Source organism: Aquimarina sp. MMG016 (genome assembly GCF_018100805.1).
Taxonomy (GTDB): Bacteria; Bacteroidota; Bacteroidia; order Flavobacteriales; family Flavobacteriaceae; genus Aquimarina.
The window spans coordinates 1-57,671 of record NZ_JAGJEA010000020.1; the positions used below are offsets into that span (position 1 = coordinate 1).

The window sequence follows — 57,671 nt, forward strand, 5'->3', positions numbered from 1 at the left end:
TGTAGATGATACCGTAACTGTAACGGTAATTTCAGATAATCTTATGTCTGGTACAATTGCGGATAACCAAACTATCAATTCCGGGGATGATCCTGCTGCATTTACAGAAACTACGCCAGCCACAGGAGCAGGAACACTTAGTTATCAATGGCAAAGTAGTACAACAAGTTCTACTGCTAACGATTTTGTAAATGTTACAGGAGCAACCGACCCAACATATGATAGTGGAGCTCTTACACAAGATACTTGGTTTAGAAGAATTGTAACTAGTACCTCTGGAAGTTCAACCTGTACTGCTACCAGTAATGTTTTACAAATTACCGTGGTTAGTGATAACACTCCTCCTACTGTAGATAGTTTTACAACAAGTGACATTACACCAACACTAACAGGACAAGGGGAGCCTAATGAACAATTAATGATTGAGGTAGATGTAGACGGAGATGGGATTGCAGAAGTTGTATATATGGTGACTACAGATAATGATGGTAATTGGAGTATAAACCCAGAAATAGACATACCAATTAGTGGTAATTTCCCAGTACTTGCAGATAATGATAGCATTACGGTTAGTGCTACGGATAGTGCAGGGAATACAGGAGTAGGAACTGTAATTATATCTATTCTAGATTCTGATTCGGATGGCATACCAGATGTTGTTGATCTTGATGATGATAATGACGGGATTCCGGACGAAATAGAACAGAATGGGGATCCAACAAGAGATACAGATGGTGATGGGATTATAGATAGTCTTGACTTAGACTCTGACGGAGACGGATTGCTAGATGTATTTGAATCAGGAGCAAACACTAATGGGCTTCAAATTTCTGCAGATGGCCGAATTCTCGGACCGGTAGGTAATGATGGGATACCAGATGATGTACAAAACAGTACGGATGCAAATTCGGGTACTATTAACTATAACATACAAGATACCGATGGTGATGGTAAAAATGATTTTCAAGATGTAGATGATGATGGAGATGGTATTTTAACTATATCAGAAGATTTAAATGAGGATGGGAATCTTAATAATGATGACTGTAATGACAATGGAATCCCTGATTATTTAGATGCTAACTCCTGTATAATTACTAGAATTCCGGAAGGCTTCTCTCCTAATGGAGATGGTATCAACGATACTTGGGTAATTTCAGGATTAGAAGCTTTTCCGAATCATCACATACAACTATTTAACAGATGGGGAGATATTGTATTTGATGCGAAAAGTTACCAAAATGATTGGAATGGAACTTCTAATGGTAATAGAGTATTTAGATCTGACGAGAAATTGCCGGTAGGCTCTTATTACTACATATTGGATACTGGTAATTCACAGGCTGGAACATTAACCGGTTGGATTTATATTAACTACTAAAATGATATGTTGACGGGGATGAGCATAATTGCTCGCCCCCTAATTAAAAACAATAAAATATAAAAAAAGATGAAAAGTTTAAACTATATATTTTTTGTACTAATGCTATCATTTCTAGTACAAACCCATGCTCAACAAGATCCTCATTTTAGCATGTACCGATATAATATGAATGTGATCACACCTGCATATGCCGGCACGAACCAGACATTAGAAACTCTATTTAGTGTAAGAAGTCAATGGGTTCGTGTTAATGGTGCACCAGAAACATTCCATTTTAATATTAATAGTCCTGTTGGTAAAAATGTAGGAATAGGATTAAATGTAATAACCGACAGAGTATTTGTCCTAGATGAAACACATGTATACGCTGACTTCTCTTATAAGATTAAATTAGCAGAATCCCTAGATTTATATGCCGGAGTAAAAGCCGGTGGAACTTTTTTAAATATCGACTTATTAAAACTAGATGTGGAAAATGATCCCTTATTTTCTGAAAATGTAAGTTCTTTCAATCCAAATGTTGGAGTTGGTTTTTATTTTAAATCTGAGAAATACTTCATTACCTTGTCTGCACCAAGTCTGTTATCAAATGATAGATATGAAAAAGATGGTGTAAACCCTGTATCTGCTGATGATGACTTACAAATGTTTCTAGGTGGAGGTTACGAATGGTACCTTAGTGATGCTTTTAAAGTTGTTCCTTCGACACTGATAAAAGCTGTTCCTGGCGCACCAACATCTATCGATCTAACTTTATCAGGTACGTATAAAGAACGATTGGAGTTAGGAACTAATTATAGATTGGATGAAAGCATAACACTATTTCTGACTGCTGCAAGATTTCTACAAGGGAGGTTAGATTTTGGGTACGCATATGAGTTTACAACAGCAGATACAAGAAGATATAATAACGGCTCTCACGAAGTAATCTTAAAGTTGAGACTATAGAAAGAAAGGCTGAATTTGTAATTTACTATGATTACAATAAATTAGTTGTTATTCTACCCTACCTAAATGTACTCGCTAATCATGTTAATTAGGTAGGGTTATTTTGTTGTTGAAGATTTAATGTTTGATTATAGATGGATATTTTTTCCGGAAAAACGAGAATTTTTGTGTGAACACAACAATTGGTTTTGATCCGTTCTCAGATATAAAAACTGTAAAAATAGGTACTCCGTTTAGGTACTCCAAAAAGTACTTTATATTTAAAAACACTTTATAAAATAAGCACAACTCGTTTTTTAACAAATATTTATATTCAAAAAGACATACTTGAGACCTTCGGGTGGATAACCTTACGTACACGCCTTATTTTAAGGTAAAAAATAAGGTTTTTGGATAAAATTGGGCTAAAAAACAAAATCTAAAACATTAAAATTCAATGTTTTAGATTTTTAAAAGTACCGGGGACAGGACTCGAACCTTATGAGTTCTGAGGTTACAGGTTAGAAAATGTATATTTTCTTTTTGTGATTCTCAACGCGGAGCGTTGCAGGTATCGATCTTTATTAAAAAGGGAGAACCAGTAGGATACAGTACTGATTTTTTTGGTAATACATTAGAAAATATTAAAGCATCACAAAGCGGAATGATCTTATATATGATAGGTACTCCTCCAATTAATAAAGGCGAAACTATTATGAACGTCGGTATTGAACCTAAACAATAGAATTATAAACGTCTTGTCATTGGTATAGAAACCAAAATCATCAATATTGATGCAATTACAATTGGTATCATATTCTTTACTGGTGATATTTCAGGCGTTGTTTCATAATATTCAGGCGTAAATTGTTTCCAATCGATAGAATCAGCATGCTTATTTTCAAATATTTTTGGATAGAAAAATAATCTTAGTTTTTCGTGAAACGCATCAGTGGCTTTGAGATAATCCATTTGTTGACTCATACTCGTTCCTGCCAATTGATTAAAGGTAAGTTGCAAATGCATATTTGGAATGGCAGATGCGATTTGTGTGCTGGTTTGTTCACGTAATTTTATCTTTTCATTTAGAGCTTCTCGTTGGTTTTTTGAATCATCATCTCCCATCTGCTGCATAGCGTAATACCATAGCCAATTAAACCCATCTGTAGGATATCCATATTTTTTAAATTGCGGATAGTGCTTATAAAATTTCTCTATGGTTGCCAATTTATCGGTATCCCACTTAACGTGATACCCATCCCGTTGCGCTATGGCGGTGCTTAATGCTTCCGGTACTGGATATTTTGATGATACATAGGCATTGATTCCAGCAGGTAAAAGAATGATCAATACTAACCAAACTGATAAAAGCAATAATGCATTAAAACCGGAAGATTTTTTAAAAATGATGATGAAAAAAGTAAGTGTAAACCAAAATAGGATATATAACATAGATAATCCTAGCATCCAGAATAAGTTACTATCAAAAGTTAAGTTAAGCACTAGCTTTGCGATGAAAAAAAGAAACAGCAGTACAACATATAATAGAGCTAATCGGATTAGAAGTTTGGAAATAATAAATCCTAATTTAGATCTAGCCTGGATAGTTACTAATCGCCAGGTACCGGTTTCTGTTTCTTCCGAAAGGACGTTAAAAGATAATACAATGACCAATAAAGGAAATAGATAAATGATTACAAAAGACAGATCGAGGTTACCGGATTGTAAGTTCATTGGATTCACCAAATCGGTATCATACTTTTGCGCTTCAAAGGTTTTAATTGTAATTCGTTTTACAGTTGGGTTTACATCTGATTGACCAATGGATAATCCAGCTAGTGGGTTTAAGGTGTTTATATATGCAAATTTCGCATAATACAATAACAATCCTAAGTCTTCATTATGCAGCGCTACTTGTCGATCAAAATGTTGCTCTTGATAGGTTTTTACTTCAGCAATCGCATCTTGCTGCCTTTGAAGATGTTTGTTGCCAATAACAATACTTATTATTCCTAAAAGCGTAATAAGCAACAAACTTATCCAAACCTCTTTAGATCTTATGCATTGCTGTAAAAATAACTTAAATGTTGTCATATCGCCTGTGCTTTTTTTGAGGTGAATAGTAATAACCAAAAAGTAACTAATATCCATAATGTTATGGAAATCAATGCAGGAAAAGCTTCTTTAATTGATTGAGAAAGCGCTATAGGCTGGTGTTTAAAATCCTGGAATTCTGACCAATGTTCGTGATCAACTACATGTGTTTTTCCTTCAGATCCACTCTTTTTTTTTGGGCTGATATATTCCATTTGTAGCTCATTCATAGTTTGCGCTAACTGATAACGATAATTATCGGCTTGATTCTGAAAATCAATATAAGATGAAAAATCTGTTCCTGATATTGTCATGGATAACTGTTTGATAGCCGTAAAAGGGTTGATGAATGATGAAAACTGAGTGACATCATTTTGACTTTTATAAATGTTGACCAATTTCCTGTGATGTTTTCTATACAAGTCAGCTGTGATTTTTTCTCCTTCTCGCATCACAAAACCCGAATAATTAAAGGGCAAATCTGTTACTTTTTTAACATTATGAACGCTTAAAACAGAATCCCTTAAACTATTGTAATGAGGATCATCTGGGTTGTGACTATCACCTTTTTTAATTACTTCTTTTTCGATAGCGGATTGAAAAGCTAATTTGCTAGGCGTAGGAAACCAATAATTACCCATCGCTTGTGCAGATTTTGGTAATAGCACCACCAATAGTAACCAGATACCTAATAATCGAAGTAAAGCATTTTTTGAAGTGCGGGTACTTGCAGAAACTACAATGGTCAAAGCCGATATAATAAATAGAAAAGCCAAATACCCACTGCTTATTATTAATAATCGAAGCCAAAGAAAATCATTAGCAGCTTGTTGCCCAAATATCAAAAGGGCAATGATTACTACCAATAAAACAGGTAGAAAGAATAACATAGAAATGGTAAAAAGTCCTATGGATTTTCCGAATAGGATCTCTTTCCAGGTAGCACCTTGTGACAATAACATTTTTAGTGTTCCATTTTGTCGATCTTTTGCAACACTAGAAAATCCTAAAAAAAACAGGATTAATGGAAGTACGAGCTGTAATAATAATGATAAGCTTAATTCTCCAAATCGTAACATACCTGTTGAAAAAGTAGCTTCAGAAAAGTTTACACTATTTTGCCTATGGGCTTCTAAAAAAACTGTGTTTCCTGTAAAACTTTCTAGTCCATAATCAAATATTCCTAAGGAGGCATTTATTCTAAAAGCAAAAGTTCCAAAATGAGCCATTCGATGAGGATGCTTATCAGGATTAGCTTCCCAACTTTGTCTGGCTTTAACTTGATGGTCTAATCGTATTTCATTTTGTGTGATATGGTTTTTTATACCACTAACAGCTGCATAGCCTGTTAATAGTATAAAAATGGAATACAATAGATAAAAACTTTTGGGAGTTGTTACGTTATGCCAAAAATTTAATGCGAATAACTTAATATTAGCCCATTTCATATGTTCGCTTTTATTGTTTGTCAATGGTTATGAGATTGTCTAAAAAGTAACCAACTCTGTCAAACTAAGCTTGTCGAAGTTTTTAACATCTTATTTTTAAAATGTATTCGACAAGCTAAGACTGACAATCCAGAATTTTTAATACTTTTTGATAATCACTTTTAGAATTTATAAGTTGCAGTCAACAAAAAGTTTCTTGGTGCACCTGGTCCCAATCTATTAGGATTAAGACCACCCAGCCAATACGTGTCATTAAATACGTTGTTTACTTTTAATGTCAATTGCATATTTGTGCTATTTGGCTTGTAATAAACAGCTCCTTCAAATACTGTGTATTCTGGCAATAATACCCTATTGGTACTATATGTAGGATTGTACCAGGTAAATCTCTCATCTACATACTGTGCACCAAAGCCAATTCCTATTCCTTTTAATGCAGCGATTGAAGTAAAATCATATCTACCCCAAAAATTTGCATTATGCTTTGGAGCTCCTCCGATTCGTTCTCCTATAAATTCTGCAATAGCATCGTCTTCAATTGTGGCATCTGTATAACCGTAAGAAGCTGTTAATTGAAAATTAGGGAGTACATAACCAGAAATATCTGCTTCAAAACCTCTACTTCTTTGCTCTCCTCTTGTTGTTAAGTTATCTAAATCAAAAGTATCACCAAGTAAGATGTTTTTTTGAGTAATGCTAAAAACTGCTAAGTTGGCAAATATCTTCCCGTTTAAAAATTCTCCTTTAGCACCAAATTCTATCAAGCTACTTTCCAAGGGGTCAAACCTTCCCGGTGAAGCAGACCAAAAGAAACCTTCAGCAGATGGAGATAATGATACTGTATTTGTATGCGGTTGAAAACCTTCTAGATAAGTAGTATAAACACTAATGTCATTTGTAACTTCATACGTTACACCAAGTCTAGGTACAAAAGCATTGGTTGTAAACTCCTCTTCATTTCCTTCGTAATCAAAAATATCTTTGAACCACTCATATCGTAAGTTTACTAAAGCTGAAAATTTTCCAATCTTAAATTGATTTTGAATATAAATACCGTTAGAGGTCGTTAGGTTTGCAGGAATTTCAAATTGCGAAAGCACATAATTGTTAGTGTTTCTAATTCCGTTAAAAGGATTCGTTAAATCTAAATGTGGAACTGCAGGAACTAACAATCCATCAGCTGTTTGCTGAAAATCATTTGGATCACTTGTTCCAGGTCTAAATCTTGCAGTAGAACCATCATTTAACAAATAATCTCTTGAGCTATTCGCACCACCCGTTCTTCTTTCCCAACGCGATGCATCGTATCCTACTAAAACTTTATTGCTAAAATTGCCCTTTTCTATGTCGTAGTTAAAAAATGCGCTTAAATTATCGGTATTCCAATTTTGTTGTCTTTCCGCATATCTCATAGCTACAAGATTAGGAACAACCTCTCCATTAATATCATAAGCTTGACGGAATGCGTCCGCTCTGTGTTCTTGTAAATCTTCATCCCAGGTTTGCTTCATATACTGAGCATTGAAACCAAAGTTTTTCGTAAACTTTTTACTAAAGCTTGTCATGAATATGAATTCTTTAGTTTTGTAGAAGTCGTTAATTGCACCTGGATTCAACGTAGTTGGAGTACTATTTGGGTTATAATTATCACCAACAGCATCAAAAATTGGCTGACCTCTATCTAAATTACCTTCGGCATTGTTATAAATCATCTCTACATTAAGAGAGGTATTTTCGTTAGGGATATAACTTAAAGATGGTGAAATTAAAATAGCATTATTATTCACGATATCTCTAAAAGAATCAGCTTCTTGAATGGCTGCATTGAAACGATATAACAACGTTTTAGAATCGTTTAAAGGACCGGTAAAATCTGCAGTTGCTCTTAATGTTCCAAAACTACCAGCAGAGACTGAAACTTCATTATAGTTTTCAGCTAATGGCTTTTTAGTTACCATATTTACAGTTCCACCAGGGTCAGCACTAGAAAATGTTACTGATGAAGGACCTTTAATAACTTCTACTCGCTCTAGATGAGATGTTATAGGTTGTAAAAAGTAGTACTGACGTGTTCGCATACCGTTAAGCACTTGTCCATCATCTGCTTGGGTAATACCACGAATATTATAATGGTTGTACAAACCTGTAATCGAAACATTACTCACCGTTTTTACAGCATCTGGTAACTGAAAAGCTTGTCGGTCTGCAATAAGCTCTTTGGTTACTGCAGCTACCACTTGTGGTAACTCTTTATTTTTAATTGCTACTTTAGTTGCGGAAAATGAATAATCACTGTTATAATCTTTTCTTACACGACCAACAATTTCAACACTTTGAAGCTGCTCAGTACCTTCTTCTAACTGAATTGTTCCTGTGTCATATGCAGAACCATCACCAATCTCGATAGTATTTTTATAAGGCTGAAAACCTAAATAACGCACTTCGATAGTATATGTTCCAGAAGGTGCATCTATTTCAAATTGTCCGGAGTTATCAGTAAGTTTCCCGAAAGTATCTGTTTTGTTTTCTAACGAAATTGTTGCTCCTGAAATCGGAATGTTTTGAGTGTCGACGATGGTTCCCGTTACTTTTACTTGTGCGAATGTGGCACAACTACATAATATTAATAAAAGGGTGGGTAATAATTTAAAAAGTTTCATTTTGTGTTAATTGATTTGTGTTTAGATAGTTTTTAAGTATAAATCTTGTAATTGAGTGGCGTTAATGGTATCAGTGTCCGAAGTATGAACTAATTGCCCTTCTTTCATTATACCAATTTTGGTTCCTACATTGACTGCGTTGAAAATGTCGTGAGTTGCCATAAAGATAGCTTTGCCATCATTGCTCAATTCTTTGCAAATTTTAGTGAATTCTAAAGTTGCTTTGGGATCCAAACCTGAGATAGGTTCATCCATGAAGATGTAATCTGCATTTTTAGAAAGAGCGATAGCGATACCTACTTTTTGCCTCATTCCTTTGGAGTAAGAGGATAGCCTGTTTTGATGTGCGGCTTCTTGTAATCCTGCCTTTGATAAAAAGTCAGAAAGCTCTTTGTTGGAATATTTAAAACCCGCTAATCTACTGAAGAAATTTAAGTTTTCAGTGCCAGATAGATTACCGTATAATTGCACAACCTCAGGGATGTAAGCAATCATCTTGGTAGTTTTGTTATTATTAGGTATAACGGTAATTCCGTTAATTAAAGCTTCGCCACTTGTAGATTGAATAAGACCTAAAAACAGATTAATAGTTGTTGTTTTACCAGCTCCATTTTGACCAAGTAAGCAAAATATTTCTCCCTTATCAACAGATAAATTTAATTGACTAAGTGCTTGGTGCTTACCATATGACTTGGTAAGATTTATGGCTTGTAGCATATGATGATTTTTTAAAATTGAGGTTAAACCCAGTTCATATTTTTATAAGACTGCAATTGATCAAAAAACATATAATTTGTACTGTAAAAAAGTATTTTAATGCAACATAGTTGCAAACTTAGGTATAATATTTTTTATTGCAATTAAGTTGCGTTAATATTATGTTAATGGGTAATTCAATGATGTAAAACCAATGTAAATATTACGTGATAAATTAAAGAAAGGCTATGGTATTATACCTATAAGGAATACTTAGGTAGAATTACCTAAATACTTTTATTATCATCCGTTTTTAACTGTAGGCGCAAATTTGCAGCAATAAGGCTTGTTTCGATTACTTTTTTAAGTAATGAGGGCTCACTGCCTGGCCCAATAGTGAGAAATTTTGAACCGGTAATAGGAACTCCATTAAATGGTCGAATAAATACTTGACCATCCGGATTATGTTCAAAGTAGGTGTACTTTTTTTCGTCCCCAATTTTTGTACAACCTTTTACCCTAAGTATACTTTCTGGTAGTGCCTGACAGATATCATAAATACAATCTAAGTCAGGCAGATCTGGTAGATCAACAGAACAAGAAGACCAATGTGCTTTTTGATGATCAAGTTTCTGGGCTGTGTTTTTAGATGGCAAAAGCTCTGGTAGAAGTGTAACATCAATTTTATTCATTGTCAAAATTTTAGCAAAAGGGTTGAGTAGTTTTAGTTCCCTAACAACGATAGTTTGTCTGCTTTCAGTTATTTTTTCAAGATGTGTAAGAATAATCAATGATGACACTTGAACTTGATTTGATTCCAGTTCATTGTGTTCTCCTCTTTTTTGCCAATTTTTAACATCTACAACAGATACCTGAATAGGAGGTAAGAACCTATCATTAAATCCAACGCCCAGAAATTCCATCAAGGAACATGCATCAGAAGTACCATTTGCCTCGATTAATGTAATTCCATTAGCGCGTTCAGGAATTCGATTTATGTGATTTCTTAATTCATTAATACCACTGCAGCAAATACAACTGCCTGTAAGCGCTCTGATCCACTTAGGATCGATCTTATCAGTAAGTTGAAGAGCATCAAGATTTGCATTTTCGTAATCATTTAGAACAATAAAAGGATTCCAGCCATTATTGATATAACTGGACATTAAGTGTCGTAAAAGTGTTGTTTTTCCAGCTCCCAAAAAACCAACAATCGAAATTATAGCTTCCATAGTTTTTTTGAAAAAAAATACTATACCGTTTGTTGTTAGAATAAAAGTATAAAAACGAGCAAGTACCTTTGAGTCAATTTATAGTACCTGTTGATTTATGATATTTAGAAACTCCTCGCGATTGGTCTTATTTTCAAAATATCCTCCATATTCTAAAGTAGTAGTAAAGCTACTTTTATCTTTAATGCCTCTAGAAGAAACACATAAATGCTTGGCATTTACTACAACAATGACATCTTTTGTTTCTAAGGTTTCTTGTAAGTCTTTTAAAATTTGTAAGCATAATCTCTCTTGTACTTGAGGGCGATGTGCATAATAATCTACTAGTCTATTAATTTTTGACAGTCCAATTACCTTGTCTTTAGGAATATATCCTACATGAGCGGTACCTACAATAGGTAGAAAATGATGTTCGCAAGAGGAATCAATATTGATGTTTTGTTCTACAAGAATTTTTTGATATTTGTACTTATTTTCAAAAGTGGAAGTTCTAGGACGATTTTTCGGATCTAAACCGTAAAAAAGTTCCTTTACATACATTTTGGCAAACCTGTATGGGGTTCCGGATAGACTATCATCTGTTAGATCAAGTCCTAATTCCTTCATAATTTCTGCAAAATGGTATTGTATATTTTTAATCTTTTCGTCGTCAGATGTATCAAAAGCATCTGCTCGTAAAGGCGTTTCTGTCGAACTGGAAATATGTGCATCTCCAATTAATTCTATTTCATTTTGATTTTTAGAGCTCATGATAAATTAATTTATACAGCATTTTTCACCCTTACAGCGACAATATTTTTTATTATAGAAATGTAACCCTACTAATACTATAGATACTACATAAATGACTTCTTCAGGTAAAGGTAATATGGATAGTTTTTCATTCAATATAATAAATAGCAGCAACAGCCAAGTTGACCAAAAAGCATATTTTGTTCTTGTGTTTGTAGTAGTTTTAGTAGATTGATAAATCGCTATGAAAGAAAGTCCCAAAAAAATAATATCCAGTGATTTCCACCAAACAGAATATCCATCTTGAAATACGGAAGATCCAGCATGTGCAAGGAATAAAAAAGGAGTTGCTAAACAGTGAGCTAAACATAAGCTACTGGCGATAATACCTAATGTGTCTGAGTTACTACGTAAGTGTAAAATATTCAAAATAAAACGTATGTATTTTAATGGGGGCAAAGATAGTATATATTTTATAATTGCAACTTTGTTGCGTTAATAATATTTATTTATTTTTGACAAAATGATTTTATGATCCGAACGACATCGCTGCGATATACATATCAGAATACAAAAACGGATACTTTTTATTTTCCTGATATCGATTTATCATTTGAGCAAAATGCTTTAATTCTGGGTCCCTCCGGTATCGGAAAAACTACTTTGTTACATCTTATAGCGGGTCTTTTGATTCCGAAATCAGGAAATGTATTTATTGGTAATACCTGCGTACAAGAACTTACACGAGGTCAACTAAATAATTTTAGAGCAAAACATATTGGAATGATTTTTCAAAGAGGTCATTTTATTAAGTCTTTAACCTTATTAGAAAATTTGACCATGCGCGAAAAACTATCAAAAAAAAGAACTGATCAGCACAGAAAAAAACAGTTAATAGAAGAATTAGAATTGACTGAAGTTCGGAACAAGAAAGTTCATGAATTAAGTGAAGGCCAACGACAGCGACTTTCGATTGCTCTCGGGGTCATACATAAACCAAAGGTTATATTAGCAGATGAACCTACATCAAACTTGGACGATGCAAATTGTGAAAAGGTCATTTCCTTACTGAAAAAAGAGGCTCAGATCTGTAAAAGTAATTTGGTTATTATTACTCATGATCAAAGAGTTAAATCACATTTTGGTAATCATATAATTTTATAAAATTGTTATACCTGGCTTATAAAAACCTGATTTCAAAACCTTTGAATACTGTTTTAAGTGTTTTGTTATTGTTACTCAGTATTTCGTTGGCAACTTTGGTGTTGCAGGCACGAGATCAACTTAGTCAACATTTAGAAAAAAATATCAAACCATTTGATATGGTCATTGGTGCCAAAGGAAGCCCTTTACAACTTGTGTTATCCTCTGTTTTACATATCGATAACCCTACTGGTAACATATCATTAGAAGAAGCTCTAAAAATTGGCAGAAATCCAATGGTTAAAGAAATGGTACCGGTTTCTTATGGAGACAATTATAAGGGGCATAGAATTTTAGGAACTTCAACTGAGTATTTGGCTAAATATAATGCAACCTTGACAGATGGCAAGTTATTTGAAAAGGCATTTGAGGTAGTTATTGGAAATGATGTTGCAAAAAAAATCAACCTCCAAATAGGAGATACTTTTACCAGTGCACACGGTTTAGCAGAAAATGGATTAGAAACTCATGATGAAAACCCTTTTGTGGTTACCGGAATATTAAAACCAACTGGTAAAGTTATAGACCAACTTATCATTACTAATCTTAAAAGTATTTGGGAAGTACATGAACATAATGATGAGCATGACCATCATGAAGAAGAGCATGAGGAAGAAGATAAAGAAATAACCTCTTTGTTAGTTAAATTTAGAAACCCTCTGGGGGCTTTGCAATTGTCCAGGTTTATTAATGAAAAAACCACCATGCAAGCAGCACTTCCCAAATTTGAAATCGAACGTTTAATGGAGTTTTTAGGAATTGGCTTTCAGGTGATTAATAGTATTTCTATTGCAATATTGCTGGTAGCGGGCTTAAGTATATTTCTAAACTTAATAAAAACCGTAAGGGAAAGAAAACAAGAGTTGGCCTTGTTACGCACCTATGGAGCCACTAAGTATGAGTTGATAAAATTAGTTTTTCTGGAAGCACTTTTTTTATCCCTTTTAGGATCTGTTTTAGGATGGTTTTTAGGGAGAATAGGTATTTGGTTTTTTTCAATTTTTACTGAAGGTTTATACGGTTATCATTTTGTATTTAGCTTTCCAACTAATAAAGAGTTATTCATCTTAGCTATAGTGATTCTAACGACCTTATTGGCCGCAATTCTGGCTTCATTATCCTTGTTTAAATTAAACGTTTCTAAAACAATATCTAATGCATAAAATAGTTTTTCTTACTTTACTTTTTATATGTACTAAGTTTAATCTTTTTTCTCAAGAAAAATTGACTTGGAATGATTTTGCAGATGTAACATTTAGTAATGTGTACAGTGCGGTGTATGATGATATTTTTCTAAAACCAAAATTCGGTCCTAGTATAAAGTCTTATCAGGGCATTAGAATTCGTATTAAAGGTTATTTTTTGGATTTTTCTATTGAAGAGGATGAATTTTATTTGATTTCCAAAAACCCGAGATCTTCCTGTTTTTTTTGTGGTGGGGCAGGTCCAGAAAGTGTTATAGAGGTTGTTTTTAGGCAAAAGCCAAATTTTAAAATGGATCAGATTGTTGAAGTTACAGGTATTCTTGAGCTTAATACAGATGATGTAGATCACTGTAATTATATTCTAAAAAAAGCTACAGGTAGATTGGTTCAGTAAACCACCGCCGCGAGGTAAGGCTCAGAAGGCATTTATTAGATTTTTTTTGATTTCGAAGCTAGCCTTGGAATATTTAAATCTCGATTATCGAGTAAATAGAATTAAAATTTTACATTAGCTGTTAGAGAAAGGATTAATCAAGTTTTATAATACATGGATAAAATAACGCATTATAATTATTTTCTAAAAAATATAATTTACAAAAGTTTCTTTTTACTCATATTTATAATAGTACTCTCTTCTTGCCGTAAAAAAGAGCACCTAGTACAGGTAGAAGGAGTAAGAATTGAAATAAATGATACGACTCCTAATCATCCGGATATAGAAGCTTTTATCCAACCATACAGGATGCACGTAAATAAAACTTTAGATAGTACTTTGGCTTATGCACCAGAGACATATTCCAAAAATGATGGAATTTTGAATACTGCTATAGGTAACTTAATGGCAGATATTATTTTAGAGCAAGCCAATCCCTTTTTTATGTCAAAGACTAAAAATGCAATTGATATGGCACTATTAAATCATGGTGGAATACGAGCGCCAATACCAAAAGGTAATATAACTGCACGTACCGCTTATCAAGTAATGCCTTTTGAGAATAGTATTATAGTGGTTGAAATGAAAGGAATTCATATCAGAGAGTTGATTGCCTATTTACAAAAATCTCGAAAAGCACATCCTATTTCCGGATTAAAATTGACTGTTGATAAAGATTTTAATATTATCAAAGCGCTTATTAATAATAAAGAAATTAAGGATGAAGAGGTTTATTTTGTGGCTACTAATGACTATTTGTATAATGGAGGTGATGAGATGTATTTTTTCAAAGAATCTGTGAACGCTCATCCCATAAATTATAAAGTTCGAAATGCAATGATTGACTATTTTAAAAAGGTAGATACGATTGGACCGATGATAGATGATAGATTTTTGCAAATTAATTAAGAAATAGAGAAATGAAACGAAGAGATTTTGTAAAACATACAGCATTAACAACAGGTTTGATGACACTTGGTGGAGTAGGTTTGTCATCTTTTTCTGCTAATCAAGGAAAAAAAATAACGATTTTACATACAAACGATGTGCATAGTCATATAGATCCATTTGGACCTGAAGACGGTAGAAACTCAAATAAGGGAGGCGTTGCAAGAAGAGCAACAATAATAGAAAATATAAGAAAAGAGAACCCAAATACATTGTTATTAGATGCCGGAGATATTTTTCAGGGAACTCCTTATTTTAATTTTTATGGAGGTGAATTAGAATTCAAGTTGATGAGTATGCTTAAATATGATGTGGCAACTATTGGGAATCATGATTTTGATAACGGTATTGAAGGTTTACATGCACAAATGCCTTACGCCGGATTTAAGTTTGTTTCTGCCAACTATGATTTCACCAATACAGTTATGGATACTTTTGTTAAACCCTATGAAATATTAATTCGAGACGGTATTAGGATTGGTGTATTTGGTTTAGGAATAGAATTGCAAGGGCTTGTAATGAAAGAATTATATAAAGAAACCAAATATCTTAACCCAATAGAGATTGTCCAAGACATGAGTAGCATATTAAAAACGGAAGAGAAATGTGATTTGGTCATTTGTCTTTCTCATTTAGGATATGATTACAAAAACGAACCTAATAAAGTGGGTGATATTAGTCTGGCTAAAGCTACAGAAAATATTGACCTTATCATTGGAGGACATACCCATACTTTTTTGAAGGAACCAACAATAGTAAAAAACAGAAAAGGCAAAGATGTACTCGTGAATCAGGTAGGGTGCTATGGTTTGTATTTAGGAAGAATAGATTTCTATTTTGATAGTGAAAAAAGTAAGGTTTCTAAAGCGAGTACGATTTCAGTATAGATCTACTTCATTTAATTCATAATAGTTTTTGAAATAGTGTTTCTATACTCCTGAAGAAAACAAATCCGGTAAGATTATTTACAAACCGGATTGTTTATTATTTCGGACCTTTCAATTTTATATCCATTACATAGATGACTCTTGGTAATTAGGAATAGGCCAATCATCGTTTGCAGCAAACGCTCCCTTTTTCCACTGGTCAAGCTCTGATTCTGTGAGCAAACAGTCATCCAGTTGGGTAGTCACTAGATCTACATTGATGTTTTGACCGATAAATACCAATTCAATTTTACGGTCGCCAAAAGTAACGTCCCATTCAGCTTCGATCATTTTTTGATTATCTAGAAATGAGGCATAACTTATTCGTTCACTAAAAGGCATGGAAGCCCACCAGACTCCAGCTGGGTCAGTTTTGAGTGAACCTCCTGCCGAGCCCCAAATAAGAGCCTGGTCTGGACGAGAGGCAAGCCAAAATAATCCTTTGCTTCGAATAATATTTGATGGGAAATGATGCGTTGCAAAATCTAAAAAACGCTGAGGGTGAAAAGGCTTACATTTTCTATAAACAAAAGAACCAATTCCATATTCTTCGGTTTCGGGGATGTGTTCATTTTCGAGCTCTTGTATCCATCCTGCCGATGCTTCTGCTTCTTCAAAATCAAACAGACCTGTATCAATCACTTCTTGTAAGGGTACTTGAGAGTTTTGTGTAGGGATGACACGAGCGTTAGGATTTAATTTATGGATAATATCATATAAATTTCTCAACTCAGATTCCGTTATCAAATCTACCTTATTTAACAAGATTACATTTGCAAATTCTACTTGGTCAGTAAGCAGGTTAACAATAGTTCGGTCATCTCCTTCAATATTGGTGAGATTTCTATCGGTTAAATATTGCGGACTAGAAAAATCCTTTAAAAAATTATAACCATCTACAACAGTAACCATAGTATCTACATAGCTGAACTGGCTCAAATCCAATTGTCCATCTTCACTGGCAAAACTAAACGTTTGTGCTACTGGAATAGGTTCAGAGATTCCGGTACTTTCTATAATTAGATAATCAAACCGTTGTTCTTTGGCTAATTTTTCTACTTCTATCATTAAGTCTTCCCTTAAGGTGCAGCAGATACAACCATTGGACATTTCTACCAATTTTTCTTCTGTTCTAGAGAGGGTGTTTTCGTTTTCAACAAGTTGTGCGTCAATATTGATTTCACTCATATCATTGACAATAACGGCAACTTTTAACCCTTCTTTATTATGCAAAATATGATTTAACAGCGTTGTTTTTCCTGCACCAAGAAAGCCACTCAATACAGTTACAGGTAATTTTTTCATTAACTTTATTTTTTTGTTTTAGATCTTAATTTTTTAATGTGATCTTACGAGTTACTTTGTTAAATGGTCCGGGAATAAAGTTTCCTGCTTCATCAATTAATTCTAATTGAATAGTAACTTCTCCCATAGGAAGCCCTTTGATAACATGAGGAACCCATTCTGTGATTGTAAATTCTTTATCATTGATCTTTGCACGAACTTTGTTTCCTTCTTTAGAAAGTGTTGTGTTTAGAACAAAGAAATCTAATAATATTTCCTCTGTACCTTTTCCTGTGTATTCACCTTTAGGTCTGCTATAAATTAGTGTCGGTGCTTCCATGTTAAGACTTAATTTATCCTCAGGTTTTTCTCCAACTACTAGTTTGCGAACAACTACAGAATTTTCATTCTTTACAGATTCGTGGAATGAACGGCTTAAAAAAGCAACTAAATGATGAATACCTTCTGGGATTTCTTTTTTAAAGTTTGGTTCATAATGTGCAGAGTAGGGTTGGTTATTCAGGATAAAATGGATATGTTGTCCTTTGCCGGAATTCGCTAGCTTTTGAGCGTTTGGTCCTTTGGTTTGGGCACCTAATTCGTAATTTTCAACTTTAAAAGAAAAATCCATTTCTCCGGATTTTTTAGCAACTATTTCCTCAGAGGTATCTAAAATAAGTGCTGCATCAGCGTACGCAGGTGATTCTTCTAACTTCTCTAATGTAATTTCTGGTTTTACTACCTCTTCAGTAATCTCGGTTTCAGGCTTATCCATAGTTTCTGGAGCTTTCTTCTCTTGTTTACAAGAGGTAATAGCAAAAAAGAATAGGCATGTAGCGATAATTGGATAGTGAGTTTTTTTGTTCATTTTGTTTTGATTTTAAATACGTATTAAATTCTATTTTTAAAAGTTGTTTTTATGAAGTTCATCAAAATTCCATATGGATTCATTTCCTTGATTGGTTATGGTTAAATTTCCTAATTGGGTAGTACTATTATCTTTATCATTTAAGCGACAAATTATTTTAGTAATTCTGCTATATTCTACCTGATTAGAAGGCTTTATGTTAATGGTAATGTCACCTGCAGCTATGGTAAGAATATTTCCTTTTTTTTCTAAGAGCTTACAGCCTAAATGTCTCAGTTCTTGCGTTACACGCTGATAGTCTTCCGGTGTACAACTTAAGTATATTTCTTTAATACCATTAAAAAGTTTTTGTTCTGTATAAGTAGGCTTAAGGAATGCTTCGCGAGAATATGTAACGTGCCGCTTCCCTTGAAGATTATTTAAAAAAACTGGATTGTAAAAGCCATACCAAGTGTGTAACGCTGTGCCAGTACTAGGCGTATAAAAAGCCTTAAACCAAGTATGTTTGTGATTTCCCAAAGGCATTTGTACAGTTTCTGTAGCATATAGAAACGAGTCTGTTGGTGATTTTAGTTTAGGTTTAACACCCAAGTGAAAATGCTCATTGTTATTTTTTAGAGAGAAACCTATACCACTTTTTCCAACAGGTTCATTATAACTGTTTTTTGGCCCCAAAATTTCAATATAATGATGATGTCCTCGCAAATAACAAGTAGATGCTTTATTATGTACAGGAGCAAAATCAGGTAATCCCAAGTCTAGGGAAGCATAAGTATTTTTCAATTGGTTGTTCCTTATCAGTCTTTCATGAGTAATACTATCAACCACTACATATAAATGATCTAATAGTAACTTAGACACATCTTTGTTAAAAACTGCGTCAATCTTTTTTCGATCGATAATAGCCTCTAGATTTTCTTTTTTTTCTTGTTCATTACAAGCACCAAAAGCAATCGAAAGAATCAAACAAACAGCTATTTGTTTAAACATATTTAAAACCTTTTTTAAAATAGTATTCATCAAATAATTTATTTTCATTACTAACCAAGCTTTTTATTATGCTCCATTAATAGCATTTAAGAAAATAGTAGCTGCAATTCCAAAACCTGCTCCTGAAATAAACAGGTTCCATTTTAAATGTCCTCCTTTAATTAATTGGGTATATACCCATAGCGATATCATAAAAAGTAATACAATAAATAATTGCCCAACCTCAATACCAATATTAAATGCTAATAAGGGCATAACAATACTATCGCTAAATAGCATAAATTTAAAATTGCTGGCAAACGCTAATCCGTGAATTAATCCAAAAACTAACGCGATGCTATATTTTACTTTAGTATCCGAAAATTTACCGTGTTTATTATAATTGATAATGTTGGCCAATGCTGTTATCATAATGGTAAATGGGATAAGCATATCTATAAGTTTGGAGTTGGCAGGAATTATATCCAAAGCGCTTAGAATAAGAGTTCCACTATGTCCTATAGTAAATGCTGTAATAATGACTAATATTTGTTTCCATTGCTCTAGTTTAAAAGCTGCACATAATGTCATTACAAATAGTAAATGATCATACGCGTTTATATCTACTATATGATTCCATCCATTGATGAAAAAGGAACTTAAATTGTCCATTGGGTATAAGGTATTATAAATTAAGTGTTATAGGTTTGTCTAGTGATGTGATTTCATAATAATCTTCAGAAATAAAAGGCGGTATTCGGACTGTGATTCTATTTGATTGTAAGAAATCAAAATCTTCAAAAAAAAGTGTGTTTTCGATGCAAATTTGATCTCCTTCTGCTATAACCGGAATCTTATTGGAGAATTTAATAGATAGGACATTGTGTTTTTCAAAAACTTCTGACGATATATAGGTGAGGGTGTATATTTTATCATTAATGAATATTTTATAATATCTTTCAAAATAATCTTCAATCCCTTCTAGATCTTCTTTGGATAAGTTTGATGCATTAAAATTTTTAGTGAATGTGTCATTCATACTAAATGTAAAATCATCCATAAAGACTCTACACTCCATACTTAGGATATTTGTCCTAGGATTAATTTCAATTAATGATGATGTTAATTTAATTGGATGTGAGCTACTAAATGATGTTGAAAAAAATAGTATACACAGCAGTGGTAGTATCTTATAGAATCTCATATTCAAAGTGTTTTTAATTATTTACAGGGTATTTGTTTGGCCAATTTTTCTATAGTAGTTCCAAGTATTTCTGACGATGTTTCTTCAGGAGTATATACAACAGATAGTCTTTTTGTATGTAGATCTAAAATAGACTGCTGGACTCCACTTTCATTTTGAAGCCCTTCTTCTATTATTCTTTGGCATTTTTTACAGGCTGCTTTTGGGATGTTGACAACCATTACAGCATCACCTTTCTTTTGTATTAAAACTCTTTTTTCTTTTTTTATATGATTGCAAGAGAAAAGGATTAATAATATGATTATTCTGATTACATTTTTCATGCTTACTTATGTTTTATTTTTTTCTAGGGACAACAATTCATGAAGAAAAGTGTAAATTATGAATTGATTAAACATGGTTAAAACTGTTTTAAAAAGGTGATTTTACTAATAAATTGTGTACTTCGTTGTACAGGATCAAAAACGTCCGTTTGCGTATCATTAAATACCAGATAGATAAATGATAAAGGCATATATTCCCAGCTAAAACGCACATTCCATCTACCTTGTTCATCAAAACTATTATATTGATAAAAGGTCGATAGTTGTACTCTGGGATTTAGAGCTAGCCTAAGGCTTGCAGTATATAAATCAGTGTCTAAATCTTCTTGTAAAATTCCTACTCTGTTGATATTGTTATGCTCGTAATCTGCAGATAATGCGATATGTGGCAGCGGTGCATAACGTAATCCGGCAATAACTGTGGTGCGTGTACCATTATAAAAGTTGCCGAAATCGTATCGAATGGATCCCGATAGTTTTTTGGATCGGTCGCTATTGTATCTCAATAAAAATCTGGTATATCGGTAATCTCCTTCTTCAATTTCAAGACCTAAAGGAGCAAAGTTGAAATTGATATTTTGCCAAGTAGGAGTGAAGGAAACTTCTACAAAACTATTATCCTTAAACCAAGTGTAAATAGGAAATATGTAAAGACTTGCTTGTTGAAAGTTACCAAAATCTTCAAAATCATGATAATAGTTGAAAAATGCTCCGGGATCCCATCTCCTCACAAAGGGTAACCATTTGGGCCGTACAATAGCATATCCTCCAGGGCTGTGATACATCACATCTTTTTGAAATACGAACCCCATATCAGGTGCATATGAGTTGGTTATAAAAGTATTAAGGTATCCAAGATAATATTTGTTAGTTCGTGCACCGGCAAATACTCTTCCGGCATAACCTGTGTCACCAGTTTCACTATCTAACGAAGTTGATAGTAAATAGGAAAGTGTAATTTCGGGTTTAGGGCGAATAAACCCATCAATGGAAATCGTAGTATTATTTTGTGAAGAAACTCCTAAATCTTCTGAAGAATCATCTAGTCTATAGGTAACCATGGCTCCTACATTATTTTCTTTACCATAGTTTTGCGTATATCGTGCTACACCAAAGGTGCTAGCTGGGCTATTGTCAGTATCTCTTTGACGCACAGCCAAGGCAGCTATGGTTCGGTTTTCATTTCTATCTGTGTAACGAGCTCCCACATCCAGAGGAGCAGGAGCAGCATTAAACGTGTTTTCCAAACCGATAGTTCTACTGAAAAATGGTCGTACCTGAGAGTTACCTCCACCTGCCCAGATACCAGAATTTTCCAGAAAGAATTGTCTTCTTTCGGGAAAGAAAATGTTGAAACGTTCCAGGTTGTTTACAGCTCTATCAACATCTGCCTGTGCAAAATCTGTATTAATAGTAAGATCTAATACAGCGTTTGGGTTGATTGCCCATTTTACATCGCCTCCAATTTTAGGCTCACTTAGTTTATCCGTAATGGTATTACCGACTTTGTTCTCATCATATTGGTATAAAGCATAAGGTTCAATGCGAATATTAGCCGATGGAGGAGGAACTTCTAAACCGGTAAGTTTGGCTGCATAAACCATTCTGTTTTGTGAAAAAGATTGCGGAATTTCAGGAAAAACTGTTTTTTCAAAATCCTTTCGTGCTAATCTATAAAATGTAATACCCCACTCGACCGGAACTCCTTCGATGGGTTTATCATAACGTATAGATTTGAAGGGAATAGCAAATTCAGCATAATACCCTTCATCTGTGCGCTGTGTCCGTACGCTCCAAAGCGCATTCCAATCCCTATCCGTGTTGCTGTCATTAAAGCTTTGAAGGTCTAATTGGTTTCCATAAGGTGTGGTTTGAAAAGAGGCCGCATATTGTTTGGTGTTTTGAGCATCAATTTGGATACCAAATACATCGTTTTCTCCACTATTAAAGTCACGCCTTAGATCCTGCATACGAACACCTTTCTTGCCTAACGAGTCCTTTGCAAATACCCCAAAATAGAGGTTTTTATCATCATATAGTACACGAACTGTGGTAGGGTTTTTGATTTCACCTCCCTGAACCGGTTCTACCCTAAAAAAATTGGTAACCACTTCCGTATTTTGCCATTCAGGTTCATTCAATTTACCATCAATAGCTATTTTTCCGGTAGTTCTGGTTGCTTTAATTGCTACGGGTATTTCGGGAGGAGGAAAATTATCTGCTCCTTGTTCTTGGGACCAGCTGTTAAGGCCATATATCAAACAAAATAGAACTGTAATTCGCAACATAAATCTTACTTTTGTATAATTAGTTCAGTGATACATCTCCATATAACAACACCTTGTTTTCGATCATTTTTGGAGGGTAAAAAACTTCGTTGTCTGCGTGGTATACAAAGCTTTGGGTAATGACTTTGTTCTGTTTTAGGACTTTTCCAAGTATAGAAGTTTCTAGAATATGCTTCTGTTGTTTTTGTAAATGCCGAGATGCCAAAAGCATGATCCTTAAAATTGGATGGCTTTGTTTTAAAAAGTAGTTCGGTAACGTTTTATCTAATTTCAGCAAGGTTTCATTAACCTCATAAAAAGGTTCACTATTCGGATCAAGTGCTTCCTCATAGAAAAGATTAGTGTATTTCGTTACGAAAACAACTTGCGTAATTTTTTGATTCTCAATTAAGGTAATAAGACTTTGTTGAGTACCTGTATCCCACTTAAAACTAGCCCCAAGGGCCGTATAGAAATACGCCTTCGTACTACAAGTTTGACTCAAAATATTTTCTATATGGTCGGTAGGGCAAATCATAAACAGACAGTTACCGGATTCTATTTTGTTAAAACTCATACACTTTCTTTTATATTAAATGTCAAAGATGAATGATGTACATCTATTTTCAGTTTTCCGCTTGAGTCTTTACAATATCCAAAGGTATATTCAACCTTAGTATCCTGCCCATTTGTATCAGTAAAAAAATAATTTTCTATGGCTAATGCGGGATTTTCTTCCAATATCAAAGAAGCATTCTCAAAACTAACTTTCGTCCAAGGATGAAGAGCAAACCCCTTATCTTCTGAAAAATCATAATTCACATATGATGATCTATCTGATTTTAGGGTGCCTATTTGAACAACTCCTTGCCTCCAAACTTTTTGGATATTTTCAATTTCTTTTAAAGTGATCATGGTAAATTTTAGATTAGTTTATTTACTAGTATGTATATTATAAAGGGGTTATCTAACAAATGATAGAATACCTTTTTAGCAATGATTAAAATTTGAAAGATTAGAAAAATTTGAAAAAAAAAAATTTTCTAATTGGAAAAGACTGAGTTATTATATTTTCTTATAACTTACTATAAGAATCAGATACAAGAATTGACATTTTATTTTGACTGATCAAGTAAAAAAAGAAGTAATAAACTCAATATTAAAGTACTGGCGGAGGTTTATTATATACACTTTTAGGAAGTGTTACGCAATATTCAGGTGTTTCGTAACCAAAATTAACTGCATATTCTTGGTAATCCGTAGCAGATTTTTGTTTTATTTCGTCTAAAGTATCACCAGTAAAAGGTGTAAAGTGGTTGGATGTGATAATGATTTCGCATAATTCACAATCTGTTTGATGATCATCATCGGAAAAATGAGAAAAAGCGTGTGTATTAACAACTCTAAGGAATAGAAATGCTGAAACGAAAAAAAGAGAAATTATATTTTTCGAAACGTTTAATCTCATTTGCTAAATATAGGGATTAATGTGATACTTCAATCTTAAATATGGTGATAAGGAATTCTTTTTTGTAAAAATTTAAGAGAAGGTTATCTATTTGTTTAAGATAGATTTAATTATTGTTAAACATTATTTAATTATTGAAACAATAACTTTTGTTAATCTTAAACTAAATAAAGTTAAAGTTTGTTAATTTTTACATATACCTAATAAGGTGTTTTCTTACAAATTTATGGCGAAGGATTTTTCCTATTAAATACTATGCAGTTTATTGTTTTTACTAAAGCAACAAAGTTGCAATTAGTTATTTTTTAATTGACTTGCTTCCTTCTTAATTTTTGTTATTCAGCTATTTATCGTGTGGTCTTGCCGCATTTGTTTTCCAATTGAATTTATACTTTTGAGAACTAACACAAATTTAACTCAAAATGAAAAATTTTAGTAAACTAGCCTTGGGCGTAATGCTTTCCGGGTTTATCTTCACTTCATGTCAAAACGAAAGTATTTCTGATGGAATGGTAGAATCGATTGTGGAACCAACAAGTACAGAAGGGAAAATTATTCCCGGACAGTATATTGTGGTTTTTAAGGATACCAAAATCAAACCAACGTCAAAAGTTCTTTCCAAATCTTCATTTACCAGTAGAGAAGCAAAAGCAAAATCAGTTAGAGAGCTTTCTGAAGTTTCTATCCAAAAAATGAATAGAGTTTTATTGGATTATGATGTAGATCAATCCAAGGTTTTAAACTATTATACTACTGCTATCTCTGGTATGACGCTAAAGTTAGGTGATAACGAACTTCAAAAGTTGTCAAAAGATCCTAGTGTTGTGTCTATCGAATATGATAGGGTAGTAGAGCTACCAAAATTCGAAATTGAAGAAATTATTCCTGATAATAATTCACAAAAAATGGCTCAGCAAACACCTTGTGGTATTTCGCGAGCTGGTGGAGCTGCCAATGGAGCAAGTAGGGATCAATGGATTTGGGTGATTGACACAGGCATCGATTTAGATCATCCGGATCTTAACGTTGTTACCAATTCAAACTATGCAAGATCTTTTGTAGGAGGATCTCCTAATGACTGTAATGGGCATGGAACTCATGTTGCAGGAACTGCAGCTGCTAAGAACAATAGCATTGGTGTTGTAGGTGTTTCTGCCGGAGCTAGTGTTGTACCGGTGAGAGTTTTTGGATGTAGCGGTAATACTAGTACCTCTACTATTCTAGCTGGGATCAATCACGTAGGTGCGAATGATATTGCTGGTGATGTAGCCAATTTGAGCTTAGGAGGATTCTTTGGATCAGGTTGCTCCAACAACTCTTCTTATCGTACGGCATTATCCAACTTAGCAAATGGTGGAACGCGTATCGCAATTGCGGCAGGGAACAGTAGTGCCAATTCAGCAAATTACCAACCTGCTTGTGTGAATGGAAATAACATTTATACAGTGGCTTCCATGACGTGTAATAGAAGTTTTTCGTCTTTCTCAAATTATAATATGAATCCGGTAGATGTCATTGCAACTGGCAGTGGTGTAAGAAGTACATATTTAAACGGAGGCTATGCAACTTTAAGTGGAACTTCTATGGCTTCTCCTCACGTAGCAGGTATTATGCACGCCAGAAATAATGGCCCCAGAACTTCGGGAACAGTACGAAGTCGTGGCGAAAATTATCCCATTGCTGTAAGATAAAAGATAGATCATTTTTTTACTTACGTTGGGAACGTGTAGTTACGAAACCACCAGCTGGAGAGCGGGTGGTTTCTCTTATTTTTTGCATTTATTACAAATGCCTATAACCAAAAACTGGGTTTCCTGAATGGTGAATCCTTCTAGATTTGGAATATGCAACGTATTTGGTAGACATGTCACTTCATTACACGCTTGGCACTCAAAATGTATATGATTATGGATCTTATGTGACACTCCACAGCCATCACAAAGCGCATAATACGCTTTACCATTTTTTCCTGTAATAAAGTGAACATCTCCTTTTTCAGCAAATCGATCCAGTATTCTATAAATAGTAGTTTTGTTTACTTTTATAGGCATGGCATCCATAATATCTTCTGCTGATAAGGTGTGCTCAGCTTTGGATAAGATTTCCTTTACAAGATTTTGCTTTTCGGTATTTCGTGTTTTTTTAGTTTCCATGAATACAAGAATCGAGTGTCTTTTCTTTATCGAAAGTAGTAATTTTTTGATCGTTAGCGGTTTTTTTAGTACAAATTCAAGTTATTACTTCCGTAGAAAACAATTTTAGAAAAGCATCTTATCACTTAATTGTTGGTGTTATAATTATTAGTTTTACAAGAATTCTAAAACATATTAGAAAATAATTTGTACAAATAATAGTTTTATATATAATTAAATCGTAAACCAATTAACCAAAATCATGAAAACACTTAGTAAATTAACAGTAATTGCAACAGTTCTTTTCTTTGTTTCTTGTAAACAAAATCCAGCTGAAGCTCCAGAGCATAAAGCCATGGTAGAAAAGCATCAGGAAATGGAAACTTCGCACGAAGCTATGGCTAAAGAGCATAACACAATGAAAGATGATCATCAACAAATGGTAAATGCTCATAAAGCTATTGAAAACGATTCTATTCACTTAGTCACTGAAAAGAGTCATACAGCTTTATTAGCTAAACACGGTGAATTGATTACAGCCCACAAAGCATTAATAGAAAAACATGCGGAGTTAGAAGCAAAACATGCTTCTGGCGAGATGACATTAGAGCAAATGACAGCAGAACACGAGTCTATGAAAGCTGAACATGAAAATATGGAGAAAGAACATCAAAGTATAGCAGCTGAGCATAAAAAAATCACAGAAGAAGATCAAAAAATGATGAAGGAGGACAAAGAAAAAGCAGCAGAAGAAGGGGGAGATCAAAAGTAAATAGCAAAAGATTTAGTTATTCAAAATCAGTGAACAACAAGTACTTGTTGTTCACTGATTTTTTTTAGGATCAATATTGGTTAATCTCTCCATGGTGATGAAAGAGGATAAGTGCTTATTTTACATCAAATTCTCAAGAAATCAATAAAAAACAAGTAGCAAAAGCTTATATGATATGGGAATGATCATTCGTAGAGAAGTATATTATCCCAAAGCATTAGGTTTTTATTTAAAATTAAAAAAAAACTATAAACCAGAAAAAGATTTATCGCATGTGTCTAAATGTATATCATAACATGGCTATACTATATTGATATAGATAATTTGTATTTACTAAGGCTTATTCAAGGAACAACTATCAAGAATTTAAGATTAGTTAAGAATTAAAGAAATGAGAGTTTCGATTCATAAATATCGATAGAACTTCGCCTTGGTTTTATACTTCGTGTGGACAATACTAAGAATACCATATTTACTATGTTAAAGGTGCTTAGTAGGTATGTCACTAATAGGTTAGTACTGATTTAAGAATACTTAGGAGTTACTTCTGAAATAGTCTTACCTCTAATAAAAAAGAATAACTATCAACAAAAGGGGATTACTTTTTTCAAGAAACTTCAAGTTTATAGCCAACCCCGTGTACGTTTACTATATTTATAGAACGGTCGTTATTAAACTTTTTTCTTATGCGGGAAATAAAAGCATCTAGACTTCTACCTACAAAAACACCATTGTCTTCCCAAACTTCTTTGATGAGTTGATCTCTTTTAACTATTTGATTCTGGTTTTGACTAAATATAATAGGTAAGTTGCATAATAATAGTGATCGTTAGTTTTTTTAGAATCTATAATTTTAAATATTTATGGTGAAAAATTGTTCTTCTTGCCACTTATTAGAAAGTTTTATAAGATGCGTTTCTTCTTTCTGATTAGCTTTTCCAAAATCATATTGCACCCTACATTTTAAGAATACACCGTTCTTTTTCTTAAAGGAACCGTTACCTATATATTTAACATTGACTAGCCATTTTCCTTTTCCATTACCTTCTATTTCAAATTGATTTTTATTATAGCCTTGTTCGATTTCGTTTTTGAAAGTTTCGTTTTCTTCAGTATTAATATGTTTCCACTTAAAAAACTTATTTTGAGGGTTTACAAATTGTATTTCAAATTCTGTATTTTCATAAGACCAATCAAATATTAAGCGAGCGTCATAAACAACATTTTTCTTTAAACTGTTGTCTAATTTATTGATATCTAATTTGTTTTTATAGACTAAGTTTCTAATTTCATCTTTAACTATTTTTGCAAAAGGTGTAAGATCCTGATTTTTCTCAATCAATTTATTATAGACTTTACTAAGTAGAGATAATGCTTTTTGATGTTCTCCTACTTCTATACTTGCAATAGCCAAGTCATAATATGATTCTATTCGGTTGGGATATAACTCCAACAGTTTTTTAGAAACGTTATAGAACATAGCTTTGTTATTTGATTGTGAGAGCACAAAAAGTAGACTCTTAAGCTCAGATAAATCTATTTTGTCTTTTTCTAGAATATTAGATAAAACCTGGTGTGCCAAATCAGGATTAGTATCTTTAAAGAAATTATAAACATCAACAAAGTATTGGAGATCGTCTTTATATGTATTTCTTTGATTTAGGTACTTCTTATAGGCATCAGCTACACCGTTATTTTTTTTAAGTTCTTTTAAATAAGAAGTTAATTTAACGCCTTTCTTAATTTTTACTTTACCATCGTAATCATTGTTAGTTAGTAATGCAGCATTTTCTAGCGTTTTTTTAGTATTGAAAGTAGTAGATTTTCTGGTTATAAGAATAACACCATTAACTCCTTCAGAACCATAACGATTTGTTGCTGCTAACCCTTTTAAAACAGTAATGTCTGCTATGTCTGCCGGGTGAATCCAAGGAACAGACGCACCTCTGCCAGTGACAGAATTTGAACGTGCTTGAGGTACCCCATCCAATACTACTAAGCCATAGATATTGCCTGAAATAGTGGATCTCGGTCTTGCATAAAATTTAGATATGCTATTTTCGACTGTTATTCCGGAAAACTTTCCTTGAATCGCTGAAGCAAGAGTCGAATGAGATAGATCTATTTGATTACCATCAATTGATTGTACCGCATACCCTATCGCATCTTTGTTTTTAAAGTTTGATTTAGATTTTCCTTTTATTTCAACTTTATCTAACTGGTTTAAGGTATAATTTGTTGGAGGTACATTATCATTTTTATTGTTTAACGAGTTTGAAGTGTCTTTTTTACTATTCTTATTTAGTTCAATATATTTTCCAGTATTGATATCTGCTAATAATTTTGATTCACTTTGGTCATTGCTTTTATTGCTGTTTATAATATAAAACATCTCTGCAATATTTGTAGGTTTTACTCGATTTATATTTTGAAAACTATCTGTGAATAGAAAAGCATTATCGAACCCAGAGTAGTCAAGTAATGGGCTAAAAGAAGTAGCACCATCATACGTTACATTTTTTAACGTCTCTTTCAGTTTTGTCCAATTTCCATCTTCAATGTCAAAAATAATTTCATCTAATATGGTATAATTGAAAATTACTAAAGTGGTTTTGTTATTTGAACTTTCACTATAATATTGATTTAAATATTCAAGTTCCTGATCAAGATCTCTTTGTTCCATAGACCAAGAGGAATCCCAGAAAATAACAACTTTTTTTTGAGAACTTAAAGTGCTTAAACAGGAAAAACAACAGAAAACTATGAGGAAGATTATTTTTTTCATATCATACAATTTAATAATAAAAAAAAATAATGTTACTATTGATATTTTAATTTAACAAGAATTTTATCAGCACCAGAAACGGTACTCAAAACAGAAGTGGACAAAATCGTTTTATGGAATGTTATTTTAAAACGATACTTTAACAACTATTTTATGTTTCAAGAAATTTCAAGTTTATAGCCAACCCCGTGTACGTTTACTATATTTATAGAAGGGTCGTTATTAAACTTTTTTCTTATGCGGGAAATAAAAGCATCTAGACTTCTACCTACAAAAACACCATTGTCTTCCCAAACTTCTTTGATGAGTTGATCTCTTTTGACTATTTGATTCTGGTTTTGACTAAAGATTTTTATCAATTCACATTCTTTGGTAGTCAATTTAATTACTTGATTTTCCCTAACTAGCTTGTGTTGGTCTTTATAAAATTTATAGTGACCTAATTTTGTATAATTGATTGTTACATCATCATCCTGTTTCTGATTTTTGTTTTTTATGATATATACATATATAAAACCTATAAAGCTTATTAGAGCTAATAACAGTAATCCATGTTTTTTATAAGAAGCTAAAAACGATGATTTATTATTAGTAAATAGAACATTGATGGCGTAGCAATTCAAAGGTAAATTACGCCCTAAGCAAGGTACAATGTTTTTTTCCTGATATTCCATGATTTGATAACTGTAAGAGACCTCTTGTTTGCTACAATCAATAACCTCTACGATATAATTATTGGGTAAAGTAGTAGCCTCAAAACTATTACTAATCGTAGTTACTAATGTATCCGGACTTATAGAAAGGTGGGTTTCAAAGGATAATTGATATTTGTTTTTTTCTAATTGTATCACTGGTGATACTAATGAGGTGCTGTCCTTGTTGTATAGCAATAGTTTATTACCCGAATCTCGTAGAGCTATTTTCACGGATTCAGAAAAATGGTCAGTACGATTTTCTTGATATATATAGCTGACCAAAGCAACGATGAGCATTCCCAATACAGGGAGTAAATAATAGATTTTTTTCAACTTGGCCAAAATAATAATTTGAATGCTAACAATATTAGAATTTACAACTTTTTACACTTCTTTTACATTTTTTTCAAAGGCTTTCACTCCATCTATTCTAGTTTTATAAAAAAATATATATCGATGAAAAAAATAGTTTTAATAGTTGCAATAATATGCATTGCGCCAATAATGTATGGGCAACAAAATTTTGGTTTCAATGAGAAGCTTTTTATAGATAATAATAGAAGTGTTATTCATTGGGAAGGTTCTGATCTGTTTAATATGAATACACACAGTGGAACGGTAAAATTTAAATTTGGGACATTGAGAAGAAGTAGTAATGCTATTACTGGAAATGTTATTATAGGAGGAGAGTTTGAAATTGATATGAATTCAATTATCAATACAGATGGGAAATATAATGAAATGCTAGTTGAGCATCTGAAAAATGAAGATTTTTTTGACATTAAGAAATATCCAATTGCTACATTGGAAATTATAAATGTACACTACATAAATGCTAAAAGTTTTGATGTGATAGCTCATCTGACTATTAAAGGCAATAGGCAGATTATAAATTATAGATCAACTATGGAAATCATCAATAATCAAATGGTGATGAAATCAAAATTTGCAATTGACAGAACCTTATGGGGAATTAACTATAAGTCCAAAAACTTTTTTGCTGGGATGAAAGATGAAATTATATCGGATACTATTAACTTTGATGTGCTTATTGTAGCAAGCCTTGATGGATGTTAAAATTTATAGGGTTAGTTTGTTTAAATAATTTTCAGCATTTTTATTTCAAATTTTGCGGCTTTTAGGAGGTTTTTCAACTTTTTTCTTTGAATAGGGCATTTAGTATGTAATAGATCATTTTGTGTCCTATGAATCAATGATTCACAATAATCGATGCGATTGGAACGAGAGAATTTAAAAATGATCTTTTTGTACAAATGATCAATCTGAATTAAGGGTTTAGGGGTATTTTTTCTAAATGAGAACATTTTAGTTCAATTTTGGGTGTTGTAAAATAATTAGGTCAGATTCTTTATTCAACCTGCTTAACTCTTATATCAACAAATTTCATTCCCCAATTTCAATAGAGGTCATAAAGTTTGTTAAGATTTATGCAGTCTTAAGCTATATTCTTATAATTTTTTTATAAAAATATACAAAGACCTCACAGATATTGAAGCCTGTGAGATCTTAAAAAGATAAATAGTGTTTTTAAAATATTTTAAAAGGTTGTAACACGTTTTTTATTGGTTGGTTGTAGTGGTGTTGTAAAACAAAAAAACCACGCTATGGAAGCGTGGTTTTCATTTCAAGATTTTGTTCTATCCTAAAATAGCGTTACAATAAAGTGTTTTTATCAAAAGTCGAAAATAGCTTCATTCAGAAACAATTTAAATGTTTAGTAGGTAATCGAAACTATAAAAAGAAGAATACGCAAGTTTTAGTACTTGATTATTTCTTCTAAACCAGTTTGCGAATCAATTGCTGTATTGTTGTATTCTAGAGTCCAATCAAGAGAATTGGTGAGAATATAAATTTTTTGTAGTTCACTAATCAACCTATTATTTGCATTCGCACTTAGACTTGAGTTTTCTACCTTTTTATTAAGTTGTTCAACTACTTTTTTTCGAATTAGGTTATGATCTTCGGGAGTAAATTGATTAAAAAAATCTTCTTCAAGGTTGTGATACTTGATATCTGGATTGATTTTTATTTCCGCTTGGGGGATTTCTATTATTGTTAATTTTTTAGACTTATTGTCTATCTTATGTTTTACTTTACGGAGATCATAAGACACGGTTACTTCTGCATTAACTACTACAATAGCTTTTTTTTCTGCAGTAAGCATATCCAGATAGAATTTTTTAGCATCCTTATAAGTGATGACTTCAGAAAAATGTCCTTCAGTAACTACGAGTTTGCCTACATTTTTGATTTGATCAAGAATGAGGTCAGAAGATTCTAATTCTATTTTTTGTGTTTGGTGTCGATCAATAAAATATCGAATAGCAATTACAGATAATACAGCAATTAGGGCACCAAGTAGAAAATTACGCATAGGTTAAGTACATCAATTCTGTATAAATGTACATAAAAAATAGCCTTTCTAAATCAGAAAGGCTATAAGTAATATTAAAGTTGATATGTATTTTATCTAGCTTGAGGAGGATATTTTTCTAGTATTGCCCCCACAATTTGATTCATTTTATCTTGCTTCTTATCAACATTTTTGGTTAATGCTGCTGTTCCCATTCCTTGCCATATTAATTCCTTTTTGGACGCATCTATCAAATCAATATATAACGTACCTTCAGTTACTCGAGAAACAGTATTGTAATTAGGTCCCCAAAACCATGGGTTCCAACCCCATCCATAACCCCATCCCCAGCCAAAGTTGTTTTGATAGATGTTTACATTTTCTTTGGTTTTGGTAAAGATACTGACTAGTACATCTGGGTTTTCGGATTTTATAAATCCTTTGGAGAGCATATCAGCTTCGATCGCTCTAAGGATTCGTTTTTTATCCAAATCGCTAATTTCGGCTTTATCGATACCAGGTTTGTAAAAAGCAAAACTTTTATAAGTTTCAAAACTTGCTTGCTTATCATAATCAGATGCTACGCGAACCGTAGTACAAGAACTTAATGTTATGATAAGGATTAATGATAATAGTGAAAAAGATTTCATAACCCTTTATTTTTTATGTGTTTGACAATAGATTTCTGTATGTAAATAACCACAAGAATCATACCAGTATACTGTAGATTATTTTTTGGAGTAGCTATTGGTTTTTTTATCGTAACCGTAAGGACAATGTCTGCAACCGCTCTCACAACAATATCCACGTCTTAAGTGATATTGTTCTGTAAAACAACGATAACCTTCAGGGGTTAAATAATAATCTCCTTCTTTTGGAGTTAATACTTTTTTAGGATTGTTCATCAATACAAAAATAGTATCTTGCATTAATATGCGCATAGTAGTTAACAAATATTTGATAGGTCGCCACTTTGTGGGCATTGCGCTTTGGCCATTTATAGTGGTGAAAAATGATGGTTTAAAAGAAGATGAGGCTTTTATCAATCACGAAAGAATTCATCTTAGACAACAAGCAGAATTATTGGTTGTTCCGTTTTATTTGATTTATCTCATTGAATATATCGTGAGGTTGTTTCAATATCGAAATTCACCAGAAGCTTATCGTAATATCTCTTTTGAACGTGAAGCTTATGAAATGGAAGATGATTTATCATATCTCAAAACTCGTAAACCCTGGAGTTTTATTAAATATTTGTAAATGAATATTTTTTCTTCGGAAGTCATTCATTCAGAAAATCAAGAAGTAAAACATCCTATTTTAGATGAAGCTAAAGTTTTTTTAACGATTAAGCGAGAAGATCTAATTCACAAACAAGTTTCTGGTAATAAATTTAGAAAACTTAAATACAATTTAGCTGAAGCTAAAAAATGTGGTTTTACTAAAATTCTAACCTTTGGTGGTGCTTATAGTAATCACATTGCAGCTACTGCAGCTGCGGGAAAAATAGTTGGTTTAGAAACTATCGGTGTAATTAGGGGAGAAGAACTAGCTGTAGATTTACAAAAAACTTTGTCACAAAATGACACTCTGAGTTTTGCTTCGGATTCAGGAATGCAATTGGAATTTGTGACAAGATCAACATATCGTGATAAAAATTCAGAAGATTTTTTAAGCAGATTAAAAGAACAGTTTGGCAGCTTTTATCTATTACCTGAAGGAGGAACTAATGAATTAGCTGTAAAAGGGTGTGAAGAAATCATAAGTGTATCTGATCATGATTATGATGTGATCTGTTGTGCTGTGGGGACAGGAGGAACTATTTCTGGAATTATTAATAGTACATCTCAACATCAAACAGTACTTGGTTTTCCTGCTCTGAAAGGAGATTTTCTTTCAGTAGAAATCCAAAAATTCACCGATAAAACAAACTGGGAACTAATAAAGGACTACCATTTTGAAGGTTATGCTAAAGTAAATAGAGAACTTATAGAGTTTATAAACACCTTTAAAAAAGAGCAACATATACCACTCGATCCCGTTTATACAGGAAAGATGATTTTTGGACTTTTTGATATGATTCAAAAAGGTTTTTTTACAAAAAATACTCGTATTTTAGCCATTCATACCGGAGGTTTACAAGGAGTTTATGGTATGAACACAAGGCTTATGAAAAATAATTTGCCTTTGCTTACAATTTGATATTATGATGAAGAAAATTATTGTACTGATATGTGTTGCAACTATCTTATTTTCTTGTGGAGGTACTAAAAAATCAGTTGCTACCCGTTCTAAAAAACAAGTTGCACAGAAAGAAGTTGTAAAAACAGTAGAAAAGAAAAATAATGAAAGAAAGAAAGTGGTGACAAAAACACCACTTCCTAAGGTGTCTTATCAAGCCAAAGTTCAGCAGTATATTAATGAATTTGCGATGATTGCTAAAAATGAAATGAAACTTTATGGCATACCTGCAAGTATAACTTTGGCTCAAGGGATTCTGGAATCAGGAGCTGGATATGGTAATTTAACTCAGAGATCAAAAAACCACTTTGGTATCAAGTGTCATGACTGGGAAGGTGATCGAGTATATCATGATGATGATCGCTCACAAGAATGTTTTAGAAAATATAAACTGGCAGATCAATCTTTTAGGGATCATTCACTTTTTCTGGCAAAGAGAAAACGTTATGCAGGGCTTTTTGAATTGAAGAAAAGCGATTATAAGGGTTGGGCAAAAGGACTTAAAGCTGCCGGATATGCAACCGATAAAAAGTACCCGGTAAAACTGATTAGTATTATCGAACGATATAATCTGGATAGATTTGATAAAGAAGTTTTAGGAGGTAGATATAAGAAGAAAGAACCTGAAGTAGTAGTTGTCAATTCTGACAATACTGATGTTAAAGTTAAGACTGAAGAAGGAGAACATGTTGTCATAAAAGGGGATACGCTTTATTCCATTTCTAAAAAATATAAAATCACCGTTGAACAATTAAAGGCATTTAATGACTTAAATAATAACAATATTAGTATTGGTCAGGTGCTTAAAGTAACAAGTGATGATAACGAATTCGATTTTTAATTCATGATGATTTATAAAAGAAGTAGCGAGTTATTTGCCGAAGCTCAAAAAGTAATTCCAGGTGGAGTAAATTCTCCGGTACGAGCTTTTAAAGCAGTGGGAGGTGATCCTATTTTTGTTAAAGAAGCAAAAGGTGCATATCTATATGATGAAGATGGTAATCGTCTTATTGATTACATCAATTCTTGGGGCCCGATGATTTTAGGACACGCATATGCACCAGTAGTCGATGCTGTGATCCAAAAAACTAAAAAAGGAACTAGTTTTGGGATGCCTACGGAGATTGAAACTCTGATCGCCGAGCTAGCTGTTTCGATGGTTCCTAATGTGGATAAGATCAGGTTTGTGAATTCTGGTACTGAGGCTTGTATGAGTGCTGTACGTTTGGCACGGGGATTTACCAAAAAAGATAAGATCATCAAATTTGCTGGTTGTTATCATGGTCATAGTGATTCTTTCTTGATTCAGGCGGGTAGTGGAGCTGTAACTTTTGGAAGTCCTAATAGTCCTGGTGTAACAGAAGGAACGGCAAAGGATACTTTGTTAGCAAGATATAATGATCTGGAAAATGTAGAAAGTATTATTAATGCCAATAAAGGTGAAATAGCTTGTATTATTATAGAGCCAGTTGCTGGTAATATGGGGTGTATTCCTCCGGTAAAAGGTTTTCTTGAAGGATTAAGAGCTTTATGCGATGCTAATGATATTTTGTTAGTTTTTGATGAAGTAATGACAGGTTTTCGACTGGCTAAAGGAGGGGCGCAGGAATTATTAGGAGTAGATGCGGATATCGTGACTTTTGGAAAAGTAATTGGGGGAGGACTTCCTGTTGGTGCTTTTGCCGCAAGAAAAGAAATTATGAATCATTTAGCACCTTTAGGACCCGTTTATCAAGCAGGGACTTTAAGTGGAAATCCATTGGCGATGGCTGCGGGGTTAGCAATGTTAAACGAATTAAATAGTAATCCACAGATATATAAAAGTATCGATCAAAAGACAGCTTATCTACACGAAGGTGTTGCTAAAGTGTTACAAAATTATAATATTACACATACAATCAATCGAACGGGTTCAATGATATCTGTACATTTTGATGAAACTCCTATTGTTGATTTTGAAACTGCCGCAAAAGGAAATAATGAAACCTTTAAAAAGTTTTTTCACGGCATGTTGGATAATGGTGTTTACATTGCACCAAGTGCTTTTGAGACTTGGTTTATCACAGAAGCACTTTCTTATAAGGATTTAGATGAAACTATTGGAGCTGTAGAGAAGGTTACTATGAAATTAAAATAATTAAATTATGTCTGTGATTGCATTTTCACCCCCTCTGTATGTGGATCAATAAGTCTCATAATATATTTCGTGGGATATTATATTTAGTGATCTCAGTGTTCGTTTTATGGACTGGAGTAATTACAGAACCAGACACAGGTAGTTATGTTCATTTAAGTCTAATAACACCACCAGCTTATGCATCTTTCCTTTTCGTATTTAGAAAATTGTTGGGTGAGGATAGTTATTTTTACTACGTTGTTATTATTCAACTTATCGTTTGCCTGATTTCTGTTTTTTATTTTGTCAAAGTCTTGCAGAAGATTTTTAACATTCGAAAAGGCCTGTTAATTTTCTTAGATATTATTTTATTATCTCCATTATTTATTACTGAGTATTTAGTGAGTAATAGAATTACCACAGAGGGTTTAGGGTATTCCTGTTTCCTATTGATTTTGACTTTCTTTTTTAGATATATGATCGAGAATCACAAAAGGTCATTGTGGTATTTTTTGGTTATTTTGTTTATTGGATTGTTAGTTAGAACTCAATTCTTTTTTCTACTTCCGGTTATAGCAGTCGTTCTAATTTATTTTTGGTTTAGAACCAAAGATTTTAAACGATTTGGGATGTCACTTTTAATGATATTTATGCTCCCGATTTTAATATCACTAGTAGATAGGACTTATCACTATGTGGTTACGGGATATTTTGTTAATACATCTAATACCGGTGTGCAAATTGTGAGTATGCCTATGTTTGTAGCAGATGTGGGCGACTATAAAATTTATGATGATACTAAAAAACAAGAGTATTTTAAATACGTATATAAAAAAGCTGTAGATCGTAAAGTGACTAAGGAGTTTTATGTGTCTAATAAGCTAAATGATAATGAGTATCGTCATTTTCATGATAACTATGCGCATTTATCTTTTGGTGTTCTTTCTCTAAAGGGTAGAGAGTTTTTAAACCCTGATAATCCAGAAAGTCATGAGGCTATAATAGAGAATAATAAGTTGTTGGTGTCAATGTGGCTACCTCTTTTTTATGATAATTTTTCTGAATGTATACGTCTTTTTTATAATAACATAATTCATGCTTTTGGAGGGTTTCATATGTTGTTTTTGCATTTGCTTATTTTGATTTCATCAATAACTTTATATATAAAATATGAGCGTGATATCACTTTGTTTTCTAGCATATTGATGCTTTATGTATTTTGTAATGTACTACTAGTATGTCTTGTAGAACATAGTATTAGTAGGTTTTTTTTATATAGTAATTGGATGTTGCCGGTTTTGTTTGTATTGCTAATTAATAAATACGCTTTTGTAAATAAAAAAAATAGTATTAAGGCTGATTGATCGGTGAACTTTTTTCGGAAAAGTAGGTTCTATTAATATATTTAGGCAATAGCTGTTACAGATTCCAACCAGTTTTCAAGCTCTTCTGTATTGTCTTTAGGATATCTGATTTGATACTTATTTTCACTAATTTCATTGATATATGGGTATTTGTTAAGTAAATCGATACCACCATAATCACTAAAGTCTTCTCGAATAGGTAAAATAACAACATCCCGATTCTGTGTAGCAATAAACCTTAACACCCAATTGCACCATTTTGACTGAATAGCTTCTTCAGTAGCCAGGAAAATAATTTTTTCGTTTGAGCTAACCTTATTTTTTAAATATTGAATAGTAGTATCGCTTTTATCTCTAGCTATATCTTCATCTATCCAATCTGCATAAATGAGTACTCCAAAACTCTTTAAAAAATTGATTACACTATCTAATTCCTCTAATTGACCATGTTCGTGAATAATTAGTAAAGTTGTTTTGTGCTCTTTAGTTTCTTTTTTGAACAGGCTAAGGCTTTCGAGAATATCTTTGGTGTATATTCTTACGGCATTTCTGTATTGCAATAGCCCATATTTCGGTAATATATTCATTTGTATGCCCCCTAAGTTATTACATAACTATAACGATTTGTTATTGAATTTGTTGTGAGCGATTTATAAGGCTTAATGTAGTAGTATATAATTGATCATTATTAATTTTGGCTTTTAACCATGCGTAGACACTCAGGTCAAAAATATCTTCTTGTTCGGGTTCGAGACTGGATAATGTATTTTTTACCTTTTCCTTATATTTCTCAGCTGTTATTGCTTTTGGGTTTTTATGGAATTCAGTAACAAGTTTTAGGAATTCTAATACTCTGGTCTCAGAATTATTCTTTAGATAAGAGTTATGCTTTTTTCTAAAGCTATTTAGTCGTGATTCTACCAAATCTATGTTATTTAGTTCTAGATGTAGTAAAATCTCTACTAGATTTTTTTTAATAACCCATAGTAATCCTGCTTTTTCTGTATACCAAATGTCACTATGATAAAATTCTCTAAATATTCTTAAAGCATCTTTACATCTAGATTGTTGAAAGTAAAATACGATTAAGGTTAATTTCAGATCTAAGGTATAAGTGATTTGATCCTTATGTTTTTTGTAATCAAATTGCTCTAGGATTGGTATCGCCGCTTCAGTTTGACCACTATAATTAAGGTTTAATGTTTGTAGTAACGTATATTGCGGTAAGAACCTTTTATAATATTTATGTCTTTGTTTTTTCATTTGGGATAGCATCAAGTCAAGGTATCTTTGTGAGGTTTCAAACTGTTTATTCCTGAAATATACATTAGCAACATAATATAGAATCTGAATATGATAGAACAAGTGTTTCTCTGTTAAATCATTTTTAGACTCAATTTGTTGATATGCTTCTGTAACAAATGGAAGGATAGTGTGGTAATTACGAGTAATATAGGCAGTTTTGTTAGTGATTTCCAGGATTTTGAAAAGCGATCGGAATGTTAGGTCTTTTGTTAAGGAGATATCGAATTTCACCAAAGTGGCTTTTATAATAGATTCAAAATCAACAGTATTTTTACTTAACTCATTTTGAACTGTAGCATAAAAAAGATTTAGGTTTTCTTCTTGATGAAATTGCTTTCTGTTCTGGTTAAAATCATAAATCAATTCATGAAGAGATTTTTTGTCATTGACATGGGCGTATTGAATTTTAGTATAGTAAATTTCATTTAGGATGCTGAATAAATCATATTTCCTGGCTTTATGTTCAGCCTTTCTTATGGTTTTTAGCGCTATTTTATATTGTTTTTGTTCAAAGAATATTCTACTGGATAGCAAAAGTTTTAAGATTTCCATTTCTTCTGAAGTTTCTCCTTCAAAACTTTTAGAAGCTATAAAGTCAATAAGACTGTCATGTAGTCTTTTGCATAATGCATGGAAGGCTCCTTTGGACTTTTTTCCGTAAATAACCTGGTCAGGGTTTTTTACTTCTTCATTAGAGTCAAAAAGTTTAAACAATTGAATGTTTTTGGTATCGTTTCGCTTATTCTTTTGCTTTAATTGAGTAATGAAACTTCGTTTCTCTTCTAGGGTCAGTGTCTGAATGATTGAAGAAATACTATTCATTATATCGTAAGTAATTTTGAATAAAAATACTTTAAATATTAATATATAGTGTAAATAGTATAAAATATATCGTAAGTTTTTGGTAAAAATTGAATTTCACACCTCAAGTTGTTGTCGCAAATTTGTCCTGTTCAGAAATATTAAGAGAACAATTAATTAATCATCAAAATCAATTAATATGGACTACAAATTTAGTAACGATCTGATCGAAGAAACTATATCAGACAACACAGAAAAGAAAGAAACAAAAGTGTATGATCAAAAGCCAACACCTGCATTTATAAGTGCATCATGGGTAGCTCTTCTTGCCGGTATGGTTTCATTCTGTACGGGTTTATGGAATGCTCATATGGAACTGAATGAAAAGGGTTATTATTTCACCATTTTATTATTTGGATTGTTTTCTGCAGTATCTGTGCAAAAAAATGTAAGGGATAAACTAGAAGGGTTACAGGTAACAGAAATCTATTATGGAATCAGCTGGTTTGCAGCATTAGCATCAATAGTTTTATTAATTATAGGGTTATGGAATGCTGATTTGGAACTAAGTGAAAAAGGATTCTACGGTATGTCTTTTACCCTGAGTCTTTTTGCTGCAATTGCAGTGCAAAAGAATACACGAGATAAAAAATTCATCGAAAGTAAGGAGCAGTAAATCAAAAGGAGGGGTTGATTGGGGTCGACTCCTTGTTTTGATGATTAGAAAAGACGGCCGTGTGGTTGCGGCTGTCTTTTTAAGATAAATACAGTATTTATTTATAATTTGATTTAAAATGAAAAAAAGAACGATAGGAAACTTTTTATTATGTTTTTTTGGAATAATAGGGGTAATTGCTCTAGCAAGTATTGGCCCGTTCACTCAGAACGAACAGTTCCATGCATTTGGTGACAATAGAAATATTTTTAACGTTCCAAACTTTTGGAATGTGATATCAAATTTGCCATTTATAATTGTTGGTATTCTGGGGGTTTATAAATATCGCAGAATTCAAAAAGAGAAGGTTCAATATTTGATTTTTTTCATGGGAATTCTACTAACAGGAATAGGTTCAATCTATTATCATCTTCAACCTGATAATTATACATTAATTTGGGATAGATTACCGATGACAATTGTATTTATGAGTATGTTTTCAATTGTTATCAGTGAGTTTGTATCTAAAAAATTAGGAGAAGTACTTTTTCCAATTTTGCTTATCCTAGGGATTTTTTCTGTGATTTTATGGATTTTAGGGGAACCGCAAGATTTGCGTCTTTATGGGTTTGTTCAGTTTTATCCGATGCTGGCGATTCCAATAATACTTATCTTTTTTAAATCCAGATTTACTCATAGTTCTTCATATTGGTTTCTTTTATTGACATATGCAATAGCAAAATCATTGGAATATTATGATGTAGAACTTTATGGAGTATTAAAATACATAAGTGGTCATTCTTTGAAGCATATTATAGCCGGAGTAGGCCTTTATTATATATTGAATGCATATAACAAAAGAAAACTAATCATAGAATGATTTGTTTTATATCGTATAAAATAAAGGACATAATGTATAATTAACCACTATTAAAATGCAGAACTTTAGACAAAATTTAAAGAAAAAACCGACACTATTTCTTTTAATAGGTATTATAGTTTTTATTATTGGGATTCCTTCTGGGATATATGGATTAACTCTTGACGGTGGAGCAAGTTTAGTTGGAGTTTTGATATTAAGTGGCGTAATCCTTTTTTTACCATTTTTTGTAATTGATAGAGTTTTGGTAAACACAATAAAACCATTAAAGCTCTCGGTTTTTGAATTACTCTTTATGTTAGTCATTATTTTTTGTTTATGTATTCAATAGAGATTTATTTATAATCAGTAAGCATACTTTATAACTTTATAATCAATACTATAATGAGCTCAAAATTTAATAAAGAACTACAAGTTCTTGTGAAAGATAAGGTCATTTCACCTGAGCTTTCAGAAAAAATAAAGCAATACTATACTATCAAAAACTCAAATAAACCCAATAGGTTGTTTACCATTTTTGGAGTTTTTGGAGCATTATTGATTGGTTCGGGTATTATTTTAATGTTGGCCCATAACTGGGATGATTTTTCCAGAGTAACTAAAACTATTTTGGCTTTCGTGCCTTTAGTATTAGGGCAGTTTTTTTCGGGATATTCCATACTGAAGAACAAAAGTATCACCTGGAAAGAAGCCTCAGGAACCTTCTTGTTCTTCTCAGTAGGGGCTAGTATTGCTTTGGTAGGTCAGATTTATAACATTCCGGGAGATTTAGGAACTTTTTTAGAAACTTGGATTATCCTCTGTTTACCATTGATTTATTTGTTAAGGTCACATGCCTTGACTATACTTCTACTAATTTTTAGTGCAAGTTATGCATTTGAAGCAACAGAATGGAGCTATAGGGATACAGAAACTCCATGGTTGTATATCGTTTTTCTCTTTGCAATTATTCCTCATTATTGGAAACTTTTAAAAACCAATATATCAAGTAATGTTGTTACTGTGTTTAATTGGATTATTCCTCTAAGTATTTCTTATGCTCTCAGTGCATTTGTAGAAAGGGCAGAACTTTTTGGTTTTTTAATGTATATCACACTATTTGGAATATTTTATATTATCGGACGAGGAGTTGTATTCAAAGAATTGAGTAATCTTAGAAATGGATTTCTAATTAGTGGTTCTTTGGGTACTGTGACTTGTTTGATGATATTTACATTTCGTTGGATATGGGAAGACCTTCCTGAAGAGTTTATACTAAATACTCAGGGATTTTATACAGCACTGGTACTTTTCATGATCGGTTTATCTGGATTGATATACGCGGTAGTTAAACAGGGTATTCGTTCAATAAACATATTCCAGATCGCTTTTTTGGTTTTTTGGAGTATATATTTCTTACCTGTAGAAATTATGTTTCCTGCGGTACTCACTAATTTGTTAGTATTTGCTTTAGGAATATCAGCAATCAAGATTGGAGCCGACAAATTTAATTTTGGAATACTTAATTATGGGATGCTTATAATTTCAATATTAATTGTTTGTAGGTTTTTTGATACCGGGATGAGTTTTGTTATTAGAGGAATTCTATTTGTCGCAGTTGGAGCAGGATTTTTTCTTACCAATTATGTGATGCTAAAAAAACAACAGAAACTAAAAATATAAATATACAATATGAAAACAATATATATACTAGTATTATTTGTGGTTGTAGCTATAGCACAGATATTTGTTCCGGCACATATGATATGGAATAACGAGGATACTATTACTACAGGAAAACCATATCGTTTTAAAACTATGCCAATTGATCCTACAGATCCCTTTCGGGGGAAGTACATTACACTGAGATATGATATGAATAGATATGAGATATCAGATTCAACCTACGTGTATGGGGATAAAATATATGTCTATATCCAAAATGATGAACATGGTTTTGCTAAAGTAGATCAGATTAGCAAAGAAGAGTTGGATATAGATCAGGATTATGTAATAGCTAAAGTAACCGGAAACTATAATAACAAAGTGAAATTTAGGTTGCCATTTAATAGATACTATATGGAAGAAACCAAAGCACCAAAAGCAGAATTGGCATATGTAAAGGCAAATCGGGATAGCCTGATAGATAATGTGTATGGATTAGTTTATATCAAAGGGGATGCAGCTGTACTCGAAGATGTTATTATTAACGATGTTTCCATAAAGGAGTATGTGGATCAATAATTTTTAATTTAAAAAAGGATGTTAACATGAATGTACTTAATAAAATAAACGGAATCACTGTTTTGGCGGCGAGCTTACTTGTTGTTTTCTATTTTGCGACCATATATTGTATAGATTACTTCGAAATTGATTATACGATAATTGGGGTTTTTAGAGAACTACTAACGATCCCGTTTTTGCTAGCTCAACTATTTTTTCTGGGAATTAGTGTTGTGTTATTTCTAAGAAAAGGTATAATACATAAAAGATGTATTTTGTTGAGCATAGTAATTTTATGTTGTTCTTCATTATTCACGGGTGATTATTTTTTTAATTTTTTATAAAAAATTAAACCTTTTTTCAATATCCAAGTCTTAGTAGTAAGTAACTTAAAAATATAAGGGATATGAAAATGATATTAAAAATAGTTTTACCGGTTTTATTATTATCAGCAGTAACTACTTCTTGTGCAACAACCGTTAGGGTAGCACCGGCGAATAACGTGGTTATAACCAAATTACACCACCCAAAAGTTGTAGTGCATAAAAATGTAAAATACTATAGAAGTGGAGGTGTATGGTATATTAAAAAGAATAGAAGATATGTAACAGTAGCAGCTCCGGTAGGAATGCGTATTGCTACTTTGCCAAGAGGCTATAAAGTTGTTAGAGTAAGAGGAGTTAGATACTATAAGTATAAAGGTGTGTATTACAGAAAATCAGGAAGAAAATATATTGTGGTAAATGTTTAGGATTATTTGAGTTGGTTAATTGGTTAAATAGAGAAACCCGATGTTTTGCATCGGGTTTCTCTTTGTTTTTTATTTCAGGTAAATAAGTTACCAGGCTTCTTCAATTTTTAATCTTTCTCCGTTTTGGTAGGATGCAATAAATGCATTTCTAAAACCTAGCTTTACTAATTCTCTACGGAAACGTTTAGCTTCATTGAGCGTTTCGAAATTCCCTAAAGCATATTTATTAAAGCTTCCACTTTTGATTTCTCTAAAGTTTACAAAGCCATCAGAATACATAGATAAATCTTTATCCTCAAAAGCACCAATCTGCACTGCATAAACCAACTCTTCTTGCAGAGATCCTTTTTCTTCGTTAGAATCAGCGTCATTACCTTCTAATTCCTGGTTCATCGAGATGTTTTGTATGGTTTCCTCTAGACTAGCTATTTTATCATTCAACATATTTACTCTAGAGTTATGTTCTTTTTGGGTAATTATGTTTTTAGGAGTGTTGAAATTCATAAAATAAATGGTTCCAGCTACACCTAATAAAGCTATAAAACCAAGTATAATTGTGGCGATCTTAAATTTTCTTGTATTTTCTTCTTCTTCTCTAAGAGCTTTTGTGTGTGCGAAGTTGGTTACCCGCTTTTCTTCTTTTGCGTCATCAATTTGAACCTGGAAATCCAATAGCTCTTCATCACTAATATAAGGCATGGTTATAAGTTTTAAAGTTTTCAAATATAGAAGATTATTCCCTCATGCGAAAATTAATTACTGATTAACCATAAACATAATACTGTTATTATGTAGTGTTTTTTTAGGAAGCGATACCTAATTATATAAATTGAGCAGTGTAGTTTTTTATTGGGCCGTTAAAAAAACGCAACCTCAAAGGTTGCGTTTTTGTATAAGTTATCAATATGAGTTATATTATTCTGTAACCTCTACAATTAGACTGTCTTCAGTTTTCGTTACCTTGGTTAATCCTAACTTAGAAAGGCCTTTCATTCCTTTGTCCCAAGCTTTGTTACTTAAACCAGCTGCAGTTTTAAGATCGGCTAGCGCAATACTTTTTTCTTTTTTAAGGATTTCGAAAATAGCTTTTTCGTTATCCTTTAGCTCTATTTGTTTTTTCTCTGGTCGCATTTGAGGGAAGAACAATACTTCTTGTATAGATTGATTGTTTGTTAAATACATAATTAATCGATCCATACCAATTCCCATACCAGAGGTAGGAGGCATACCATATTCCAAGGCTCTTACAAAATCGTGATCAATAAACATAGCCTCATCATCTCCGCGATCTGCTAATTTTAACTGAGCTTCAAAACGTTCGAGCTGGTCAATAGGGTCATTAAGCTCAGAATAGGCATTAGCAATCTCTTTACCACAAACCATAAGTTCAAAACGCTCAGTCAATTCAGGATTGTCTCTGTGTTCCTTGCATAAAGGACTCATTTCTTTTGGGTAATCGGTGATAAAAGTGGGCTGGATATAGTTCCCTTCACACTTTTCTCCAAAAATCTCATCAATAAGCTTTCCTTTACCCATGGTGTCATCAACTTCAACTCCCATAGATTTAGCAGCTTCTCTAATTTCTTCTTCAGATTTATTTGTGATGTCAAAACCTGTAAAATGCTTAATAGAATCTGCCATAGTTACTCTTGCATAAGGAGCCTTGAAATCAATCTCATGTTCTCCAAAAGTAGCTTTGGTCGTTCCGTTTACGGCAACAGCACAATATTCTAATAATTGTTCACAGAAATCCATCATCCAGTTGTAGTCTTTATAAGCTACATAGATTTCCATAGCTGTAAACTCAGGATTATGAGTACGATCCATTCCTTCATTTCTGAAATTCTTAGAAAACTCATACACTCCGTCAAAACCACCAACGATCAATCTTTTTAGATATAGCTCATTAGCAATTCTCATATATAATGGAATATCCAACGAATTATGGTGGGTAACAAATGGTCTTGCTGCTGCACCACCTGGAATAGGCTGTAAAATTGGAGTTTCTACCTCAAAATATTCGCGATCATTAAAAAACTGACGCATAGCGTTAAAAAGCTTTGTTCTTTTTACAAAAACTTCTTTTACGTGAGGGTTTACAACCAAATCAGCATAACGCTGACGATAGCGCATTTCCGGATCGTTAAATTCGTCATGGATGTTACCGTCTTTATCAGTTTTAGGTAATGGCAATGGTTTTAAAGACTTACTTAATAATGTGAAATCTTTTACCATCACTGTTTTTTCACCTACTTTAGTAGTAAAAAGTTCTCCTTCTACACCAATGAAATCCCCAATGTCTAGAAGTTTTTTATATACATCATTATACTTGGATTTATCCTCTCCGGTACAAATTTCATCTCTATTAAAATAAACCTGAATACGGCCATCTGCATCTTGCAACTCAGCAAAAGAAGCAGAACCCTGAATACGTCTGGACATTAATCTACCTGCAATGACTACCTTTTTACCCTCTTCGAACTCCTGTTTAATTTTAGATGAAGTATGATCAAGAGGATATAATGCCGCCGGATAAGGATTGATGTTTAAGTTACGTAAGGATTTTAATTTTTCTCTTCTTACAATTTCTTGTTCTGATAATTGCATAATGTTGCCGTTTTAAGCGTGCAAAGATACGAACTATGGTGTAATCTTTCAATTTAGTGAAACTCAATTTTGAGGTTTTATATATTTCAAAATAAAAAAGGACAAAATCAATAAATCCCGCTGTTTAACGGGATTTGTTTTTAAAAGTTGTTAAAGGGTAATATTGAATTTTTTCTATACTAAACTATTAGCGATTAACCTTAGCTTTTGGAGTAACCATAGCTTTTATTTTTAGAATTTCCTTACCCTTTTCGGTATTTGCGGTAATGGTTATTTGCTTGTTTTGAAGGTTTGGTTTTCCATTAGAATTAAAAGCTACTAATAAGGTTCCTGATGCTCCCGGTGCAATTGGTTCTTTTGACCATTCTGGGACTGTACATCCACAGCTCCCTTTTGCATTGATAATTACTAATGGTGCTTTACCAGTATTGGTGAATGTGAATTCGTGTTCTACTTTGTCACCTTCATTAATTGTTCCAAAATCATACTCAGTTTCAGTAAAAGCCATTACGGGTAGAGCTATGGATTTTGCATCTCGTGTGGTAGCCATTTCTACATTTTCGGCTTTGACTTTTTGTGCGGCATTATTGTTTTGACAGGAGGCTAAAGTGATAAAAAATACTCCTACGATTGTAATTAAAGTGGTTCTTTTCATTTTTTTAGTTTTTAAGTTATTAATGAATTTATAAGATCATTTTGGTTTGTTTATATAAAAAGATCTGATTCAAAATTGAAAATTTAAAAGCTAAAAAAGGATATTCAAGGGTTTGAAATAGGGACTAGACCCGGGGGTGGATTTTTATTTACTTGTTGATATATAGGTTTTTAACTTCTTCTCTAGAGGTGGTCCCTAGTTTTTTATAAAGATTGTTAATATGTGTTTTTACAGTGCTAACGCTTACATATATAGAAGTTGCGATCTCCTTATTTGTTTTATCTTGTAGAATGAGGTCCAGTATTTTTTGTTCTTGCGGGGTGAGTTTTTTATCTGAAATGAGAGGTAAGCTTTTTTTTCTTTTATATAGAATAAATAGAAAGATATTAAGAAGTGTAGATAGAATTAATAAAATAAGAAGAATCGACGACCAAGATCTTTGAGAAATAACTTTTTCGGGATCGAGTAGGAATTTATCTGAAGCTAATTCTTTTTCATATTGTTGGGTATAAACACTATTAGGATATCTTTGTTGAAGCCTTCCTAATAATTCATCATAATATGTATTGTCTTTGAGGTCTTCCAGGTAATTGGAGTATAACTCATTGGTTTTATTAGATAAAAAAGCATATATACGAAGTTCTACAAGAGGTTCGTCCGTGCTTTTTCCGAATTCTTGCAAAGTCTTGATCCATTTAGTAGAATTGATTTTGTGATTTGCCTTACTGCGATAATTTCCAAAAGCAAAACGCATCTCGTCAATAATTGAATCAACTTTGATAAATGCGTTACTTTTTTCGTTATTCGAAACAATTTTGCAGAACATTTCTTTGTCAAATGTAAAGGGTAATGTAACCTTATCATTATTGTTAGCAATAAATAGAATCTCCTGAGTATCCGTGCAAACCCCGTTTAAATGAGCTCTATTTTTGTGATTGTTAGAACAATTGTCTACCTGGATTCTATAAATACGATTGGTGATAGGTAAATTGTCTCCTGCAAATTCAAAATATCCCGTAGAATCTGGAATAATTTTTTGAATAATTTGCTCTGGATAGATACCCAATATTTTTCTGTAATCTTCTATAATTGATAAGTAGACTTCGTCTGGCCATTCATTTTTGTTTACATACCCTGAAAACTCATATTGAGCATAAGATAACTTACAAACGGATAGTGATATAATGCAAAACAGTAGAAAATGTAATTTCATATTAAAAAGAAATCAGAAATATATAGATTAATTTCATAACATTGTAACATAATAAAATATACAACTACATATAGGTATAACAATAATTTTATTTTATAAGTATTTATGAGTTTTTGGAGAGTTTTATTAGCTATTTTTTTTCCACCCTTATCTGTATTAGATAAAGGCTGTGGTTCTGTATTAATCGTTTTATTGCTGACTATTTGCGGATGGGTTCCGGGAGTTATAGCAGCATTAGTCATATTAAATAACCCAAATAAATAACAAATTACACATGAAGAATCTTATTGTTGGTCTAAAATTTATTGTAATATCAGTATTAATTGTTGGATGTAATTTTTCTGAAGATTTGCATATCAATGAAGATGGAAGCGGTAAAATAGCTATTAATTTTGATGGTTCTGAGTTAATGAAGATGGCTGGAGATAAATTTTCTGAGGAAGGGGAACAGGAAATTATTGACTCAACTATTGTATTCAAAGATTTTCTCGAAGAGAAAAAAGATAGTATTGCACAATTGCCTAAATCAGAACAGGAAAGACTGAAGCGATTGGAAAATTTCAAAATGCATATGGTTATGAATACAGGTGCTCAAGAAATGAAATTCGACCTATACTCAGATTTTAAAGATGTTTCAGAATTGGGAGATGTGTTTAATGACTTTAAAACTGCGAGTGCAGTAGGGAATAAAGGTAAAAACGAAGAAAAAGGACAATCTGGGCCTCCAATACCTATGGGTACTCCAGAGGTTGAGGGTTCCAAAGTATCTTATTCTTTTAATAAAAATACATTTAAAAGGGTTACAGAGATTATTGACGAGAAAGTTTTAAAACAAAGCTTGGACAGCTTAGAGCAAATGAGAATGTTTTTAGGTAGTTCTAAATATAAGTTGAATTATCATTTTCCGAGAAAGATTAAGAAAATCTCCTCGGAGAAAGCAATGTTTAGCCAGGATGGTAAGAGTTTTACCCTTGAAGTCGGTTTTATGGAATATATGGAAAACCCCAAGGTTCTGGATGTCGAAGTAGAATTAGAAAAATAATAAAAAGCAGCCCATCGGCTGCTTTTTTTAATCTCGTATCTTTGTAGTGATGAATAAGAAGATTGAAATACAGGAATTAGGACATAAAGATTACAAAGAAACCTGGGATTATCAGGAGGAACTTTTCAAAGGAATTTTGGATACAAAAATCAAAAACCGTAGAGAAGATGCTGGGTTGGTTACACCTAATTATTTTCTTTTTGTAGAACATCCACATGTATATACGCTAGGTAAGAGTGGAGATATTAGCAACCTTCTTTTAAACGAACAACAGCTAAAAGATAAAGGAGCTACATTCTATAAAATAAATAGAGGAGGTGATATTACTTACCATGGACCAGGACAAATTGTGGGATATCCGATTCTGGATCTTGATAACTTCTTTACCGATATTCATAAATATCTTCGTTTTCTAGAAGAAATGGTGATTCGAACACTTGGAGAGTATGGTATTAGTGCCACAAGAAGTGAAGGTGAAACGGGAGTATGGCTGGATGTAGGTACACCATTTGCTCGTAAGATTTGTGCGATGGGTGTTCGGGCAAGCCGCTGGGTTACTATGCATGGTTTTGCACTAAATGTTAATGCTGATTTAGGATATTTTGATAATATCATTCCTTGTGGTATTAATGATAAGGCAGTTACTTCTCTTCACGTAGAGTTAGGATTAGAAAAAGTAGACGAAGAAGAAGTGAAAGAAAAATTGCTGAGACATTTTGCCATCCTGTTTGAAGCTGAATTAGTAAAAGAAAAAACAGAAGCTTAATTCCTTCTCGATACTAAAAAAGAGAATAAAAGGTTTTACTGTTTTAAACTCTTTTATTCAACATCATGAAAAGATATCTTTTTTTAGTTGCACTTACATTTATATTATCTTGTAAATCCTCTAATAATTCACTCGCAAGTACTGAGACTAAACCAGAAATTGAAATTAACCAGGTTCTCTGCCCCACGGACGGTAATTGTAAGATACAATTACATTATAATTCTTCATTAATACTAAAAAAAGACACCATAGATAAATTATATCCTGTAATCGAAGACGGGAATCATATTGTTGTTGAGTATGCTTTCTCTAGAAAAGGTCCTGAAGGAACAGCTGATGGGGATTATTCTGAAACTATTTATTTCGAAATTGATGAGAAAGTAGATGTCTTAAATCTTGAGGGTGATAAGTTAGCTGATGTAAATTTGATTTTTGGTAAAGAATGTTTTTGCAGAGATGAAGCAGGATATTATAAAGTTAATGAAGGAAATTTGAGTTTTCAGAAGTCAAAAGATGAAATTTCTATTGATTTATCCTTTGAACTTAATGAAATCTCGCATAGAATTTCGAGAATCAAAAAAACAGTAAAGCTATAAAAACAAAAGAGGCATTGAAAATGCCTCTTTTTAATATATCTTCAATAGGTTATTCTATGCCTATTGTTGTATAAATTGAATAGATCTTGATTTACCTCCACCAAGATTAAGTTTTAGAATATAAACTCCATTAGGTAATTCTGCTGTACTAATTTCCTTTTTGTCTAGATCACCTTTTAATAAAGTTTGTCCTAACATATTTACTATATTATAAGTAGTTTTTTCTTTAGCAGCAAAAACATTTAGAACTCTACCAGGACCTACTGGATTAGGGTAAGCTAAAATCTCTATTGGATCTGTAGTTACTTTATTATCAATAGTCGAAGCTCTAACACTATCACCTATGGTGAAAGTAGTGGATTCAAAACTTCCAAACGATGCTCCAGAAGCTAATGTTGTTCCTTCTAGGGTTAATGAATAAGATCCATTACCATATGCGCAACAAAGACCATCGCCATAACTATCATTTATTGTCAGTGTATATGTTCCTGGATCTAAACATTCTATAAAAGTTAAAGTGGAACCATCAGGTTGTGATGGATATGTTCCTCCAGACGCAATAACCTGATTATTGCTATCAGTAATTTGCCAGCTCGTTTCTTGTGGATAATCGTCAAAATTAATAGTTAGTGTAACATTCTTACAATTATCAGGTGCTCCACCAGCGGTCAATTCTACATCATCAATTGCCATATCACCTCTCCAAGTGGTACCAGTAATACCATTAAATCGGAATTGAACACTAGATCCAATGTATTGGCTTAAATCAACATCTACAGATTGCCAAGCATTTCCTTGATTGCCTGATTTTGACCAGATAACATCCCAGCTGTTACCATTATTATTACTTGCCTCTAATGCTAAACTCCCCATATTCGAAGCTCCATACATATGGTATTGAAAAGAGAATTTAGCCGCTGTAAGCGTAGTTAAATCAAAACAAGGAGAATTCAATATAGCTCTTTTTGAAGAATAATTAGGAGCTGAAGACTCCATATAAACATAATATGTTCCTTTGGCAGCAGCAGAAGGTCCTGTATTTCTTGATGGGGTACCATTAGCATCTACAGTCCAGTTAAAATCATCTCCTACAGCTTGATTCCACTGTCCTAAAGTGTTCTCAAAACTTTCTTCATAAGGAAAAGACGATACTCCGTTTACACCACAATCACCTGTTGGTTGCGGAAGTGTAGTTATATTTACCACATTACTAGCACTAGATTCATTACCAGCAGCATCTTTTGCTTTTATACTAAAACTATACGCAGTTTCAGGAGATAGACCGGTTACCTGGAAAGAAGTTCCGGTAACTGTTGCAATCACCGTATTTTCTTGGTACACATCATATCCTATAACGCCTATATTATCTGTAGAAGGGTTCCAACTTAAGTTAACTGTTGTTTGTGTGATATTAGAAGTCGTAAGTGCTGTTGGAGCAGTTGGTGCTTCAGTATCTGTTGGAGCAAGTGTAGTTACATTTACTATATTACTTGCATTAGATTCATTGCCAGCAGCATCTTTTGCTTTAATGCTAAAGCTATACGTAGTATCTGCAGATAACCCGGTTACCTGAAAAGAAGTTCCGGCTACTGTAGTGATCACAGTATTTCCTTGATATACATCATATCCTGTTACACCTATATTGTCGGTTGAAGCATTCCAATTTAAATCAACTGTAGTTTGGGTGATATTAGAAGCAGCTAATCCGGTTGGAGTTGTTGGAGCCTGAGTATCTGGTTGCGGAAGTGTTGTAATATTGACCACATTACTAGAACTAGATTCATTACCGGCAGCATCTTTAGCTTTTATCCTAAAACTATATGCAGTATCAGCAGATAATCCGGTTACTTGAAAAGAAGTTCCTGCAACTGTAGTGATTATAGTATTTCCTTGATATACATCGTATCCAGCAATTCCAACATTATCGGTTGAAGCATTCCAATTTAAACTTACCGTTGTTTGTGTGATATTAGAAGCTGTTAATCCTGTAGGAGTTGATGGAGCTTGAGTATCTCCACCAGTACCAGGAGTAATTTCGAAGTTACTGTTAGAAATATCGTAGAAAATATGCCCTGAACCTCTAACCATGATTCTATTACGAGTTCCTACCGCATTGGGTACAGTGATACTCTGAGAACCATCATTAGGTACTGAAGATATAATTGTAGTAGTATAAGTGTTACCACCATCTGTAGATAATAAGATATCCACATTGTCAGCATTAATACCGTTTCCTGTTGTTCCGGCAACATCCCAAGTAACAATTTGTGTAGAGCCCACAGACCAACTTACATTAGTGTTAGGTGAGTTAACCACAAAAGGTCCGGCTGCACCAGCAATCGTAATTCTTGCATTATCACTATCCGTACTTCCTCCACCTAATACATTATCTCTTACAGTTAATCTAAAATTCATTGTCCTGCTCACAGAAGGAACAACTTCCCAAGTAGAAGATGTTTGTCCAGAAATGACTGTTGCTAATGCAGGCATATATCTATCAGGAGAAGTAGTAGGAGTTAATGATCTAAACGCAGGGCCATTTGTAGAAGTAGCAGATGGAGGCATAGTGGCTGGTTGCGAATCCATCTGTTCCCAACAATAAGTAAGAACATTTCCTGAATTAGGATCAGATGCGTTACCTTTTAAAATAAAAGGTGTAGATGCCGGAATGGTATAATCTTGTCCAGCATTAGCAGTTGGAGCAGTATTGTTAGTATTACTTTGTGATCCACAAGTACTATTTCCTTGTGATACGTTTTGCCACATTTCTTGAATGCTTATTGCATGAAAATACGCATCACTATTATTCTGAACGTTTGGAGAACAGATACCTGCATATCCCATAATTGTAGAAGCACTTCCTGGCTCTACAGATGCACTAGATCTTTGACAGCTATTGTTTTGAGTATGATTACCTCCAAATTGATGTCCCATTTCGTGAGCCACATAGTCTACATCATAACTATCTCCGATTGGTCTTCTACTACCAGTAATACCTCTGGCTTTAGATCTTGTACAAGGAGATCTAAGCTGCGCCAATCCACCACCACCAGTGCTAAAAGCGTGACCTATATCATAATTATTAAATCCAATAAAATTATCACAAACCGTTTGACTTTCATTGATTAATGAACCTGCACTATTATTGCTTAAGTTATCCGTATTGGAGTCTAAAAAGATAATATCATCATTGTTATTTACAAGAATCATAGTCACAGATAAATCTCTTTCGAAAATACCATTTACTCTAGTCATCGTAGTATTAATGGCAGAAAGTACAGCCGCTTTTTTTACTTGATCGGATGCACCTGAGCTAATTCCTTGATTACTTATATGAAATTGAGAATACTCTCCTGTACAGGCAACAGCTAGTCTGAAAGTTCTTAGTTTGCCGTCATTAGCGTTTTTTGCTGTGGTAAGTATTTTATTAGTAATATCTGATGAAAAATTATCTTCTACCAAGCATTCAAAGTTATCTGGGCTAGATGGCAGATCTGATTTTGCATAGCAAATATAACTCCTCTTGTCCTTAGTGTATGGGTCAATAAATATAGTGCCATGTTTTCCTGAAGAAATCATAGCATGTAAACCAACATTAGAAAAACTAAATCTTACTCTAGCAGTTGGATCATCAATCCCTTGACCTACGTAAGATTTTATGTCAGGAAATTTTTTTGCAAGACCATCTTCAAATATAGAAGCTTCCAGGATTTTGAATTTTTGAAGCTCTCCATTCACCGTTGGAAGATTAATGATAACTCCTGAATTTTTTTGTTGTGTTCTAGAAGGTGTATTACCTAGAATAGATTTTAACTGCTCGGTGTTTAGGTTAAATAGTTGATAATTGTTTGGTGTAGTTTTTCTAAGCTCTTTGGTTTTGGTTTGAGTTTTGGCTTGTGAAACAGGAGTCCACATCTGGGCATTTGCACCAATACTGAATGTTAAAAATGTGAGCATCAGTATTTTATTAAAAATATTTTCTTTCATAGTTGAGTTTGTTTTTGTGTGTTAGTAAATTTATACCATAACCACTACAACTCTAATTAATGAGTTTTAGTGTTTATGAAATTATGTTTAACACATTGACTTAAAATTGTTTATGAAATACTAAATAAATGTTAAAAACGCTTTATTCAATAAACGACTTGTGTGGATTTCTATTGTATTCAAAAAAGCCTTTGGAAAGACAATGAAATATTATAGGTTTACTTATTTTGTTAAAAAATGTTGGGGTTTAATAACGACTACATCCTACTTTATGTATAAAGTTTTAGAAAGGTTATCGTATCGTCAGGAAAAAAGCTAAAAAAAACCACAAGATATAAATACCTCAGGTTTTTTTTGATATGTATATCTGTTCTTTTACCGGATGGTAAGAATTGAAAAGCGCTCTTACTTTTAGTTTATCTGATAAATCAGAATACCGTTGTCTTCTCCCTTCACTACAAACTCTAAGTTAGGGTCTTTATCCATATTACCTAGACTCATTGCAGAATTACCATATACTGGAAAATTAGGAAACAGTTCAGCATTACTATCATATAGATATACTTTTTTGCTCTGGATATCGGTAATTGAAATATAGATTTTGTTCTTGATGTAGAACAATTTTGGTTCAGTATAGACTCCAAAATCCAGTTCCAGAGTTCTTCCTTTAATCGTTAATTTGTTCTCAGATAGAGTAACCAAGGTTTTATTAGTTGCTACAATACCACTATTTTCTCCAAGGTTTAGATTTTGAATTGCTGAGGTTCCATCTTCTTTAATTTGAATTAGATCACCTTCTTTAGTAATGGAAGTAAATTTATCTTGGTATTGATACCATTGATTTTTAGAAAAACTAACCTTGTCCTTTACATTTACACGAGTTCTACCTAATCTGTCAAGAATATTTAGCTTCCCATTTTCTTCAGAAAGAAGGATGTAATCTTTTGTTCCAATACGAATATGTTTTGGTGTGTCTATTAAATTAGTTTCAGTCCCAGAAAAGCCAAATCCTGTTACGATTTCACCTTCTGCACTAAACATTTTTACCTCGTTAGCTTGAGTGATCAGTATACGGTAACGCTTATTTTTGTCATAGTCAAATAAAGAAAGTGGTTGAGTAATCGTTTTTTCAAACTTTTTGGGATATGGACTTACATTTTTCCCATCACGATCTAATAAATAGAGCGTATTCGCTGTAGAAAAAAGTAGTTGATATCGACCGTTTTTATAAATATCTATTTGCTTAATATCTCCAAGGATTGCACCGTCAATCTGTTTTTTCCAGAATATAGTTCCTTTATCAGAAATTAGATACAGATTATTTTCTATATCCTGGATGGCAACATCCATGCCTTTGGTTCTATGATTTTTCACCAAAATAGGATTGTTAAGAATCTTATTTTCTAACGTGGTAGATGCAGTTTGTGTTACAGAGGTTGCAGCGCCTTTTTCAACGCTTTT

General features: G+C 32.8%; 58 protein-coding genes (1 of these 58 running past the window's edge). 26 read left to right on the forward strand and 32 right to left on the reverse strand.

The window, feature by feature from the left end:
* The 3 genes from J8M14_RS22545 to J8M14_RS22555 all read left to right on the forward strand — a co-directional run.
* A partial coding sequence (locus J8M14_RS22545; RefSeq protein ID WP_211077102.1) for a gliding motility-associated C-terminal domain-containing protein occupies positions 1-1,381 on the forward strand: 1,381 nt, incomplete at its 5' end.
* Between the two features lie 69 nt (positions 1,382-1,450).
* On the forward strand, positions 1,451-2,332 hold the full coding sequence (locus J8M14_RS22550; RefSeq protein WP_211077103.1) for a type IX secretion system membrane protein PorP/SprF: 882 nt from the start codon (positions 1,451-1,453) through the stop codon (positions 2,330-2,332).
* Between the two features lie 544 nt (positions 2,333-2,876).
* On the forward strand, positions 2,877-3,056 hold the full coding sequence (locus tag J8M14_RS22555) for a hypothetical protein (RefSeq protein WP_211077104.1): 180 nt from the start codon (positions 2,877-2,879) through the stop codon (positions 3,054-3,056).
* Positions 3,057-3,058: 2 nt separating this feature from the next.
* On the opposite strand, the gene J8M14_RS22560 is transcribed toward J8M14_RS22555, so the two are convergent.
* From J8M14_RS22560 to J8M14_RS22590, 7 genes are all read right to left on the reverse strand, one after another.
* The gene (locus tag J8M14_RS22560; protein ID WP_211077105.1) at positions 3,059-4,405 is read right to left on the reverse strand and encodes a DUF3526 domain-containing protein; all 1,347 of its coding nucleotides are present in this window, start codon (positions 4,403-4,405) and stop codon (positions 3,059-3,061) included.
* Entirely contained in the window at positions 4,402-5,853 is a 1,452-nt protein-coding gene (locus J8M14_RS22565) for a DUF3526 domain-containing protein (protein ID WP_211077106.1), read from the reverse strand. Before J8M14_RS22565 ends, J8M14_RS22560 begins: the two co-directional genes overlap by 4 nt.
* A gap of 161 nt (positions 5,854-6,014) precedes the next feature.
* Positions 6,015-8,513: a TonB-dependent receptor gene (locus J8M14_RS22570; protein ID WP_211077107.1), complete on the reverse strand. Its 2,499-nt coding sequence runs from the start codon at positions 8,511-8,513 to the stop codon at positions 6,015-6,017.
* 21 nt (positions 8,514-8,534) lie between these two features.
* Positions 8,535-9,230, reverse strand: a complete 696-nt coding sequence (locus tag J8M14_RS22575) for an ABC transporter ATP-binding protein (RefSeq protein ID WP_211077108.1) — start codon at positions 9,228-9,230, stop codon at positions 8,535-8,537.
* Positions 9,231-9,496: 266 nt separating this feature from the next.
* A complete protein-coding gene (locus tag J8M14_RS22580; protein ID WP_211077109.1) occupies positions 9,497-10,441 on the reverse strand; it encodes a GTP-binding protein in 945 nt (314 codons plus the stop codon).
* Between the two features lie 78 nt (positions 10,442-10,519).
* Positions 10,520-11,191: a GTP cyclohydrolase I FolE gene (gene folE, locus J8M14_RS22585; RefSeq protein WP_211077110.1), complete on the reverse strand. Its 672-nt coding sequence runs from the start codon at positions 11,189-11,191 to the stop codon at positions 10,520-10,522.
* Between the two features lie 6 nt (positions 11,192-11,197).
* Positions 11,198-11,602, reverse strand: coding sequence for a MerC domain-containing protein (locus J8M14_RS22590; protein ID WP_247672747.1), 405 nt, complete (start codon positions 11,600-11,602; stop codon positions 11,198-11,200).
* Positions 11,603-11,704: 102 nt separating this feature from the next.
* Here J8M14_RS22590 and J8M14_RS22595 point away from each other — a divergent pair, with 102 nt between their 5' ends.
* From J8M14_RS22595 to J8M14_RS22615, 5 genes are all read left to right on the forward strand, one after another.
* On the forward strand, positions 11,705-12,337 hold the full coding sequence (locus tag J8M14_RS22595) for an ATP-binding cassette domain-containing protein (RefSeq protein ID WP_211077111.1): 633 nt from the start codon (positions 11,705-11,707) through the stop codon (positions 12,335-12,337).
* Between the two features lie 41 nt (positions 12,338-12,378).
* Complete coding sequence (locus J8M14_RS22600; protein WP_211077112.1) at positions 12,379-13,539, forward strand: FtsX-like permease family protein; 1,161 nt, start codon at positions 12,379-12,381, stop codon at positions 13,537-13,539.
* On the forward strand, positions 13,532-13,975 hold the full coding sequence (locus J8M14_RS22605; protein WP_211077113.1) for a hypothetical protein: 444 nt from the start codon (positions 13,532-13,534) through the stop codon (positions 13,973-13,975). Before J8M14_RS22600 ends, J8M14_RS22605 begins: the two co-directional genes overlap by 8 nt.
* 153 nt (positions 13,976-14,128) lie before the next feature.
* Positions 14,129-14,923, forward strand: a complete 795-nt coding sequence (locus tag J8M14_RS22610) for a 5'-nucleotidase (protein WP_211077114.1) — start codon at positions 14,129-14,131, stop codon at positions 14,921-14,923.
* 11 nt (positions 14,924-14,934) lie between these two features.
* Complete coding sequence (locus tag J8M14_RS22615; RefSeq protein WP_211077115.1) at positions 14,935-15,849, forward strand: metallophosphatase; 915 nt, start codon at positions 14,935-14,937, stop codon at positions 15,847-15,849.
* Positions 15,850-15,975: 126 nt separating this feature from the next.
* On the opposite strand, the gene J8M14_RS22620 is transcribed toward J8M14_RS22615, so the two are convergent.
* The 10 genes from J8M14_RS22620 to J8M14_RS22665 all read right to left on the reverse strand — a co-directional run bounded on the left by J8M14_RS22620 (position 15,976) and on the right by J8M14_RS22665 (position 24,271).
* The gene (locus J8M14_RS22620) at positions 15,976-17,193 is read right to left on the reverse strand and encodes a GTP-binding protein (protein WP_211077116.1); all 1,218 of its coding nucleotides are present in this window, start codon (positions 17,191-17,193) and stop codon (positions 15,976-15,978) included.
* Between the two features lie 25 nt (positions 17,194-17,218).
* A complete protein-coding gene (locus tag J8M14_RS22625; protein ID WP_211077117.1) occupies positions 17,219-18,040 on the reverse strand; it encodes a hypothetical protein in 822 nt (273 codons plus the stop codon).
* Positions 18,041-18,076: 36 nt separating this feature from the next.
* Positions 18,077-19,030 (reverse strand): DUF5829 family protein, encoded by a 954-nt coding sequence (locus tag J8M14_RS22630; protein ID WP_211077118.1) that lies wholly within the window; start codon positions 19,028-19,030, stop codon positions 18,077-18,079.
* Between the two features lie 66 nt (positions 19,031-19,096).
* Complete coding sequence (locus tag J8M14_RS22635) at positions 19,097-19,681, reverse strand: HupE/UreJ family protein (RefSeq protein WP_211077119.1); 585 nt, start codon at positions 19,679-19,681, stop codon at positions 19,097-19,099.
* A 13-nt stretch (positions 19,682-19,694) separates the two neighbouring features.
* The gene (locus tag J8M14_RS22640; RefSeq protein WP_348772867.1) at positions 19,695-20,213 is read right to left on the reverse strand and encodes a DUF6702 family protein; all 519 of its coding nucleotides are present in this window, start codon (positions 20,211-20,213) and stop codon (positions 19,695-19,697) included.
* Positions 20,214-20,230: 17 nt separating this feature from the next.
* Complete coding sequence (locus tag J8M14_RS22645) at positions 20,231-20,536, reverse strand: heavy-metal-associated domain-containing protein (protein ID WP_211077121.1); 306 nt, start codon at positions 20,534-20,536, stop codon at positions 20,231-20,233.
* A 77-nt stretch (positions 20,537-20,613) separates the two neighbouring features.
* A complete protein-coding gene (locus J8M14_RS22650; protein WP_211077122.1) occupies positions 20,614-22,824 on the reverse strand; it encodes a carbohydrate binding family 9 domain-containing protein in 2,211 nt (736 codons plus the stop codon).
* A gap of 19 nt (positions 22,825-22,843) precedes the next feature.
* Positions 22,844-23,380 (reverse strand): hypothetical protein, encoded by a 537-nt coding sequence (locus J8M14_RS22655; RefSeq protein WP_211077123.1) that lies wholly within the window; start codon positions 23,378-23,380, stop codon positions 22,844-22,846.
* The gene (locus tag J8M14_RS22660) at positions 23,377-23,718 is read right to left on the reverse strand and encodes a hypothetical protein (RefSeq protein ID WP_211077124.1); all 342 of its coding nucleotides are present in this window, start codon (positions 23,716-23,718) and stop codon (positions 23,377-23,379) included. The genes J8M14_RS22655 and J8M14_RS22660 overlap by 4 nt, the downstream gene beginning before the upstream one ends.
* A gap of 244 nt (positions 23,719-23,962) precedes the next feature.
* Positions 23,963-24,271 carry a hypothetical protein gene (locus J8M14_RS22665; RefSeq protein ID WP_211077125.1) on the reverse strand — a complete coding sequence of 103 codons (309 nt, stop codon included), beginning with the start codon at positions 24,269-24,271 and terminating at the stop codon, positions 23,963-23,965.
* A gap of 422 nt (positions 24,272-24,693) precedes the next feature.
* Between J8M14_RS22665 and J8M14_RS22670 the strand changes: the two genes are divergently transcribed.
* Positions 24,694-25,962 carry a S8 family serine peptidase gene (locus J8M14_RS22670; protein ID WP_211077126.1) on the forward strand — a complete coding sequence of 423 codons (1,269 nt, stop codon included), beginning with the start codon at positions 24,694-24,696 and terminating at the stop codon, positions 25,960-25,962.
* A gap of 75 nt (positions 25,963-26,037) precedes the next feature.
* Here the strand turns inward: J8M14_RS22670 and J8M14_RS22675 are convergent, their stop codons facing one another.
* Positions 26,038-26,424 carry a transcriptional repressor gene (locus tag J8M14_RS22675; protein ID WP_211077127.1) on the reverse strand — a complete coding sequence of 129 codons (387 nt, stop codon included), beginning with the start codon at positions 26,422-26,424 and terminating at the stop codon, positions 26,038-26,040.
* Between the two features lie 241 nt (positions 26,425-26,665).
* Between J8M14_RS22675 and J8M14_RS22680 the strand changes: the two genes are divergently transcribed.
* The gene (locus tag J8M14_RS22680; protein ID WP_211077128.1) at positions 26,666-27,175 is read left to right on the forward strand and encodes a hypothetical protein; all 510 of its coding nucleotides are present in this window, start codon (positions 26,666-26,668) and stop codon (positions 27,173-27,175) included.
* Positions 27,176-27,782: 607 nt separating this feature from the next.
* Here the strand turns inward: J8M14_RS22680 and J8M14_RS22685 are convergent.
* The 3 genes from J8M14_RS22685 to J8M14_RS22695 form a co-directional block, all read right to left on the reverse strand.
* On the reverse strand, positions 27,783-27,977 hold the full coding sequence (locus J8M14_RS22685; protein WP_211077159.1) for a helix-turn-helix domain-containing protein: 195 nt from the start codon (positions 27,975-27,977) through the stop codon (positions 27,783-27,785).
* A gap of 51 nt (positions 27,978-28,028) precedes the next feature.
* Positions 28,029-29,960 carry a TonB-dependent receptor plug domain-containing protein gene (locus J8M14_RS22690; RefSeq protein ID WP_211077129.1) on the reverse strand — a complete coding sequence of 644 codons (1,932 nt, stop codon included), beginning with the start codon at positions 29,958-29,960 and terminating at the stop codon, positions 28,029-28,031.
* A gap of 158 nt (positions 29,961-30,118) precedes the next feature.
* Positions 30,119-30,997 (reverse strand): winged helix-turn-helix domain-containing protein, encoded by an 879-nt coding sequence (locus J8M14_RS22695; protein ID WP_211077130.1) that lies wholly within the window; start codon positions 30,995-30,997, stop codon positions 30,119-30,121.
* A gap of 114 nt (positions 30,998-31,111) precedes the next feature.
* On the opposite strand from J8M14_RS22695, the gene J8M14_RS22700 reads away from it, so the two are divergent.
* Complete coding sequence (locus J8M14_RS22700) at positions 31,112-31,732, forward strand: YceI family protein (RefSeq protein WP_211077131.1); 621 nt, start codon at positions 31,112-31,114, stop codon at positions 31,730-31,732.
* A gap of 700 nt (positions 31,733-32,432) precedes the next feature.
* On the opposite strand, the gene J8M14_RS22705 is transcribed toward J8M14_RS22700, so the two are convergent.
* The 3 genes from J8M14_RS22705 to J8M14_RS22715 form a co-directional block, all read right to left on the reverse strand.
* The gene (locus tag J8M14_RS22705) at positions 32,433-33,050 is read right to left on the reverse strand and encodes a DUF4230 domain-containing protein (RefSeq protein WP_211077132.1); all 618 of its coding nucleotides are present in this window, start codon (positions 33,048-33,050) and stop codon (positions 32,433-32,435) included.
* A gap of 92 nt (positions 33,051-33,142) precedes the next feature.
* Positions 33,143-33,679, reverse strand: coding sequence for a DUF4136 domain-containing protein (locus J8M14_RS22710; RefSeq protein ID WP_211077133.1), 537 nt, complete (start codon positions 33,677-33,679; stop codon positions 33,143-33,145).
* A 78-nt stretch (positions 33,680-33,757) separates the two neighbouring features.
* A complete protein-coding gene (locus J8M14_RS22715) occupies positions 33,758-33,934 on the reverse strand; it encodes a DUF5522 domain-containing protein (RefSeq protein ID WP_211077160.1) in 177 nt (58 codons plus the stop codon).
* Positions 33,935-33,962: 28 nt separating this feature from the next.
* Here J8M14_RS22715 and J8M14_RS22720 point away from each other — a divergent pair, with 28 nt between their 5' ends.
* The 5 genes from J8M14_RS22720 to J8M14_RS23230 all read left to right on the forward strand — a co-directional run bounded on the left by J8M14_RS22720 (position 33,963) and on the right by J8M14_RS23230 (position 38,750).
* Entirely contained in the window at positions 33,963-34,289 is a 327-nt protein-coding gene (locus J8M14_RS22720; protein WP_211077134.1) for a hypothetical protein, read from the forward strand.
* Positions 34,290-35,231 (forward strand): pyridoxal-phosphate dependent enzyme, encoded by a 942-nt coding sequence (locus J8M14_RS22725; protein ID WP_211077135.1) that lies wholly within the window; start codon positions 34,290-34,292, stop codon positions 35,229-35,231.
* Positions 35,232-35,235: 4 nt separating this feature from the next.
* Positions 35,236-36,111 (forward strand): glucosaminidase domain-containing protein, encoded by an 876-nt coding sequence (locus J8M14_RS22730; RefSeq protein WP_211077136.1) that lies wholly within the window; start codon positions 35,236-35,238, stop codon positions 36,109-36,111.
* 6 nt (positions 36,112-36,117) lie between these two features.
* A complete protein-coding gene (gene hemL / locus J8M14_RS22735) occupies positions 36,118-37,407 on the forward strand; it encodes a glutamate-1-semialdehyde 2,1-aminomutase (protein ID WP_211077161.1) in 1,290 nt (429 codons plus the stop codon).
* Between the two features lie 629 nt (positions 37,408-38,036).
* Positions 38,037-38,750, forward strand: a complete 714-nt coding sequence (locus J8M14_RS23230) for a hypothetical protein (protein WP_247672748.1) — start codon at positions 38,037-38,039, stop codon at positions 38,748-38,750.
* A gap of 41 nt (positions 38,751-38,791) precedes the next feature.
* Here J8M14_RS23230 and J8M14_RS22745 read toward each other — a convergent pair whose 3' ends face one another.
* Positions 38,792-39,337, reverse strand: coding sequence for a hypothetical protein (locus J8M14_RS22745; RefSeq protein ID WP_211077138.1), 546 nt, complete (start codon positions 39,335-39,337; stop codon positions 38,792-38,794).
* 40 nt (positions 39,338-39,377) lie between these two features.
* Entirely contained in the window at positions 39,378-40,877 is a 1,500-nt protein-coding gene (locus J8M14_RS22750; protein ID WP_211077139.1) for a hypothetical protein, read from the reverse strand.
* 178 nt (positions 40,878-41,055) lie between these two features.
* Here J8M14_RS22750 and yiaA point away from each other — a divergent pair, with 178 nt between their 5' ends.
* The 6 genes from yiaA (at position 41,056) to J8M14_RS22780 (ending at position 45,344) form a co-directional block, all read left to right on the forward strand.
* Positions 41,056-41,532 carry an inner membrane protein YiaA gene (gene yiaA, locus J8M14_RS22755; RefSeq protein WP_211077140.1) on the forward strand — a complete coding sequence of 159 codons (477 nt, stop codon included), beginning with the start codon at positions 41,056-41,058 and terminating at the stop codon, positions 41,530-41,532.
* Positions 41,533-41,650: 118 nt separating this feature from the next.
* Entirely contained in the window at positions 41,651-42,391 is a 741-nt protein-coding gene (locus J8M14_RS22760) for a ceramidase domain-containing protein (protein WP_211077141.1), read from the forward strand.
* Positions 42,392-42,446: 55 nt separating this feature from the next.
* Positions 42,447-42,722 carry a hypothetical protein gene (locus J8M14_RS22765; RefSeq protein ID WP_211077142.1) on the forward strand — a complete coding sequence of 92 codons (276 nt, stop codon included), beginning with the start codon at positions 42,447-42,449 and terminating at the stop codon, positions 42,720-42,722.
* Positions 42,723-42,775: 53 nt separating this feature from the next.
* On the forward strand, positions 42,776-44,053 hold the full coding sequence (locus J8M14_RS22770; protein ID WP_211077143.1) for a DUF2157 domain-containing protein: 1,278 nt from the start codon (positions 42,776-42,778) through the stop codon (positions 44,051-44,053).
* A 9-nt stretch (positions 44,054-44,062) separates the two neighbouring features.
* Complete coding sequence (locus J8M14_RS22775) at positions 44,063-44,614, forward strand: GDYXXLXY domain-containing protein (protein WP_211077144.1); 552 nt, start codon at positions 44,063-44,065, stop codon at positions 44,612-44,614.
* A 385-nt stretch (positions 44,615-44,999) separates the two neighbouring features.
* Positions 45,000-45,344, forward strand: coding sequence for a DUF6515 family protein (locus J8M14_RS22780; RefSeq protein ID WP_211077145.1), 345 nt, complete (start codon positions 45,000-45,002; stop codon positions 45,342-45,344).
* A gap of 87 nt (positions 45,345-45,431) precedes the next feature.
* On the opposite strand, the gene J8M14_RS22785 is transcribed toward J8M14_RS22780, so the two are convergent.
* From J8M14_RS22785 to J8M14_RS22800, 4 genes are all read right to left on the reverse strand, one after another.
* Positions 45,432-46,043 carry an SPOR domain-containing protein gene (locus J8M14_RS22785; protein ID WP_211077146.1) on the reverse strand — a complete coding sequence of 204 codons (612 nt, stop codon included), beginning with the start codon at positions 46,041-46,043 and terminating at the stop codon, positions 45,432-45,434.
* A 216-nt stretch (positions 46,044-46,259) separates the two neighbouring features.
* The gene (gene lysS, locus J8M14_RS22790; RefSeq protein WP_211077147.1) at positions 46,260-47,951 is read right to left on the reverse strand and encodes a lysine--tRNA ligase; all 1,692 of its coding nucleotides are present in this window, start codon (positions 47,949-47,951) and stop codon (positions 46,260-46,262) included.
* Positions 47,952-48,138: 187 nt separating this feature from the next.
* On the reverse strand, positions 48,139-48,606 hold the full coding sequence (locus J8M14_RS22795; protein WP_211077148.1) for a DUF1573 domain-containing protein: 468 nt from the start codon (positions 48,604-48,606) through the stop codon (positions 48,139-48,141).
* Between the two features lie 148 nt (positions 48,607-48,754).
* A complete protein-coding gene (locus tag J8M14_RS22800; protein ID WP_211077149.1) occupies positions 48,755-49,819 on the reverse strand; it encodes a helix-turn-helix transcriptional regulator in 1,065 nt (354 codons plus the stop codon).
* Positions 49,820-49,924: 105 nt separating this feature from the next.
* Between J8M14_RS22800 and J8M14_RS22805 the strand changes: the two genes are divergently transcribed.
* The 4 genes from J8M14_RS22805 (at position 49,925) to J8M14_RS22820 (ending at position 52,223) form a co-directional block, all read left to right on the forward strand.
* The gene (locus J8M14_RS22805) at positions 49,925-50,083 is read left to right on the forward strand and encodes a YqaE/Pmp3 family membrane protein (RefSeq protein ID WP_211077150.1); all 159 of its coding nucleotides are present in this window, start codon (positions 49,925-49,927) and stop codon (positions 50,081-50,083) included.
* A gap of 10 nt (positions 50,084-50,093) precedes the next feature.
* Positions 50,094-50,861 carry a hypothetical protein gene (locus tag J8M14_RS22810; protein ID WP_211077151.1) on the forward strand — a complete coding sequence of 256 codons (768 nt, stop codon included), beginning with the start codon at positions 50,094-50,096 and terminating at the stop codon, positions 50,859-50,861.
* Positions 50,862-50,910: 49 nt separating this feature from the next.
* Positions 50,911-51,627 carry a lipoyl(octanoyl) transferase LipB gene (lipB, locus tag J8M14_RS22815; RefSeq protein WP_211077152.1) on the forward strand — a complete coding sequence of 239 codons (717 nt, stop codon included), beginning with the start codon at positions 50,911-50,913 and terminating at the stop codon, positions 51,625-51,627.
* A 65-nt stretch (positions 51,628-51,692) separates the two neighbouring features.
* Positions 51,693-52,223, forward strand: a complete 531-nt coding sequence (locus tag J8M14_RS22820; RefSeq protein WP_211077153.1) for a hypothetical protein — start codon at positions 51,693-51,695, stop codon at positions 52,221-52,223.
* Between the two features lie 60 nt (positions 52,224-52,283).
* On the opposite strand, the gene J8M14_RS22825 is transcribed toward J8M14_RS22820, so the two are convergent.
* Both J8M14_RS22825 and J8M14_RS22830 read right to left on the reverse strand, forming a co-directional pair.
* Positions 52,284-56,210 carry a reprolysin-like metallopeptidase gene (locus J8M14_RS22825; RefSeq protein WP_211077154.1) on the reverse strand — a complete coding sequence of 1,309 codons (3,927 nt, stop codon included), beginning with the start codon at positions 56,208-56,210 and terminating at the stop codon, positions 52,284-52,286.
* A 411-nt stretch (positions 56,211-56,621) separates the two neighbouring features.
* Positions 56,622-57,671: the 3' portion of a ribonuclease HII gene (locus J8M14_RS22830; RefSeq protein WP_211077155.1), read on the reverse strand. The gene runs 1,419 nt beyond the window's last position; 1,050 of the gene's 2,469 nt are visible here — the last part of the coding sequence; its start codon lies off the right edge, out of view — the gene reads right to left on this strand; it ends in the stop codon at positions 56,622-56,624.

Bases quoted from the DNA above. Each gene is read 5' to 3' on its own strand.
- J8M14_RS22550 (WP_211077103.1), top strand. From the start codon at position 1,451: ATGAAAAGTTTAAACTATATATTTTTTGTACTAATGCTATCATTTCTA.
- J8M14_RS22560 (WP_211077105.1), bottom strand. From the start codon at position 4,405: ATGACAACATTTAAGTTATTTTTACAGCAATGCATAAGATCTAAAGAG.
- J8M14_RS22565 (WP_211077106.1), bottom strand. From the start codon at position 5,853: ATGAAATGGGCTAATATTAAGTTATTCGCATTAAATTTTTGGCATAAC.
- J8M14_RS22570 (WP_211077107.1), bottom strand. From the start codon at position 8,513: ATGAAACTTTTTAAATTATTACCCACCCTTTTATTAATATTATGTAGT.
- J8M14_RS22575 (WP_211077108.1), bottom strand. From the start codon at position 9,230: ATGCTACAAGCCATAAATCTTACCAAGTCATATGGTAAGCACCAAGCA.
- J8M14_RS22580 (WP_211077109.1), bottom strand. From the start codon at position 10,441: ATGGAAGCTATAATTTCGATTGTTGGTTTTTTGGGAGCTGGAAAAACA.
- folE (WP_211077110.1), bottom strand. From the start codon at position 11,191: ATGAGCTCTAAAAATCAAAATGAAATAGAATTAATTGGAGATGCACAT.
- J8M14_RS22595 (WP_211077111.1), top strand. From the start codon at position 11,705: ATGATCCGAACGACATCGCTGCGATATACATATCAGAATACAAAAACG.
- J8M14_RS22605 (WP_211077113.1), top strand. From the start codon at position 13,532: ATGCATAAAATAGTTTTTCTTACTTTACTTTTTATATGTACTAAGTTT.
- J8M14_RS22610 (WP_211077114.1), top strand. From the start codon at position 14,129: ATGGATAAAATAACGCATTATAATTATTTTCTAAAAAATATAATTTAC.
- J8M14_RS22615 (WP_211077115.1), top strand. From the start codon at position 14,935: ATGAAACGAAGAGATTTTGTAAAACATACAGCATTAACAACAGGTTTG.
- J8M14_RS22620 (WP_211077116.1), bottom strand. From the start codon at position 17,193: ATGAAAAAATTACCTGTAACTGTATTGAGTGGCTTTCTTGGTGCAGGA.
- J8M14_RS22625 (WP_211077117.1), bottom strand. From the start codon at position 18,040: ATGAACAAAAAAACTCACTATCCAATTATCGCTACATGCCTATTCTTT.
- J8M14_RS22630 (WP_211077118.1), bottom strand. From the start codon at position 19,030: ATGTTTAAACAAATAGCTGTTTGTTTGATTCTTTCGATTGCTTTTGGT.
- J8M14_RS22635 (WP_211077119.1), bottom strand. From the start codon at position 19,681: ATGGACAATTTAAGTTCCTTTTTCATCAATGGATGGAATCATATAGTA.
- J8M14_RS22640 (WP_348772867.1), bottom strand. From the start codon at position 20,213: ATGAGATTCTATAAGATACTACCACTGCTGTGTATACTATTTTTTTCA.
- J8M14_RS22645 (WP_211077121.1), bottom strand. From the start codon at position 20,536: ATGAAAAATGTAATCAGAATAATCATATTATTAATCCTTTTCTCTTGC.
- J8M14_RS22650 (WP_211077122.1), bottom strand. From the start codon at position 22,824: ATGTTGCGAATTACAGTTCTATTTTGTTTGATATATGGCCTTAACAGC.
- J8M14_RS22655 (WP_211077123.1), bottom strand. From the start codon at position 23,380: ATGAGTTTTAACAAAATAGAATCCGGTAACTGTCTGTTTATGATTTGC.
- J8M14_RS22660 (WP_211077124.1), bottom strand. From the start codon at position 23,718: ATGATCACTTTAAAAGAAATTGAAAATATCCAAAAAGTTTGGAGGCAA.
- J8M14_RS22665 (WP_211077125.1), bottom strand. From the start codon at position 24,271: ATGAGATTAAACGTTTCGAAAAATATAATTTCTCTTTTTTTCGTTTCA.
- J8M14_RS22670 (WP_211077126.1), top strand. From the start codon at position 24,694: ATGAAAAATTTTAGTAAACTAGCCTTGGGCGTAATGCTTTCCGGGTTT.
- J8M14_RS22675 (WP_211077127.1), bottom strand. From the start codon at position 26,424: ATGGAAACTAAAAAAACACGAAATACCGAAAAGCAAAATCTTGTAAAG.
- J8M14_RS22680 (WP_211077128.1), top strand. From the start codon at position 26,666: ATGAAAACACTTAGTAAATTAACAGTAATTGCAACAGTTCTTTTCTTT.
- J8M14_RS22690 (WP_211077129.1), bottom strand. From the start codon at position 29,960: ATGAAAAAAATAATCTTCCTCATAGTTTTCTGTTGTTTTTCCTGTTTA.
- J8M14_RS22700 (WP_211077131.1), top strand. From the start codon at position 31,112: ATGAAAAAAATAGTTTTAATAGTTGCAATAATATGCATTGCGCCAATA.
- J8M14_RS22705 (WP_211077132.1), bottom strand. From the start codon at position 33,050: ATGCGTAATTTTCTACTTGGTGCCCTAATTGCTGTATTATCTGTAATT.
- J8M14_RS22710 (WP_211077133.1), bottom strand. From the start codon at position 33,679: ATGAAATCTTTTTCACTATTATCATTAATCCTTATCATAACATTAAGT.
- J8M14_RS22715 (WP_211077160.1), bottom strand. From the start codon at position 33,934: ATGAACAATCCTAAAAAAGTATTAACTCCAAAAGAAGGAGATTATTAT.
- J8M14_RS22720 (WP_211077134.1), top strand. From the start codon at position 33,963: ATGCGCATAGTAGTTAACAAATATTTGATAGGTCGCCACTTTGTGGGC.
- J8M14_RS22725 (WP_211077135.1), top strand. From the start codon at position 34,290: ATGAATATTTTTTCTTCGGAAGTCATTCATTCAGAAAATCAAGAAGTA.
- J8M14_RS22730 (WP_211077136.1), top strand. From the start codon at position 35,236: ATGATGAAGAAAATTATTGTACTGATATGTGTTGCAACTATCTTATTT.
- hemL (WP_211077161.1), top strand. From the start codon at position 36,118: ATGATTTATAAAAGAAGTAGCGAGTTATTTGCCGAAGCTCAAAAAGTA.
- J8M14_RS23230 (WP_247672748.1), top strand. From the start codon at position 38,037: ATGCTCCCGATTTTAATATCACTAGTAGATAGGACTTATCACTATGTG.
- J8M14_RS22745 (WP_211077138.1), bottom strand. From the start codon at position 39,337: ATGAATATATTACCGAAATATGGGCTATTGCAATACAGAAATGCCGTA.
- J8M14_RS22750 (WP_211077139.1), bottom strand. From the start codon at position 40,877: ATGAATAGTATTTCTTCAATCATTCAGACACTGACCCTAGAAGAGAAA.
- yiaA (WP_211077140.1), top strand. From the start codon at position 41,056: ATGGACTACAAATTTAGTAACGATCTGATCGAAGAAACTATATCAGAC.
- J8M14_RS22760 (WP_211077141.1), top strand. From the start codon at position 41,651: ATGAAAAAAAGAACGATAGGAAACTTTTTATTATGTTTTTTTGGAATA.
- J8M14_RS22765 (WP_211077142.1), top strand. From the start codon at position 42,447: ATGCAGAACTTTAGACAAAATTTAAAGAAAAAACCGACACTATTTCTT.
- J8M14_RS22770 (WP_211077143.1), top strand. From the start codon at position 42,776: ATGAGCTCAAAATTTAATAAAGAACTACAAGTTCTTGTGAAAGATAAG.
- J8M14_RS22775 (WP_211077144.1), top strand. From the start codon at position 44,063: ATGAAAACAATATATATACTAGTATTATTTGTGGTTGTAGCTATAGCA.
- J8M14_RS22780 (WP_211077145.1), top strand. From the start codon at position 45,000: ATGAAAATGATATTAAAAATAGTTTTACCGGTTTTATTATTATCAGCA.
- J8M14_RS22785 (WP_211077146.1), bottom strand. From the start codon at position 46,043: ATGCCTTATATTAGTGATGAAGAGCTATTGGATTTCCAGGTTCAAATT.
- lysS (WP_211077147.1), bottom strand. From the start codon at position 47,951: ATGCAATTATCAGAACAAGAAATTGTAAGAAGAGAAAAATTAAAATCC.
- J8M14_RS22795 (WP_211077148.1), bottom strand. From the start codon at position 48,606: ATGAAAAGAACCACTTTAATTACAATCGTAGGAGTATTTTTTATCACT.
- J8M14_RS22800 (WP_211077149.1), bottom strand. From the start codon at position 49,819: ATGAAATTACATTTTCTACTGTTTTGCATTATATCACTATCCGTTTGT.
- J8M14_RS22805 (WP_211077150.1), top strand. From the start codon at position 49,925: ATGAGTTTTTGGAGAGTTTTATTAGCTATTTTTTTTCCACCCTTATCT.
- J8M14_RS22810 (WP_211077151.1), top strand. From the start codon at position 50,094: ATGAAGAATCTTATTGTTGGTCTAAAATTTATTGTAATATCAGTATTA.
- lipB (WP_211077152.1), top strand. From the start codon at position 50,911: ATGAATAAGAAGATTGAAATACAGGAATTAGGACATAAAGATTACAAA.
- J8M14_RS22820 (WP_211077153.1), top strand. From the start codon at position 51,693: ATGAAAAGATATCTTTTTTTAGTTGCACTTACATTTATATTATCTTGT.
- J8M14_RS22825 (WP_211077154.1), bottom strand. From the start codon at position 56,210: ATGAAAGAAAATATTTTTAATAAAATACTGATGCTCACATTTTTAACA.